Below are 45,764 nucleotides of genomic sequence, written 5' to 3'. Positions count from 1 at the left end.
CGGCCGTGCTGGGCGGGGCGGCGGCGCTGGCCCTGCCGGGGCCCGCCGCGGCCGGCGGCGCCGCGCTGGGCCTGGGCGGGATGCTGGCGGCCGGCTGGGCGGCGCTGCGCGCCCAGCGCCGCGCCCTGGCCGCGCTGCTGGCGCAGTTCGACCTCATCGCCGCGGGGGATTTCCAGGCGCCGATGCCCAGCCCCGCCGCGGCCGAGTTCCACGCCCTGTCCAGCCGCACCCGCGCCCTGCGCGCCCGCCTGGGCTACGCCCTGCAGGAGCGGCGGGAGAACGAGCGCCGCGCCGCCGAGGACCGCCGCGCCGCCATCGCCGAGATGGCCGGCCGGGTGGAAGCGGAAGCGCGCCGCGCCGTGGCCGCGGTGAGCGAGCGCACCGGCGCGATGAGCAGCCGCGCCGCCGCCATGGCCGAGTCCTCCGGCGCCTTGCGCGCCCGCGCCGCCCAGGCTGACGCCGCCGCCGACCAGGCGCGCGGCAACGTCCAGGCCGTCGCCGCCGCGACGGAGGAGCTGGCCGCCTCCATCCGCGAGATCACCAGCCAGACCGCCCGCGCCGGTCAGGTGGCCCGCGCCGCGGTGGAGGGCAGCGACGCCACCCAGGGCACCATCCGCGCCCTGGCCGGCACCGTCTCGCGCATCGGCGAGGTGGTGACCCTGATCCGCGAGATCGCCGCGCGCACCAACCTGCTGGCGCTGAACGCCACCATCGAGGCCGCCCGCGCCGGCGAGGCCGGCAAGGGCTTCGCCGTGGTCGCCAGCGAGGTGAAGGAGCTGGCCACCCAGACCGCCCGCGGCACGGAGGAGATCGGCCGCCAGATCGCCGGCATCGAGGGCGAGACCCGCGCCGCCGTCTCCGCGGTGGACGGCATCGGCCGCACCATCGCCGAGATCAACGAGGTCACCACCGCCATCGCCGCGGCGATGGAGCAGCAGGCCGCCGCCACCCAGGAGATCGCCCGCAACGTCGGCGAGAGCAGCCTCGCGGTGGACGAGGTGACCGCCGGCATGGCCGCGGTGAGCGCCGAGGCCGGGCGCGGCGGCGCGGAAGCCGGCGGGGTGCGCGCCGCCGCCCAGGCCGCCTTCGAGGACGTGGCCGCCATGCAGGGCACGCTGGTGCGGATGATCCGCACCTCCATGGCCGAGGCCGAGCGCCGCGCGGAGCCGCGGGCGGCGCTGCGCCTGCCCTGCCGCCTGCTGCTGCCGGCCGGCGAGACGCGGGGCGAGCTGCTGGACGCCTCGCCCTCCGGCGCGCGGGTGCGCGCCCCCGGGCTGGCGGAGGGCCAGGAGGGCCGGATGCTGCTGGACGGCGCGGGCGTGGACATCCCCTTCGCCGTGGCGCACGCCGAGGCCGGCGAGGCCGGGCTGCGCCTGGACCGCGCGGCCGGCGGCGCCGCCTGGGCGCGCACCCTGGCCGGCGCCCGCGCCGCCGCCGCGGCGTGAGGGCTCACACCCCCAGGGTCTGGGCCACTTCCTCGCGCACGCGACGGCCCATCACCTTCATCGCCAGGATGAAGGCCGACAGCGCCAGGCAGATGCCGTTGGCCAGGATCAGCGGCCAGGCGCCCAGCAGCACGCCGTAGGTCAGCCACAGGCTGAACCCCACCACGGTGAGGATGTACATGCGGGTGGAGATGCCCGAGGCGTCGCGCGTGCGGATCACCTTCCAGGCCTGCGGCACGAAGGACAGCACGGAGCACGCGCTGGCGACGAAGCCGATGATCTGCGTCAGGTCCATGCCCGCCCGAATGCGCGGGCGGCCTCAGGCGTTGCGCAGCTCCTCGATCAGCGGCGCCACCAGGGGGGAGCGCCCCTCGGCGTCGCCGAACAGGCACATCTCCGCCGTGCCCAGCGCGGGCAGGCCGGGGCATTCCACCAGCCCCTCCGGCAGCCCGGCGCGGCCCATCACCGTCAGCGCGAAGCCGGCCTGCGCCGCCGCCGCCACCCCGAGCAGCGAGGGCGAGGTGTAGACCACCTCGAAGCCCACCCCGGCGCGGGCCAGCGCGGCCAGGGCGCGGTCGCGGAACATGCAGCCCTGCGGCAGCATGGCCAGCGGCAGCGGCCGCCCCTCCGGCGGCGCCCAGCCGGGCGCGGCCACCCAGACCACGGCTTCCGTCCACAGCACGCGGCCTTCCGTCTCGCCGTCGCGGCGCTTGCCCAGCACCAGGTCCAGCTCCTCCCGCGCCAGCCGGGCGCGCAATTCGTGCGAGCGGCCGACCTCCACCTCCACCCGCAGCTCGGGCCAGGTGCGGGCGAAGCGCGCCAGGGCGGGGGTCAGGTGGCGGGGCACGAAGTGGTCGGCCACGCCCAGGCGCAGCCGCCCTTCCACCGGGGGCGCGACGAAGCGGCGCACCGCCTCCTCGTTCAGCGCCAGCATGCGGCGGGCATAGGCCAGCAGCGTCTCGCCCTCGCGCGTCAGGGCCACGCCGCGCGGCTGGCGCAGCAGCACCGGCTTGCCCAGCACCTCCTCCAGCCGCTTCACCTTCAGGGACACGGCGGATTGCGTCAGCCCCAGCGCCTGCCCGGCCGCGGTGAAGCCGCCGCGCTCCGCCACCGTGACGAAGCCGCGCAGGAGGTCGAGGTCGAGGTCGGGCAGGCGCATGGGCGGGCTATCGCGCCGCGCCGCGCCGCAGGCAAGCGCGCCGCCGGGCGGGCCGGCGGCGCGGGGGCGTCAGTAGTCCTCGTCGAAGCCGCCGCCGGCGTCGTCGTAGCCGCCGCCCGCGGCGTCGTCATAGCCGCCCTGGCCGCCATCATAGCCGGCCTGGCCGTTGTCGTAGCCGGCGCCGGTGGCGTCGCTGCCGCCCCAGCCGGCGTCCTGCGCCGCCGCCCCGGGGTCGGTCCAGGCGGAGGAGGTGGGCACCGCCTCCGTGCCGAAGGCGCCGCCGGCGGCGCTGGCCGCCTGCGCGGCGCCGCCGCCGAAGGCGCCCATCAGCATGTTGCCCAGCACCATGCCGCCGGCCACGCCGGCCGCCGTCATCATCGCGGTGCCCAGGAAGCCCGGGCCCTGGCGGCCGCCCATCATCGGCGTGGGGGGCTGCATCGGCTGCGGGCGCGGCGGCATCGGCGCCGGCCGGCTGCCGCCGAAGCCGAAGAAGCCGCGGTTCTGCGCCGCCTGCGCCTGCCGGGACTGGTTCTCCAGCTCCCACTCCAGCTGCTGGATGCGGTTCTGCGCCTGCACCAGCGCGTGCTCCTGCACGAAGGCGGTCTGCGTCAGGCGGTAGCGCGCCTCCGGGTGGCGGGCGAAGATCTCGCCGATCAGGCGGTCGGCCTCGGGGTCCACCGGCGGCAGGCTGGGCGCGGGCTGCGCCGCCCCGGCGCTGGGCATGCGCCCGGCATTCCACGGGCTGGGCGCGGCGGCCTGCTGCACGCCGGCCACGCGCGTGAGGTATTCGGTGATGATCCGGCGCTCTTCTTCGGTCATGGGGTCCTTCCCTCCTCCGCGCGGCGGTCGGCCCGGCGCGGGACGACGCCGAACGTGGTCCGGCCGCCGTCTGGTTTCAAGCAGCTTGGCAAAAGGTTACAGCGCGTCCACGCGGTCGGGCAAGCCGTGGCGGCGCCACGCGATGGCCGGGCAGTCATCCGCCACCACCGCCAGCCCGGCCTCCCGCGCCCGCGCCTCGGCCGCCGGGTCGCGCACGCCCAACTGCAGCCACACCGAACGCGCGCCCAGGCGCACCGCCTCGTCCACCACCGCGCCGGCCTCGGCGCTGCGGCGGAACACGTCCACCATGTCCAGCGGCCCGGCCTCGGCCAGGCTGGCCACCACCGGGCGGCCCAGCAGCACCTGCCCGGCCAGGCCGGGATTGACCGGGGTGACGTCATAGCCGCGCGCCAGCAGGAAGCGCATGACGCCGAAGGAGGGGCGGTCCGGCCTGGCGGAGGCGCCCACCAGCGCGATGCGCCGGGTGGACAGCAGCAGGGCGGCGGCGTCCGTCATGCCCGCGCGCGCCTCAGGCGCGCTCGACCGCCGGCAGGGGCTGCACGTTGGACGGCGCCTTGCGGAAGCGCCGCTGGAGCGACCAGTTGGACTGCATCCGCACCTCCGGGTTGGGCACGGTCCAGCATTGCCCGTTCTCGTCCAGGAAGCACACCCACATCAGGTGGGTCTCGGGTCCATAGTCGATCAGGAAGTGCGCCAGGGCCGGGCCCTTGGGGGTTTCCATCGGCAGGGGCGGGTTCAGCTGCGTGATCATGGAGGGGCCTTGCATTGCCCTGGTGGAACGCCGGCCCCCGGGGGGGCGGTTGCGGGATGTTCCGCCGGGCGCATCTTCCTTCGCATGTGGATTCCCTTTCTGCGCCCCCGCCCGCCCACGGTCGCCGTGGTGCGGCTGGAAGGCGCCATCTCGGCCCGCGCCACCCCCTGGGGCGGCGGGCTGAACCTCGCCGCCGCCGCGCCGCTGCTGCACCGCGCCTTCGCGCTGAAGGGGCTGGCGGCGGTGTTCCTGGCAATCAACTCGCCCGGCGGCTCGCCCGTGCAGTCGGCGCTGGTGGCCCGGCGCATCCGCTGGCACGCCGAAAAGGCCAAGGTGCCGGTGGTGGCGGTGTGCGAGGACGCCGCGGCCTCGGGCGGCTACTGGATCGCCTGCGCGGCGGACGAGATCGTGGCCGACCCGGCCTCCATCCTCGGCTCCATAGGCGTCGTCTCCTCCGGCTTCGGCGCGCCCGAGGCGCTGGCGCGCTGGGGCATCGAGCGCCGCCTGCGCACCGCCGGCCACGAGAAGGCGCTGGCCGACCCCTTCCTGCCCGAAACCGCGCAGGACCGCGCCCGCCTGGCCGAGCTGCTGGACACCCTGCACGCCGAGTTCAAGGACTGGGTGCGCCAGCGCCGCGGCCCCCGCCTGCGCGCGCCGGAGGAGGAGCTGTTCACCGGCCGCTTCTGGACCGGCCGGCAGGCGCTGGCGCTGGGCCTGTGCGACGGGCTGGGCGACCTGAAGGGCGAGGCGGAGCGCCGCTTCGGCCCGCGGGCGCGGCTGGTGCCGCTGGGGGCGCGGCGGCGCCGCTTCCCCTTCTCCCTGCTGCCCTCGGCCGCCGACGCGGTGGCGGCGCTGGAGGAGCGCGCGGCCTGGGCGCGGCTAGGGCTGTAGCGCGGCTTCGGCCAGGCGCATCCAGCCCGGCGCCTCCGGCCGCAGCACCGCCCCGCCGCAGGCCAGCGCCGCGGCGCCGATGGCGCCCAGCCGCAGCAGCGCCATGCCCCGCCCGGCATGGGAGGAGCGCATCTCCCCCACCTCGGCGCCGTCCAGCAGCACCGGGGTGCCGCGCGGCGGCGGCGCGCCCTCGATGCGCACCGGCACCAGCCGGCGCTTCACCAGCCCGCGGTAGCGCGTGCGCGCCGTCAGCTCCTGGCCCATCCAGCAGCCCTTGGTCCAGGACACGCCGTTCAGCTCGTCGAAGCCGGCCTCCAGCAGCACGGACTGCTCGGCGGCCATGTCCCGGCTGCCGCCGGGCAGGCCGAGCGCGAGGCGGTGCGCCTCGTAGTCGCCCTCCCCGCCGGCGGGGGCGGCGGTGAAGCGGCGCCAGCCGGCGGCGGGCAGGCGCGGGTCGGCCCAGGCGTCGGCGGGGGCGGGCGCGCCGCCCCAGCCGGCCTCCACCGCCACCCCGGGCAGCGGGCGCATCGCCACCCGCGCGCGCAGGCGGAAGCGCAGCAGCCGCGCCTGCAGCATTTCCGCCTGCGCCGCCTCCACGTCCAGCCGCAGCGCCTCGCCCTGCGGCACCACGAAGAAGTCGGCCAGCCACTTGCCCTGCGGCGTCAGCAGCGCCGCCCAGGCCGCGCCCGGCCCGGTGACGTCGTTGGAGACGAGGCCCTGCAGGAAGCCCACCCGGTCCTCGCCCGAGAGTTCCAGCACGGCGCGGTCATCGAGGGTGGCGGTCGGCATGGGGCGGGATGTGGGCAAAGCGCCCCGCCGTGGTAAGGGGGGCGGGTCGTGCGCATCCTCTTCGTCACCTCCACCCGCATCGGCGACGCGGTGCTGTCCACCGGTCTGCTGGACCACCTGGCGCGCGCCCATCCCGGCGCCCGCTTCACCGTGGCCTGCGGCCGGGTGGCGGAGGGGGTGTTCCTGCGCATGCCGGGCCTGGAGCGCCTGATCGCGCTGGAGAAGCGGCCCTGGTCGCTCCATTGGCTGGACCTGTGGCGCCAGGTGGCCGCCACGCGGTGGGACCTGGTGGTGGACCTGCGCGGCTCCGCCCTGGCCTGGACGCTGCTGGCGCGGCGGCGGGCGGTGATGCGCGGCGGCCGCCGCCCGGGCCACCGCCTGCTGCACCTGGCCGCCACCCTGGGGGTGGAGCCCGCCCCGCGCCCGGTGGCGTGGTGGAACGAGGCGGACGCCGCCCGCGCCGCCGCCCTGCTGCCCGGCGGGCCCTGGCTGCTGCTGGGCCCCACCGCCAACTGGCGCACCAAGATGTGGCCGGCCGAGCGCTTCATCGCCAGCGCCCAGGCGCTGACGGAAGGCGGCGGCGCCGTGGCCGGGGCGCGCATCGCCATCCTGGGCGGCCCCGGCGCGGGGGAGCGCGAGATGGCCCTGCCGGTGCTGGCCGCCCTGCCCGAGGCGGTGGACCTGGTGGGCCGGCTGTCGCTGCCCGAGGCCGCGGCCGCGCTGTCGCGCGCCGCGCTGTTCCTGGGCAATGACAGCGGGCTGATGCACCTGGCCGCCGCCGCCGGCACGCCGACGCTGGGCCTGTTCGGCCCCACCCCGGCCAGCGAATACGCCCCTGTCGGGCCCCGCGCCCAGGCGGTGCTGGCCAAGGGCCCGCCCGGCGCCACGCCGATGGTGCGGCTGGGGGTGGACCAGGTGCTGCGCGCCGCCCGCGCCCTGCTGTCGCGCGAGGTGGCGTGATGCGCGTCTCCGCCCTGGTGGTCGCCCGCGACGAGGAAGCGCGGCTGCCCGCCTGCCTCGCCTCGCTGGGCTGGGCGGACGAGGTGGTGGTGGTGCTGGACCGCTCCTCCGACGGCTCCGCCGCGCTGGCGCGCGCGGCGGGCGCGGTGGTGCTGGAAGGGGCGTGGCCGCTGGAAGGCGCGCGCCGCAACGCCGGCATCGCCGCCTGCGCCGGCCCCTGGGTGCTGGAGGTGGACGCCGACGAGCGCGTGCCGCCGGAACTGGCCGCGGACATCCGCCGCACCATCGCCACCAGCCCGCACGCCTTCCACCGCGTGCGGGTGGACAACCACGTGGGCGGCCGGCTGATCCTGCACGGCTGGGGCGGCTCCTTCGGCACCACGCTCAAGCCCATCCTGTTCCGCAAGGGCGCCAAGCACTGGCGCGCCCAGCGCGTGCATCCCGGCCTGGACTGGACCGGCACCGAGGGCGAGCGCCTGACCGCGCACGGCCTGCACCACGAGCTGGACCGCGACGTGTCGGACATGCTGCGCCGGCTGGACCGCTACAGCAGCGCCAAGGCGGCGGACCTGCTGGCGGCAGGCGACATCGGCACGCTGCCTTCCAACCTGCGGCGGCTGGTCAGCCGCTTCTTCAAGTGCCTGATCGGCCGCAAGGGCTGGAAGGAAGGCGGCTGGGGCGTGCTGATCGCCCTGTGCGCCGGCCTGTTCCCGCTGCTGTCCCACCTCAAGGCCCGGCTGGAGCCGGAACGGCACCGCGATTGAGGGTGGTCCTGGCCAACGAGGGGCCGCGCATCACCGCCGATGCCATCGGCGCGCGGCCGCTGGGCGGGGTGGAGACCGCCTTCGCCCTGCTGGCCCAGGCCTTCGCCGCGCGCGGCCACGAGCTGGCGCTGCACTTCGAGGGCGAGCGCACCGCCCTGCCGCCGCGCGCCGACCTGGTCATCGCCGCGCGGGTGCCGCGCCTGTTCGCCGCGCTGCCGCCGGGGCGGCGGGTGCTGTGGCTGCACAACCCCGCCGGCTACCTGCGCAAGCCGCGCCACCTGTGGCCGCTGCTGCGCGCCCGACCGGCGCTGGTGACGCTGGGCCCCTCCCACGCCGCCACCCTGCCGCGCTGGCTGCCGGGGCGGCGCGTCCGGCTGCCGCTGGCGGTGGCCCCGCCCTTCGACGCGCCGGCGCCGGAGCGCGCCCCGCCGCCGCCGGTGGCCGCCTTCACCTCCTCGCCGCTGCGCGGGCTGGCGGAGCTGGCGGCGCTGTGGCCGCAGGTCGGCCTGGGCGAGCTGCGGGCCTATTCCGGCGCCGCCACCTACGGCGACGACCCGCGGCTGGCCGCGCGTGCCCTGCCGGCGCTGGCGGCGGCGCGGGCGGCCGGCATCGCGCTGCACGCGCCGCTGCCGCGCCCGGCCCTGCGCGCCGCGCTGCTGGAGGCGCGGGTGATGCTGTATCCGGGCGACGCGGGGGAAACCTTCTGCCTGGCCCTGGCCGAGGCGCAGGCGCTGGGCCTGCCCTGCGTGGTGATGGACCGCGGCGCGGTGGCCGAGCGCGTGCAGGACGGCGTCACCGGCGTGGTGGCGCGCGACGCCCAGGGCTTCGTGCGCGCCGCCCGCCGCCTGCTGGAGGACGACGCCGCCTGGACGGCCATGCACCGCGCCGCCCTGGCCCGCGGCCCCGGCCCCGGCTGGGACGCGGTGGCCGCCGGCTTCGAGGCGCTGGCGTGAGGCTCGCCAACATCATGGCCGGCGCCGCCATCGGCGGGGCGGAGGCCTTCTTCGAGCGCCTGACCCTCGCGCTGCCCGGCGCGGGGTTCGAGGTGCTGCCGGTGATCCGCGCCGACCCGGCGCGCGCCGCGCGGCTGGCCGCGCTGCACCCGCTGCAGCTGCGCTTCGGCGGCCCGCTGGACCTGCTGACGCGCCCGCGGCTGCGCGCGGCGCTGCACCGCTTCCGCCCCGCCATCGCCCTGGCCTGGATGAACCGCGCCGCCCGCCACGCGCCGGCCGGGCCGTGGTCGCTGGTCGGCCGCCTGGGCGGCTACTACGACCTGAAGTACTACCGCCACTGCGACCACCTGGTGGCCAACACGCACGACCTGGTGCGCTGGATCGGGGCGCAGGGCTGGCCGGCCGCGCGCGTCCACCACCTGCCCAACTTCGCCGACGACCTGCTGGGCGCCCCGCCCGCCGCGCTGCCCGGCGCGGCGCCGCGCATCCTGGCGCTGGGCCGGCTGCACCGGAACAAGGGCTTCGACCTGCTGGTGCGCGCGATGCGCGACCTGCCGGCCGCCACCCTGGTCATCGCCGGCGAGGGGCCGGAGCGCGCGGCGCTGGAGGCGCTGGCGCGCGAATGCGGCGTGGCCGGGCGCGTCCACCTGCTGGGCTGGCGCGACGACCCCGGCGCGCTGCTGGCCGCCTGCGACGTGTTCTGCGCCTCCTCCCGCCACGAGCCGCTGGGCAACATGGTGCTGGAGGCCTGGAGCGCCGCCCGCCCCGTGGTCGCCGCCGCCGCCCAGGGCCCGCGCGAGCTGCTGTCGGACGGCGAGACCGGGCTGCTGGCCCCGCTGGAGTCCGCCCCCGGCCTGGCCGCGCGCCTCGCCGAGGTGCTGGCCAGCCCCGGGCGCGCCGCCGCCCTGGCCGCCGCCGGCCGGGCGGAATACCTGCGCGCCCACGCCCCCGCCCCGGTGCTTGCGCGCTGGCGCGATGTGCTGCACGCCATCGCCGCGAGCAAGGAGATGCCCTGAGATGTGCGGCCTGGCCGGGCTGGCGCTGCGCGCCGGCGCCACCCCCGACGCCGCGGTGCTGGAGCGCCTGGCCCGCGCGCTGGCGCATCGCGGCCCCGACGGCGCCGGGCACCACGTCGCCGGCGCGGGCGCGCTGGCGCACACCCGCCTGTCCATCATCGACCTCGCCACCGGGGACCAGCCGCTGTTCGCCGGCGGCGCCGCGCTGGTGGCGAACGGCGAGGTGTACAACTACCGCGAGCTGCGGGCCGAGCACGCCCTGGCCTGCGCCACCGGCAGCGACTGCGAGCCGCCGCTGCACCTGTACCGCCGCGACGGCCTGCCCTTCGTGGACGCCCTGCGCGGCATGTACGCCATCGCCATCCAGGACCGCGCGCAGCGCCGCACCGTGCTGGCGCGCGACCCCTTCGGCATCAAGCCGCTCTACCTGTGCGAGGTGGAGGGCGGCCTCGCCTTCGCGTCGGAGGCGCAGGCGCTGGTGGCCGCCGGGCTGGTGGCGCCGCGCATCCGCCCCGAGGCGCGGGACGAGCTGCTGCAGATGCAGTTCACCACCGGCGCCGAGACCATCTTCCAAGGCATCCGCCGCCTGCTGCCGGGCGAGAGCCTGGTCATCGCCGACGGCAAGGTGACGGAGCGCCGCCGCCGCCCCGCCCTGCCCGCGGGCGGGCCCGAGCCGGTGGGCGAGGAGGAGGCGATCCGCCGCCTGGACGCCGCGCTGGAGGAAAGCGTGGGCCTGCACCAGCGGGCCGACGTGCCCTACGGCCTGTTCCTCAGCGGCGGCACCGACAGCGCCGCCGTGCTGGCGATGATGGCGCGGCTGAACGAGGCGCCCGTCACCGCCTTCACCGCGCATTTCGACGTCAAGGCCGCGGCGGACGAGCGCGAGGCCGCCCGCCGCGTCGCCCGCGCCGCCGGCGCCCGCCACCTGGAGGTGGAGGTGACGGAGCGCATGGTGCTGGACCACCTGCCCGCCATCGTTTCCTGCATGGACGACCCGGCGGCGGACTACGCCATCATCCCCACCTGGTTCCTGGCCCGCCGCGCGCGCGAGGAGGTGAAGGTGGTGCTCTCGGGCGAGGGCGGGGACGAGCTGCTGGGCGGCTACGGCCGCTACCGCGCCGCCATGCGCCCCTGGTGGCTGTGGGGCCGCGCCATGCGCGCCCGCGGCGCCTTCGACCGCCTGGACGTGCTGCGCGAGGAGCCGCGCTCCTGGCGCGACGGCATCGCGGCGGCCGAGACGGAGGTGGCGCAGGGCGGCCGCACCCGCCTGCAGGCCGCCCAGGCGCTGGACGTGGCGGACTGGCTGCCCAACGACCTGCTGCTGAAGCTGGACCGCTGCCTGATGGCGCACGGCGTCGAGGGCCGCACCCCCTTCCTGGACCCCGGCATGGCCGCCGCCTGCTTCCGCCTGCCCGACGCGCTGAAGGTGCGGCGCGGCGCCGGCAAGTGGGTGCTGCGCGAATGGCTGCGCCGCACCCTGCCGGCCAGCGACCCGTTCCGCCCCAAGCAGGGCTTCACCGTGCCGGTCGGCGCCTGGATCGCCGCCCATGCCGAGCGCCTGGGGCCGCTGGTGGCGCGCCAGGAATCGGTCCGCGCCCTGTGCCGCCCCGGCAAGGTGGAGGCGCTGTTCAAGGCCGCCGCCGGCAAGCGCGAGGGCGCGGCCGCCTGGCACCTGCTGTTCTGGGCGCTGTGGCACCGCCGCCACGTGGAGGGCGCGCGGGCGGAGGGCGACGTGTTCAGCTACCTGGGATAGCGGCGCCTCAGCCCAGCAGCGGCAGCAGCGACAGCACCAGCAGCAGCGCCATGGCGCGGTTGAACCAGCGCAGCCCCGAAGGCCCCAGCAGCCGCGCCGAGGCCACGCCCAGCAGCGCCCAGCCCGCCAGCAGCGGCAGCGTCACCAGCGCGAACAGCAGCGCCAGCACCGCCGCCTGCGCCACCGCCGCGCCGGGCGTGGTGTAGGCGGCGAAGGCGGCCAGGGCGATCACCCAGGCCTTGGGGTTCACCCACTGGAAGGCCGCCGCCGCCAGGAAGGACATGGGCGCGCCCCGCGGCGCCGCCCCCGGCGCCTCCGGCGCGGCGGTGGCGATGCGCCAGGCCATCACCAGCAGCCAGGCCGCGCCCGCCCAGCGCAGCGCCGCGTGCAGCCCAGGGGCGGCGCGCAGCGCCTCGCCGGCGCCCAGCGCCACCGCCAGCAGCATGGCCGGGAAGCCCAGCGTCACGCCCAGCATGTGCGGCAGGCTGCGCCGCAGCCCGAAATTGGCGCCCGAGGCGGCGACCATGGCGTTGTTCGGCCCCGGCGTGCCCGACATCGCCACCGCGAAGCCCAGCGCCGCCAGCAGCCAGGACGCGCCGACCTCCATCGCCTCCCCCCCCATCAAGGACAGCGAAGCTGGCACCTCAAGGCGCCGCGCGCCAGGCGCCCTCCGGCCCGGGCGGGCGTCCCTGGGGGCGTTCCTCTGGGCGTTCCTGGCCGCGCAGCGCCGCCCGCACCTCGGCCGGGGCGGCCAGCCGCCGCGCGTGGCGGGCGGCGGCGCGCACCAGCGCGGCGTTGTCCAGCTCCGTGCCCAGCGGCGCGTCCTCCAGCCCCGCCCGCAGGCCGCCGCCGCGCGCCGCCGCCTGCGCCAGCAGGGGCGAGAGGTCCACGTCCAGCCCCGCCACCATCCAGGGCGCGCCGGGGTCGCATTCCGCCAGCAGCGCCAGGTGGGCGTCCAGGAAGGCCGGGCGCGGCGGGAAGCCCCAGCCCAGCCGGTCGGTGAACATGAAGCGGTAGATGGGCCGCGGCATCCCCGCCGCGCGCGCCAGCGCCGCCCCGGCGCGGGTGAAGCCGGGCTCGTAGATGGCGAAGCCGGGATGGAGGCGGCGGGCGGCGCAGAAGCCGGCCATGGCGCCCAGCTCCTCCGGCGGGTTGGCGTAGACGCTGCCCCGCGCCGGGCTGGACAGCGCGGCCATGTTGACGCTCCCGGGGTCCAGCACGGTCCATTCCAGCAGGCCGCGCGCCGCCAGCTCGCGGATGTGCGCGAAGCGGTCCGCCCCTTCCGTCGCCCGCCCCGGCACGGTGGGGTAGAGCACGGCGTCGGTGCGCGCGCGCAGCCCCTCGATGATGCGGGCGTAGATGCGCCAGTCGTCGCGCTGGCGGCCGGTGTCCTCGTCATAGGCGTGGAAGTGCAGGATGGCGGCGCCCTCGGCGGCGCAGGCGGCGCCGGCCTCCACCACCTCCGCCACCGTGACGGGGATGCGCGGCTGGCGCGCCCGCGTCCAGGCGCCGTTCAGCGCCGCTTCCAGCCAGGTGGGGGGCATCGCGTCCATGGGCGGCAGCATGGCGCGCCGCGCCCATCCGCGCCATGCTCGCGCGCATGACACGCCCCTTCCGCATCGGCGCCGGCGCCGGCTACGCCGGCGACCGCATCGAGCCCGCGGCCGAGCTGGCGGAGCACGGCCGCCTCGACGTGCTGGCCTTCGAATGCCTGGCCGAGCGCACCATCGCCCTGGCCCAGGCCGAGCGCCTGCGCGACCCCGCCCGCGGCTTCGACCCGCTGCTGGAGGCGCGGCTGGAGGCGGTGCTGCCGGCCTGCCGCCGCCAGGGCACGCGCATCGTCTCCAACATGGGCGCGGCCAACCCGCGCGGCGCGGCGCGCGCGGCCGCGGCGGTGGCGCGCAGCCTGGGCTTCGCCGGGCTGCGCGTGGCGGCGGTGGAGGGCGACGACGTGCTGCCGCAGCTGCGCGCCCATCCCGGCCTGCAGCTGCTGGAGCGCCCGGCCGACGTCGCCTCCCTGGGGGATTCGGTCGTCTCGGCCAATGCCTATGCCGGGGTGGCGGGCATCCTCGCGGCGCTGGGGAAGGGGGCGGACATCGTGCTCACCGGCCGCGTCGGCGACCCGGCGCTGTTCCTGGCGCCGCTGATGCACCATTTCGGCTGGGCGCCGGAGGACTGGGACCGGCTGGGCCAGGGCACCGCCATCGGCCACCTGCTGGAATGCGCCGGGCAGGTGACCGGCGGCTACTTCGCCGACCCCGGCGCCAAGTCGGTGGCGGAACTGGCCCGGCTGGGCTTCCCGCTGGCCGAGGTGCAGGCCGACGGCACCGCCCTGCTGACCAAGGTTCCCGGCTCCGGCGGCCGCGTCACCCCCGCCACCTGCAAGGAGCAGCTGCTCTACGAGCTGCTGGACCCCGCCGCCTACCTGCAGCCCGACGTGGTGGCCGACTTCACCGCCGTGCGGCTGGACGCGGCGGGGCCGGACGCCGTGCGCGTCTCCGGCGGGCGCGGGCGGCCGCGGCCGGACACGCTGAAGGTCTCCATCGGCCACCGCGACGGCTTCATCGGCGAGGGGCAGATGAGCTACGCCGGCCCCGGCTGCCTGGCGCGCGGCCGGCTGGCGCTGGAGGTGGTGCGCGAGCGCCTGCGCCTGACCGGCGTGCGGATGGCCGAGGCGCGCTTCGAGCTGATCGGCGTGGACAGCGTGCTGCCCGGCGCCGCGCCCGCCGCCGAGCCCAACGAGGTCCGCCTGCGCGTCGCCGCCCGCACCGATAGCCTCGCCGAGGCGGTGCGCGTCGGCAACGAGGTGGAGACGCTCTACACCAACGGCCCGGCCGGCGGCGGCGGCGCCTTCAAGGCGGCGCGGGAGGTGCTGGCGGTGGCCTCCACCCTGGTGCCGCGCGCCTGGGTGACGCCCAGCGTCCACCTGGAGGTGGCATGATGCCCCTGCTGCGCGACCTCGCCCACGCCCGCACCGGCGACAAGGGCGACACCTCCCAGGTCTCGGTCATCGCGCATGACCCGGCGGATTTCCCCTTCCTGGCCGCCCAGGTCACCGAGGCGCGGGTGCGCGCCCACCTGGCCGCGGTGCTGGCGCCCGGCGCGCGGGTGACGCGCTACGCCCTGCCGGCGCTGGGGGCGCTGAACTTCGTGCTGGAGGGCGCGTTGGGCGGCGGCGTCACCCGCTCGCTGGCGCTGGACGCGCATGGCAAGTGCCTGGGCGCCGTGCTGCTGGGCATGGCGCTGCCCGGCCAGGGGGAGGGCGAGGGCGAGGGGGGAGGGGGCTGAACCGCCGCCCCGCGATGCGCTAAGCCTGCGCCGCTTCACGACGGGGGTGCCGGAGCTTGTTCGACCTGATCCTGCGCGGCGGCAAGGCCGTGCTGCCCTGGGGCATCGAGGCCCTGGACATCGGCATCCGCCACGGCCGCATCGCCGCCATGGGCGACCTGCGCACCGCCGAGGCCCAGGCGGTGTGGGACTGCAAGGGCCTGCACCTGCTGCCCGGGTTGGTGGACGCCCATGTCCACCTGCGCGAGCCGGGCAACGACGCGGTGGAGACCATCGCCACCGGCACCCGCGGCGCCGTGCTGGGCGGGCTGACCGCCGTCTACGACATGCCCAACACCTCCCCCGCCATCACCGACGCGGCGCGCCTCGCCTGGAAGCGCGGCCGCGTGGCGGAGACGGCGTGGTGCGACATGGGCCTCTATGTCGGCGCCACCCGGACCAACACGCCCGACCTCGGCGCGCTGGAGGCGGAGGACGGCGTCTGCGCCATCAAGGTCTTCGCCGGCTCCTCCACCGGGGACCTGATGATCGAGGACGACGCCGGGCTGGAGGCGGTGATGCGCCACGGCCGCCGCCGCGTCGCCTACCACTCGGAGGACGAGTACCGCCTGCGCGAGCGCAAGCCGCTGTTCCACGCCGGCATGCCGCACCGCAACCACATGGAATGGCGCGACGTGGAGGCCGCCTTCCTGGGCACCCGCCGCCTGATGGCCCTGGCCCGCAGGACCGGCCGCCCGGCGCACATCCTGCACGTGAGCACGGCGGAGGAACTCGACTACCTGGCCGGCTACCGCGACGTCTGCACCGTCGAGGTGCTGCTGAACCACCTGACCCAGACCGACGAGGCCTATGACCGGCTGGGCGGCTACGCGGTGATGAACCCGCCCATCCGCGACAAGCGCCACCTGGAGGCCGCCTGGGCCGCGGTGCGCGACGGCCGGGTGGACGTGGTGGGCAGCGACCACGCCCCCCACCCCCGCGCGGCGAAGGAGCGCCCCTGGCCCGACTGCGCCGCGGGGCTGACCGGGGTGCAGACCCTGGTGCCGCTGATGCTGAACCACGTCAGCGAGGGCCGCCTGTCCCTGATGCGCCTGGCCGACCTGATGAGCGCCGGCCCGGCCCGCGTCTACGGCGCCGTCAACAAGGGAAGGCTGGCGGTGGGCTTCGACGCCGACGTGACGCTGGTGGACATGGCGGCGTCGCGCAGCATCGAGGAAAGCTGGATCGCCTCGCCCTGCGGCTGGACGCCCTTCGCCGGCACGCTGTGCCAGGGCTGGCCGGTGGGCACGGTGGTGCGCGGCCAGGTGGTGATGCGCGAGGACGAGGTGCTGGGCGCGCCGTCCGGGCGGCCCATCGCCTTCCGCTAGGGCCGCGCCGCGGCCACGGGGGCGGTTCACCGCGCCTGGAACGGCCCCGGCCAGCGCGCCGCCCGCGCTTCCTCCTGCGCCGGGGTGGGCGGCGGGCCGTCGGCCACGCCGCGCTGGGCCGGCACGGCGGGCGGGCGCGTCACCCAGCAATCGGCGCTGCCCAGGGAGCGCGTGCAGAAGGGCGGCGGCCCCGGCGGCTCCGGCGCCGCGGCGCAATAGGGCAGCCGCCGGTCCAGCCGCGCCACCGAGCAGTCCCGCCCGTTGACGGCGCTTGCCGCGATGTCGGGCACCGTGCGCCCCGTCACCGCCAGCGAGACGACGTTGACCCCCACGGTGGCCACCGCCGCCGGGCCGTCGCAGCCGGCGGTTCCCAGCAGGGCAAGGACGGGCAGCAGGGCAGGGCGCATCGCCGCATGGAACCCCCCGCGCCTTAACGCCGCCCCAAGACGCTGCTAGACCCCCGCCTTCGAACGGATTGGAACGGGACAGGCCCTTGCCCGACCTGGTGGATGAGGTTGACGAGGAACTGCGCGCCGAGCGCGCCCAGCGCCTGGCGAAGCGCTACGGCGGCGCGCTGACGGCGCTGGCGCTGGTGGTGCTGGCCGGCGTGGCCGGCTGGCAGGGCTGGAAGTGGCACGAGGCCCGCCAGGCCGCCGCCGCCGCCGAGACCTTCCTGGCCGCCGCCGAGGGCGCGGCGGCCGAGGGCGCCGACATGGCCGCCGCCGCCGCCCGCTTCGCCGCCGTGGCCAGCGACGCCCCGCCGGGCTACCGCACCCTGGCCCGGCTGCGCCAGGCCGCCCTGCAGGCCGAGGCCGGCGACACCCCCGCCGCCCTCGCCACCTGGGACGCGCTGGCGCGCGACGCCGCGCTGGACCCGCTGTACCGCGACCTCGCGACCCTGATGTGGGGCCTGCACGCGCTGGACTCGGCGGAGCCGGGGCAGGTGGAGGCCCGGCTGCTGCCCCTGGCCGCCGACGGCGCCCCCTGGCGCGCCTCGGCGCGCGAGGTGCTGGCCCTGCTGGCCATCCGCCGCGGCCAGGCCGAGCCGGCCCGCCGCGCCCTGGAAGCCATCCTGGCCGACGCCGCCACCCCCCAGGGCGTGCGCGACCGCGCCACCCGCCTGCTGTCCGGACTGGGAAGCTGATGACCAACCACACCCGACGCGCGGCCCTGCTGGGCGGCGCCGGCCTGCTGCTGGCGGGCTGCGAGACCTTCCAGGACGCCTTCGACAGCGTGGTCGGCTCCTCCAAGACGCCCCTGCCGGGCGAGCGCACGCCCATCCTGGCCGCCCAGCGCGGGCTGGAGGTGGACGCCGCCGCCGCCACCCGGCCGATGCAGCTGCCCGCCGCCACCCTGTCGGCCGAATGGCCGGTGGCCGGCGGCAACCTGGCGCACGCGCCCGGCCACCTGTCGCTGCCGGCGCCGCTGGGGCAGGTGTGGCGCTCCTCCATCGGCTCGGGCAATTCCTACCGGCGGCGGCTGACCAGCCCGCCGGTGGTGGCCGGCGACGCCGTGATCGCCGCCGACGCCTTCGGCTGGGTCACCGCGCTGGACGCCGCCCGCGGCGGCCGCCGCTGGCAGACCGACACCCGCCCGCGGCGCGACCGCGACGGCGCGCTGGGCGGCGCGGTGGCGGTGGCCGACGGCACCGTCTTCGTCGCCACCGGCCTGGCCGAGGTGATGGCGCTGGACGCCGCGACGGGCGAGATCCGCTGGCGCGCCCCGCTTTCCGCCCCCGCGCGCGGCGGCATCACCGTGGCCGGCGGGCGCATCCTGGTGCCCACGGTGGAGAACCACCTGGTCGCCCACGCCGCCGAGGACGGCCGCAACCTCTGGACCTTCCGCGGCGCGCCGGTGCGCGCCCTGCCGCTGGGCCTGCCTGCCCCGGCGGTGGAGGGCGAGCTGGCCATCGCCGGCCTCGCCTCCGGCGAGCTGGTGGCGCTGCGCCTGGACACCGGCCGCGTGCAATGGAGCGAGAGCCTGGGCACCGCCCGCGGCGGCGTCTCGCTGGCCGACATCGGCGCCATCACCGCGCTGCCGGTGGTGGACCGCGGGCGGGTGCTGGCGGTGGGGCTGGCCAACGCCATGGCCATGCTCGACCTGCGCTCCGGCCGCCGGGTGTGGGAGCGCGAGCTGGGCGGCGCCGCCACCCCCGCCGTGGCGGGCGACTGGGTGTTCGCCCTGTCCAGCGAGGGCGAGCTGGCGGCGCTGGGCCGCGACGACGGGCGCGCGCGCTGGATCTCCCCCCTGCCGCGCTTCCGCAACGAGGCGCGGCGCTCCGGCCCCATCACCTGGGGCCCGCCCACCCTGGCCGGCGGCCGCCTGCTGCTGCCCGGCAGCCATGGCGAGCTGCTGGAGGTGGACCCCGGCACCGGCGCCCTGGGCCAGCGGCTGCGCCTGCCCGACGGCGCCACGCTGCAGCCGGCGGTGGCCGGCAACAGCCTCTACCTGCTGACCGACGGCGGCGACGTGGTCGCGCTGCGGGGTGTGGGATGACAGGCCCCCGCCGGGCGGCGCCGGGGCGCGGGGCATGAGGCCGGTCGTCGCCATCCTGGGCCGGCCCAACGTGGGCAAGTCCTCCCTGTTCAACCGCCTCGCCGGGCGGCGCATCGCCATCGTGGACGACACCCCGGGCGTCACCCGCGACCGCAAGGAGGCGGATTGCGAGATCGCCGGGCGCGAGGTGACGCTGGTGGACACGGCGGGGCTGGAGGAGGCCGCGCCCGACACCCTGTACGGCCGCATGCGCGCCTCCAGCGAGGCGGCGCTGGAGCGCGCGGACGTGGCGCTGTTCGTGGTGGACGCCCGCGCCGGCCTCACCCCGGCCGACCGCGCCTTCGCCAACTGGCTGCGCAAGGCGCGCCGCCCGGTCATCCTGGTGGCCAACAAGGCCGAGGGGCGCGGCGGCGCCGCGGCGGCGCTGGAAGCCTTCGAGCTGGGCCTGGGCGAGCCCATCGCCGTCTCGGCCGAGCACGGCGAGGGCATCTGGGGCCTGATGGAGGCCATCGGCGAGCACCTGCCCGCCCTGCCGGAGGAGGAGCCCGAGGAGGAGGAGGAGGAGGACGGCGCCGGCAAGCCGCTGCGCCTGGCCATCCTGGGCCGGCCCAACGCCGGCAAGTCCACCCTGCTGAACCGCCTGCTGGGCGAGGAGCGCATGATCACCGGCCCCGAGCCCGGCCTGACGCGCGACGCCGTGGCGGCGATGTGGCGCGACGAGGTGGGGCCGGTGCGGCTGGTGGACACCGCCGGGCTGCGCAAGAAGGCGCGCATCACCGCCAGGCTGGAGGAGCTGTCCGCCGCCTCCTCCATCGCCGCGCTGCGCGAGGCGGAGGTGGTGGTGCTGGTGCTCGACGCCCTGCTGGGCCTGGAGGAGCAGGACATCCGCATCGCCCGCCTGGCCGAGCGCGAGGGCCGCTCCGTCGTGCTGGCGCTGAACAAGTGGGACGCGGTGGAGGACCGCGCGGCGGCCAAGGCGGCGCTGGACCGCGTGCTGGAGGAATCGCTGAACCAGCTGCGCGGCATCGAGGTGGTGCCGATGTCCGCCGCCAACGGCCGCGGCGTGGACAAGCTGATGCCCGCGGTGCGCCGCACCCATGAGCGCTGGAACCGCCGCATCGGCACCGGCGCGCTGAACCGCTGGTTCGAGCGCATGCTGGAGCGCCACCAGCCGCCGCTGGTGGACGGGCGCCGGCTGAAGCTGCGCTACGCAACCATGCCCAAGGCGCGCCCGCCCACCATGGTCATCTTCGGCACCCGCGCCGAGCAGCTGCCCACCGACTACCGCCGCTACCTCCTCAACGGCTTCCGCGAGGAGTTCGACATGCCCGGCGTGCCCATCCGCCTGCAGCTGCGCTCCTCGGAGAATCCCTTCGCGGAGGAGTAGGCTCGGGCGCATGACCGAGTCGTTCCACCGCTTCCGCGCCCTGCACGAGACCGGCTGCTTCGTGATGCCCAACGCGTGGGACGCCGCCTCCGCCGCCGTGCTGGCGGCGCAAGGCTTCCCCGCCCTGGCCTCCAGCTCCGCCGCCATCGCCTGGGGGCTGGGCCGGCGCGACGGCTTCGGCGCGGTCAGCCGCGACGAGGCCATCGGCAACGCCGCCCTGCTGGCCCGCGCCGCCGCCCTGCCGGTGAACGGCGACCTGGAGGACGGCTTCGGCCCAGCGCCGGAGGATTGCGCCGCCACCGTGCGGGCCGCCGCCGCGGCCGGCCTCGCCGGGCTGGGCATCGAGGACACCACGGGCGACCCGGCCCAGCCCATCCACCCCTTCGACGCCGCGGTGCGCCGCGTGGCGGCGGCGGCGGCGGCGGCGCGCGGGCGCATCCTGCTCACCGGGCGCACGGACAACTTCCTCCATGGCCGGCCGGACCTGGACGACACCATCCGCCGCCTGGTCGCTTTCGCCGAGGCCGGGGCGGACGTGCTCTACGCGCCCGGCCTGCCGGACATGGCGGCGGTGCGCGCCGTGGTGCGCGCGGTGGCGCCGCTGCCGGTCAACATCCTGCTCGGCCCGCGCGGCGGCGCCGTGCCGCTGGCCGAGCTCGCCGCGGCCGGGGTGCGCCGCGTCTCCACCGGCGGCGCCCTGTACCGCCTGGCCATGGGCGCGCTGCGCGACGCCGGGCGCCGGATGCGCGCCGGCGAGGTGCCTTCGCTGGCCGCCGCGCCCACGGGGGCGGAGATCGAGGGGCTGCTGCCGGGGGCTTGATGCGCCGCGCTCCCGGAACGACCATGCGCCCAGATGAATCCGGGGGAACGCCACGCGTGATCAACAAGATCGTCCAGTCCGTCGCCGAGGCGCTGGCGGGGGTGAGGGATGGCGCCACCGTGCTGATCGGCGGCTTCGGCTCCGTCGGCCAGCCCGACGCGCTGATCGAGGGGCTGATCGAGCAGGGGGCGAAGGACCTCACCTGCGTCGCCAACAACGCCGGGGCCGGCCACACCGGGCTGGCGCGGCTGATGGAGCTGGGGCGGGTGCGCAAGATCATCTGCTCCTTCCCGCGCTCCCAGGGCTCGGTGGTGTTCGAGGAGCTGTACAAGGCCGGCCGCATCGAGCTGGAGATCGTGCCCCAGGGCACCATGGCCGAGCGGATGCGCGCCGCCGGCGCCGGCATCCCGGCCTTCTTCACCGCCACCTCCGTCGGCACGCCCCTGGCGCGCGGCAAGGAGGAGCGCGAGTTCGGCGGCCGCACCTACGTGATGGAGCACGCGCTGAAGGGCGACGTCGCGCTGGTGGAGGGGTGGGAGGCCGACCGCTGGGGCAACCTGACCTACAACCAGTCGGGGCGGAACTTCAACCCGGTGATGGCCATGGCCGCCGACCTCACCATCGCCCAGGTCCAGCACCTGCGCGACCTCGGCGCGCTGGACCCGGAGAAGGTGGCCACGCCCGGCATCTTCGTGAACCGCGTGGTCCGTGTGGACCGCGGCGCGCCCTGGGCCTAAACCCATGCCGGAGGAGAAGGCATCCATGAGCACGAGCACCCGCGCCGCGATGGCCGCCAGGGCCGCCGCCGACATCCCCGAGGGCTGGGTGGTGAACCTGGGCATCGGCATCCCCACCCTGATCGCCGACCACGTGCCGCTGGAGCGCGAGGTGATCTTCCAGAGCGAGAACGGCGTGCTGGGCATGGGCCCCGCGCCGGCGAAGGGCCAGGAGGACCCCTGGCTGATCAACGCCGGCAAGCAGATGATCACCCTGCGCCCCGGCGGCTCCTTCTGCCACCACGCCGACAGCTTCGCGATGATCCGCGGCGGGCACATCGACCTCTGCGTGCTCGGCGGCTTCGAGGTGGCCGAGAACGGCGACCTGGCCAACTGGGCCACCAGCGAGAACGACACCGCCCCCGCCGTGGGCGGCGCGATGGACCTGGGCGCCGGGGCCAAGCGCATCTGGGTGACCATGGAGCACACCACCCGCGACGGCCGCCCCAAGCTGGTGGAGCGCTGCGCCTACCCGCTGACGACGCCGGGCGTCGTCTCGCGCGTGTACACCAACCTCGCGGTGCTGGACGTGGTGCCCGGGCTGGGCTTCGTGGTGCGCGACATCGTGGACGGCATGGGCCTGGAGGAGCTGCAGGCGCGCTCCGGCGCCCGGCTGCACGCCCGCGCATGAGCACCGGCCTCCCCCCCCTTCGCCGAGGACCGCGCCGAGGGCATCGCGATGATGCGCGACAGCGCGACCGGCCTGCTGGGCGCCGGCATGGCCCGCGTGCGCGCCCTGCGCTTCACCGAGCCCGGCTTCGACCCCGCCCTGCTGCGCGAGATGGCCGGCGCCGGCTGGGTCGGCCTCACCGTGGCCGAGGAGTTGGGCGGCACCGGCCTGGGCCACGCCGAGATGGTGGCGCTGGCCGAGGAGCTGGGCCGCGCCTGCGCGCCCGAGCCGCTGACCGCGGCGCAGATGGGCGCCGCCCTGCTGGAAGCCGCCCGCCACCCCCTGCTGGACGCCGTGCTGGCCGGCGAGGCCCTGGCCCTGCCCGCCTGGCAGGACCGCGCGCAGTCGCTGGAGGCCGCCTCCGGCCCCGGCCCGCGCCGCTTCGTGCCCATGGCGGCCGGCGCCACCCACCTGCTGTGGATGGATGGCGGCGCGCTGCACGTGCTGGAGCGCGCGGCGGTCGAGCTCTCGACCGAGCAGCGCCAGGATGGCGGGCACTTCGCCGCGGTGCGCGTGCCCGGCGCCCTGCCGCCGCCGGACGCCACCGGGCTGGAGGCCGCCTTCGCCGCCGCGCGCGACCGCGCCGCCCTGGCCACCGCGGCCGAGCTGCTGGGCGGCATGGAGGCCGCCTTCGCCATGACGCTGGACTACCTGCGCACCCGCAAGCAGTTCGGCACCGTCATCGGCTCCTTCCAGGCGCTGCAGCACAAGGCGGCCGAGGCGCGGGTGCAGATCTCGCTGTGCCGCGCCGCGGTGGAGGACGCCGCCTGGCGGCTGGACGAGGGCGCGCCGGACGGCCCGGCGGCGGCGTCGCGCGCCAAGGCCCGCGCCAGCGAGACGGCGATGACGGTGCAGCAGGCCTGCCTGCAGCTGCACGGCGGCATCGGCTACACCGACGACTACGATCTGGGCCTGCACCTGCGCCGCGCCATGGTGCTGGCCCCGCTGTTCGGCGGCGCCGCCCTGCACCGCCGGCGCTTCATGGAACTGGCCCCCGAGACGGAGGACGCCTGATGGACGGCATGGACACCGCGCCGCGCATGCGCATCGTCGCCGAGCGGGAGGGCAACATCCTCGTCCTCACGCTCGACTACCCCGCCCGCCGCAACGCCCTGGCGGTGCCCCTGCGCACCGAGCTGGAGGCGCTGCTGGAGAAGGCGCAGTCCGACGGCACGCGCTGCATCGTGCTGACGGGGGCGGAGGGCATCTTCTCCGCCGGCGGCGACATCTCGGGCATGAACGTGGAGACGGCGCTGGAGGGGCGGGAGCGCATGCGCCGCACCCACCGGCTGGTGCGGCTGATGGCGCGCGGCTCCGTGCCCATCATCGCCGCGGTGGAGGGCTGGGCGGCCGGCGCCGGCTGCTCGCTGGCGCTGCTGTGCGACCACGTGGTGGCGGCCGAGGACGCGCGCTTCGTGCTGGGCTTCCACAAGATCGGCCTGATGGCGGACCTCGCGCTGCCGATGACGCTGCCCGCCCGCGTCGGGCTGGGGCGCGCGCGGGACATGATGCTGTTCCACACCACCTACACCGGCGCCCAGGCCCTGGGCATCGGGCTGGTGGACGCGGTGGCGCCGCCGGGCCAGGCCCTGGCCGCCGCCATGGACAAGGCGCGGGCGCTGGCCGCCGAGGCGCCGCTGCCGGTGGCCTACATGAAGCAATGGTTCAGCGAGGAGATGGAGGCCGCCCTGGCGCGCGAGGCCGACTGGCAGGCCGCCCTGTTCGCCACCGCCGACCACCGCGAGGGGCGCGAGGCCTTCCTGGCCAAGCGCAAGCCGGCCTTCACCGGGCGCTGAGCCCCGAGGGACCCAGGGCCGCCCCGGCGGCCCGCACGAGGACCAGGGCCGCCCCGGCGGCCCGCACGAGGAAAGGTTGATGCCGCGATGAACGCCGTGACGGGCCACGAGCCCGAGGACCTGAACCTGCTGCCCGACGACGCCTTCCGCCAGCGCATCCGCGCCTTCATCGAGGCCGAGTACCCGGCGCGCATCCGCAACCCCGAGAAGCGGCTGCACTGGGACGAGAACAAGGAGTGGTACTTCAAGCTGGCCGCCAAGGGCTGGCTGTGCCCCGGCTGGCCGCGGGAGCATGGCGGGCTGGGCCTCAGCCCCGCCAAGCAGATCATCTGGACCGAGGAGCTGGAGCGCTGGGGCTGCGCGCGCACCAACGACCATGGCGTGGTGATGCTGGGCCCGCTGGTGATCCGCTACGGCACGGAGGAGCAGAAGCAGCGCTTCCTGCCCAGGATCCTGAGCGGCGAGCACGTCTGGTGCCAGGGCTACAGCGAGCCCGGCTCCGGCTCCGACCTCGCCTCCCTGCGCACGGAGGCGGTGGACGCGGGCGACCACTACGTGGTGAACGGCCAGAAGATCTGGACCACCCTGGCCGGCGACGCCAACTGGATCTTCCTGCTGGTGCGCACCGACAAGCAGGCGAAGAAGCAGGAGGGCATCTCCTTCCTGCTGGTGGACATGGCGACGCCCGGCATCACCGTGCGCCCCATCATCAACCTCGAGATGCACGACGAGTTCAGCGAGGTCTTCTTCGACGACGTGAAGGTGCCGAAGGAGAACCTGGTGGGCCAGCTCAACAAGGGCTGGGACATGGCCAAGGCCCTGCTCTCCTTCGAGCGCATCTTCCTGGGCTCGCCCCGCCAGTCGGCCTACGCGCTGTCGCGCCTGAAGCTGCTGGCCGAGCGCATGGGCGTGATGGAGGACCCGCTCTTCGCCGCCGAGTACGCCAGGCACCGGTGCGACCTGGAGGACCTGAAGGCGCTCTACGCCCGCTTCGTGGCGGTGCTGAAGGCCGGCCGCCCCCTGGGGGCCGAGGTGTCGCAGCTCAAGGTGGTGCAGAGCGAGCTGTTCCAGCGCATCACCGAGACGGCGCTGCGCGTGGCCGGCGAGAACGCCGGGCTGCTGGGCCCGATGGAGGGCAACCGCAACCTCAACCCCGGCGCGCTCTACATCCAGGCGCGGCCCACCACCATCTACGGCGGCACCAGCGAGATCCAGCGCAACATCCTGGCCAAGAACGTCCTCAACCTGTAGCGCTGGCCCGCTCCAGCGCCTCGCCCGGCCATTCCAGGGAAAGGCGCAGCCCCTCCGGGCGCCATTCCGCGGCGATGGCGCCCTGCAGCTGGTGCTCCACCGTCGCCTGCACCAGCTCCTCGCCGAAGCCGCGCCGCGCCGGGGCGCGGGCGGGCGGGCCGCCCGCCTCCTGCCACTCCAGGCGGATGCGCCCGTCCTGCGCCGCCAGCCGCAGCCGCACCCGCCCTTCCGCCCGCGACAGCGCGCCGTGCTTCACCGAGTTGGTCAGCCATTCGTGCAGCACCAGCGCCACCGGCTGCACCTCGCCGCCGGCCAGCGGCGGGTCCTCGCCCAGGATCTCCACCGCCTCGCCATAGGGCGCCGCCAGCCGGGCGGCCAGGGCGCGCATCCGGGGCGGCCCGTCGCCGCGGCGCACCAGGTCGTGCGCCGCCGCCAGGGCGCCCAGCCGCTCGCGCAGCGCGTCGGCGAACTCCGCCGCCTCCGGGTGGTCGGCGGCGGAGGCGGACACCAGCCCGGCCACCAGGGCGAAGGCGTTCTTCACCCGGTGGTCCATCTCCCGCGCCAGCAGCTCGGCGCGCTGCTTCGCCTCCGCCTCGGCCGAGACGTCCAGCACGAAGCCCAGGATGCGCGACACCCGCCCCCGGGCATCGCGCTGCACCAGCGCGCGGTGCCAGACGCGCAGCCAGCGCCCGTCGGCGTGGCGCAGGCGGTAGCGCGCGTCGAACAGCCGCGCCCGCCCCTCCAGCACCTCCGCCCGCGTCGCTTCCCAGCCGGCGCGGTCCTCCGGGTGGATGCGCGCGGTCCACCATGCGGGCGAGCCGTCATCCGCCGCCTCGCCCAGCATGGCCAGCAGCCCGGGCGAGCGCTGCACGCGCCCGTCCTCGGCCCGCCAGTCGTAGCTGCCGCCGCTGAACGCCTCCAGCGCCAGCCGCAGCCGCTCCTCGCTCAGCCGCAGGGCGGCGACGGCGGCGTCGCGCCCCTGCCGGTCGCGCAGCATCTTGCGGGCGGCCGCGTCCACCTCCGCCACGCCGGTGGAGGTGAGCGGGAGGCCGGGCCCGGCGGCCAGCCGCCCCAGCGCGCGCGTCAGCTGCCGGCCGGTCAGCAGCGCCACCCCCAGCCCCAGCAGTGCCAGCGCCCCGCCCAGCGCCAGGGCCGGGCCGGCGGCGTCCAGCGCCGCCCCCCAGCGCGGCGGGCTGGGCGCGGCGATGGACACGCCGTAGCCCGAGCGCGGCGCCGGCACCACGGCGGACACCGAGCGCACCCCGTCCAGCGTCGGCACGTCGCGCAGCAGCCCGCCGCCGGGGCGGCCCAGCAGCTCCCGCACCCCCGGCCGCGCCTCGCGCCCCTGGAAGGCGGCGCCGTCGCGGGTGCGCGCCACGATGCGGTGCGCGCTGTCCACCACCGCCGCGGTCCAGCCGGCCGGGATGGCCTGCGCGGCCAGCAGCTCGCCGAAGCGCTCGGTGGTGAGCACCAGGCCCAGCAGCTCCCGCCGGCCCTCGCGCTCCAGCGGCAGGGCCACCATGATGCGCGGCTGGCCGCTCTGCCCGCCGCTGAACTGCGCCGAGACGGAAGCGCCCTGGCGCCGCAGCGCCTCGGCGATGAAGGGCTGCGCGCCCGACCGCCGCTCGGGCGAGGAGGCGGAGCGGCCGGTGTTGGCCAGCAGCGCCCCGTCGGCGTCGTAGAGGGCCACGGCGGCGCCGGGCGGCAGGGTCGGGCGCACGGCGGCCACGAACTCGTCCAGCCGCCCGTGCCGCAGGTCGCCGGAGGCGGCGAGCGCGGACAGCCGCGCCCGCCCCTGCTCCAGCTCCCCCTCCACCGCATGGGCCAGCGCGCGGGAGGTGGCGAGGAGCTGCGCCTCGAAGCGCGCGTGCTCCGCCTCCGCCGCCCGCCAGGCGGCCAGCGCCGCCAGGCCGACCAGCGGCAGCGCCAGGCCGAGCGCGAGCACGAGCAGGCGGCGTCGGAAGGACGGAGCGGGCTTCGGCACGGCGACGCCTCCGGTCAGGGGCACCCGGACTGCACAGAGTTAACCATCCGCGTATAGCAAACCCTTCGCCGCTACTCCAGCGGGCAGGCCAGCAGCGCCTCCGCTTCCTCCATCCGCGCCACCACGGCCACCCGGCGCGGGTGGAACTGCACCCGGCAGGCCGCCGCCCAGTGGATCATGCCGATGTCGGGCGTCACCAGCACGGACAGCGCCCGCTCCTCCCGGCCCGCCGCCAGGGCGCGGGCGCGCGCGGCCACCACCGTCACGTCGTCATGCCCGACCGAGCCGGAATAGCTGCGCAGGTCGTACAGCCAGTCCATCGTCGCGGCTTCCGGATGGGCCTCCAGCGCGCGCAGCATCAGCGCGCGGTAGTCCGCCCCGGCGACCTCGCCGGAGAAGACCACCTCCAGCCGGTGCTTCTCCGGCAGCAGGGCGAAGCTCAGCCTGGGGCGGTGCAACGGCAGGATCTCCGCGAGGGCGAGGGACATGGGCGCTCCTTGACCCGCCGATGATGCGCGCCGAGCCTTGCGGAATCCATTCGGGGGATTCCGCAGGGCGATGACCGGCATGCATGGCTGGACCGCGCAGGACACGGCGCGGCGGGTGCGCGGGCGCGAGGTGCGCGCGGCGGAGGTGGCGGAGGCGGCGCTGGCGCGCATGGCCGCCGCCAACCCCGCCATCAACGCGGTGGTGCAGCCGCTGGAGGCGGAGGCGCGCGCCGCCGCCGCCGCGGTGGACGCGGCGCTGGACCGCGGCGAGGACCCCGGCCCGCTGGCCGGCGTGCCGGTGACGGTGAAGGTGAACGTGGACCAGGCGGGCTGCGCCACCACCAACGGGCTGAAGCTGCAGGCCGGCCACCGCGCGGCGGAGGACAACCCGGTGGTGGCCAGCCTGCGCCGCGCCGGCGCCGTCATCCTGGGGCGCACCAACACCCCGGCCTTCTCCGTGCGCTGGTTCTGCGCGAACGACCTGCACGGCGCCACCCGCAACCCGCGCGACCCGGCGCTGACGCCCGGCGGCTCCTCCGGCGGGGCGGCGGCGGCCACGGCGGCGGGCATCGGCGCCATCGGCCACGGCACGGACATCGGCGGCTCGGTGCGCTTCCCGGCCTATGCCTGCGGCATCCACGGGCTGCGCCCCTCCTTCGGGCGGGTGGCGGCCTGGAACCCCTCCCTGCCCGAGCGCGACATCGGCGGGCAGGTCATGGCCGTCTCCGGCCCGCTGGCGCGCAGCGTGGGCGACCTGCGGCTGGCCCTGGCGGCGATGGCCGCGCCGGACGACCGCGACCCCTGGTGGGTGCCCGCGCCGCTGGAAGGCCCGCCGCTGCCCCGCCGCGCCGCCCTGTGCGTGGCGCCCGAGGGCATGGCGGTGGAGCCCGTGGTGGAAGCCGCCCTGCGCGAGGCCGCCCGCCGCCTGCGCGACGCCGGCTGGCAGGTGGAGGAGCAGGACGCCCTGCCGCCCCTGCGCGAGCCCGCCCTGCTGCAGGCCCGGCTGTGGCTGGCCATGCTGCCGCGCGGCGGCATGGAGATGGTGGAGCGGGAAGGGGAGGCGGCCTCGCTGGCGGTGTACCGCCACATGGCGGCGCTGTGCCCGCCGCCCGACCTCGCGCAGTTCCAGGACGCCCTGACCCGCCGCGCCACGCTGATCCGCGAGTGGAACCTGTTCCTGCGCCGCTTCCCGCTGGTGCTGATGCCCACCAGCGGCCGCGCCCCCTTCCCCGACGGGCTGGACACCCAGGGCGCCGAGGCCTTCGCCGGCATCATCGAGGCGCAGCTGACCCAGGTGGGGCTGCCGCTGCTGGGCCTGCCCGGGCTGGCGGTGCAGGTGGGCGCGGCGCTGGGCGAGGGGGTGCAGCTGGTCGGCCCGCGCTTCCGCGAGGACCTGCTGCTGGCGGCCGGTGAGGCCATCGCGCCGGCGCCCATCTCGCCCGCCGACCCCCTGCTGGTGTAGGGGCGGGGGATGCGCGCCCTTCCCCTCCTCCTGCTCCTCGCCGCCTGCGCCGCCCCGGGCGCCGCGCCCCCGGCCCTGCGCTGCGACGGCAGCCTGACCGTGCGCAACCGCTCGGGCGCCGAGGTCGAGCAGCTCTTCGTCAATGGCGGGGCGGACCTGCTGGCCCCCGCCACCCTGCGGCCGGGCGCGCAGCGCGCGGTACCGGCGCAACGCGGCCCCGGCAACGCCGTCCGGGTGGTGTTCGCCGACGGCCGCGCGGCCGAGATCGCCGGGCTGGATTCCTGCGAGACGCCGGGGCTGGACGTGCTGCCGGGGGCGCTGCAGGCGGTGCCCCCGCGCTGAGGCGCCGGCTTTCCCGGCACCCTTGGGCGGCGGCCGCCGCGGCGCTGGCGATCACCCCGGCGGGCAGTTCGGCCGCGCTGCGCCCGGAACCGCCGCGGCGGCCTGGCTGCGGGTGCCGGCCGCTACGCCGCCGCCTGCAAGGCCGCCGCGGGCAGCACGGCCCGCAGCGCCACCACCAGGGCGTCCATCATCGCCTCGGTGTGGAAGGGCGTGGCGCACAGCCGCAGGCGCTCGCCGCCGCGCGGCACGGTGGGGTAGTTGATGGGGGTGGCGTAGATGGCGAACTCGTCCATCAGCCGCCGCGCCACCTCGCGCACCGCCCGCGCGTCGCCCACCATGACGGGGATGATGTGGCTCTCGCTGGGCATGCGGGGCAGCCCCGCCTCGTCCAGCTTGCGCTTCAGCAGGGCGCAGTTCGCCGCCATGCGCAGCCGCGGCGCGCCGTCGGCGCGCAGGATGCGCACGCTTTCCAGCGCCGCCGCCACCGTGGCCGGCGGCAGCGCCGTGGTGAAGATGAGCCCCGAGGCGTTGGAGCGCACGTGGTCCACCACCTCCGCCCGCCCGGCGACGTAGCCGCCCACCACGCCGAAGCCCTTGGCCAGCGTGCCCTCGATCACGTCCAGCCGGTGCGCCACGCCGTCGCGCTCGCTGATGCCGCCGCCGGTGGCGCCGTACAGGCCCACCGCGTGCACCTCGTCGCAATAGGTCATGGCGCCGTATTGCTCGGCCAGGTCGCAGATGGCGCCGATGGGGGCAATGTCGCCGTCCATGGAGTACACGGATTCGAACACCACGATGCGCGGCGCGCCCTCCGGCACCGCGCGCAGCTTCGCCGCCAAATCCGCCAGGTCGTTGTGGCGGAAGATGTGGCGCGTCACGCCGGGCAGGCCGCGCATGCCCGCGATCATGGAGGCGTGGTTCTTGGCGTCGCTCAGCACGTGGAAGCCGGGCAGCGCGGAAAGGATGGTGGACAGCGCCGACTGGTTGGCCACGTAGCCGGAAGCGAACAGCAGCGCCGCCTCCATGCCGTGCAGCGAGGCCAGCTCCGCCTCCAGCGCCGCATGCAGCGGCGAGGTGCCGGAGATGTTGCGCGTGCCGCCGGCGCCGGCGCCGTGCGCGGCCAGCGCCGCCTGCCCGGCGGCGATCACCGCCGGGTGGCGGCCCATCCCCAGGTAGTCGTTGGAGGACCACACCGTCACGTCCCGCCCCTGGCGGCGGTACACCGGGAAGCGCGCGGCGTCGCGTTCCAGCTCCGCGAACTCGCGGTAGCGCCCCTCGGCGCGCAGGGCGTCGAGGCCCTGGCGGCAACGGGACAGGAAGGCGGTGCGCGTGGCGTTCATGCGTGGGGTCCTGCGCCGGGGCGCGCGGTGGAAACCTGAGGGCGGAGGTGGGGTGTCACCCATCCTCCGCAAAGCCCGCCTTGCGCCGGATCAAGCCTTGCGCGTCAGGGTGGGGATTTCCTCGCGCAGGCGGAAGCGCAGCGCCGACCAGGTGGCGTCCAGCGCCACCTGCGTCACCGGCAGCAGCCCGGCCTGGGTCAGCGGTTCCCAGCCGTGGTCGCGGTCCAGGTCGGTGCGCACGGTGCCGGCCTTCTTCGGGTAGGCGAACCACAGCCGGCCACCGACCCCGTAGAGGTCCATGGCGCGCGCCGCCACGCGCGCCAGCGCGGCGCGGTCGGCGGCGAAGGCCAGGATCAGCTCCGGCTCGGCGGCGTTGGTGGCGGGCAGCCCGTGGCGGAACCCGGCCGGCGGCTCGAGGACGGAGCACACCATGCCGGGCTTGAACCCCAGCCTGCGCGGGACGGTGGCTTCGATGGCAGCGTCAATCAGCGGTCACTCCGGTGGCACGAGCCACCGGCCCCCAAATGGAATCCTGCGCGCGGATGGTGGCCGCGAGCTCGCCCCGCGTCCCCCCGACGGGTTCGGCGGCCATGGCCCGCAACCGGTTCACCACCGCGGCGTCGCGCGCGACGGCGGTGGCGGCCGCCTCGATCCGCGCCACGAGGGCTTCGGCCATGCCCCGCGGCCCCATCAGCGCGATCCAGGTCTCGGCCTCGAAGCCGGGAACCGTCTCGCCCACCGTGGGGGCCTCGGGCAGCAGGGCGGAACGCGCCCGCGACGTGACGGCGACCAGGCGCGCCCTCCCGTCCCGGACAAGTGGCAGACCGATGACAGCGCTTTCCACATAGACCTGCAACGACCCGTCGAGCAAATCCGGAATCGCCCCACCCGCCCCGCGGTAGTGGACGAAGTCGCACCGCGCCCCGGCGGTGCGCACCAGCATGTCCAGCACCAGGTGGGCGGCGGTGCCGGCCCCGGGCGTGCCGCAAGTGCCTGTCTTGGCACGAAGATTTTCCAGAAGCTCGCCGATGGTGCGGGCGCCTTCCCGCGGGCCGGACAGCACCAGGAAGGGCAGCGCGGCGAAGCGGCTGATGGGGGTCAGGTCCGCTTGTGGGTCATAGCCCATCTGGCGCGACAGGTGGCGGTTGAACACCAGCGTCCCGGCCGAGACCACCCCCAGCACCGTCCCGTCCGGGGCGGCGCGGGACACTTCCTCCGCGGCGACGTTGCCGCGCGCCCCGGTGCGGTTCTCCACCGCCACCGGGCGGGCCAGCTGGCGGGACAGCCCGTCGGCCAGCAGCCGGGCCATCTGGTCCACGCCCGAGCCGGGCGGCAGCCCGACCAGCAGGCGCACCGGCTCCCCCGCCCGCGCCGGCAGGGCGAGCAGCAGGCACAGGCACAGGGCGGCAAGGCGGCTCACGGCGTTTCCCCATCGCGCAAGGCGGTTCCCCGGCTTGCGCGCCGGGCTTTCCCCGCGCGGACCTTTCCGCGCCGCGCGGCCGCGGTCAACCGTGAATCGCCCAGGCGGCGGGCGGGGCGGGGCGGCCGATCCACCAGCCCTGCGCCTCCCGGCAGCCCAGGTCGCGCAGGCGCCGGGCCTGGTCCTCGGTCTCCACCCCCTCGGCCACGGTGCGGAAGCCCAGCCGCGCGCCGACGGCGCACACCGCCTCCACGATGGCGGCGGCGCGCTCCGCCGCCGGGCCGGGGGTGGCCAGCGGCGCCACCAGCCGGGCGGTGAGCTTGACGGAGGTGAAGGGTATCTCCGCCAGCATGCCCAGCGCCGCCTGGCCGTCGCCGAAATCGTCCAGCGCCAGGCCGATGCCGCGCGCCAGCAGCCGGCCCGCCACCTCGCGCAGCAGGGCGGGGTCCTGCACCAGCACGCGCTCCGTCAGCTCCAGGCACAGGCGGGCGGGGTCGAAGCCCGGCGCGCCGGCCACCGCGGCGTCCAGCCGCTCCATCGCCCCGGGCATCGCCAGGAAGGAGGGGGTGACGTTCACCGACAGCCGCAGGACGTGCGGCGGCAGGCGGGCCATCATGTCCGCCGCCGCGCGCAGCGCCCGGTGGTCCAGCGCCAGCGACAGGCCCATGCGCTCGGCCACCGGGATGAACTCGTCCGGCGGCACGTCGCCCAGGGCGGGGTGGCGCCAGCGGGCCAGCAGCTCGAACCCCGTGGGGCGGCCGGGGTCGTCCAGCGGGGCGATGGGCTGCAGCACGAAGCCCAGCTGCGCCGGGTCGTCCAGCGCCGCCCGCAGCGCCGCCGAGAGCGCGACCTTGCTGCCGATGCCGCCCGCCGCCGCCGCCCCGGCCAGCGCCACCCCGCCCCCGCCGGCCCGCCGGGCGCGGTACAGGGCGGCGTCGGCGGCAGGCATCAGCGGCCCCGCCCCGGCGGCCACGCCCACCGCGGCCTCCAGCCGCATCCAGGGGGTGTTGGGCAGGCGCACGCCGCGGATGGCGCGCCGCATCCGCGCGCCGAAGGCGGCCGCGTCCTCGCCCGGCGCCAGCGGGCCCAGCACGGCGAACTCGTCCGCGCCCAGCCGGGCGGCGATGGCCGGGCGCGGCGCCGCCGCGGCCAGGGCGGCGCCGGCCAGCCGCAGCACCTCGTCGCCCGCCGCGTGGCCCAGCGCCTCGTTGATCTGGCGGAAGCGGTCGAGGTCCAGCAGCGCCAGGGCGCGGCCCGGCGCCTCGCGGCCCAGCGCCTCCTCCAGCAGGCGGCGGCTGCCCAGGCCGGTCAGCGGGTCGCGCAGCGCCTCGTCCGTCACCTCGTGCAGGCGGAAGGCGGTGGCAACGCCGGCCGCCAGGTCGCGCAGCCCCTCCACCAGCCCCGGCGGCTCCGGGTGCGGGGCGCGGTCCAGCACGCACAGCGCGGCCAGCACCTCGCCGCCCGGGGCGCGCACCGGCACGCCGGCATAGAAGCGCAGGCCGAAGGGGCCGGTCACCAGGTCGCGCGTCGCCAGCCGGGGGTCCTGCCGCGCGTCGGGGATGACCACGGCCTCCTCCTCCAGCCCCAGCGCCGCCACCAGGCCGCAGGCGCCGGCGTCGCGCGGCACCTCCGCCATCCCCGGCGGCAGGCCGAAGGCGGACTTGAACCAGACCCGCCGCTCATCCACCAGGGAGAGCAGCGCGACGGGCATGCCGGTGATGCGCGCGGCCAGGCGGGTGAAGACGTCGAAGCGCTCCTCGGGGGCGCTGTCCAGCAGGCCCAGCCGCCGCACCAGCGCCACCCGGCGGCGCTCGGCCTCGTCGTCGGCGAAGGGCAGGCGGGCCATGGCGCGGGGCTTCCCCCTTGGTTGCCAAGCGAGGATATTCCGACCTGCCGTCCGGGGAAAGCCCGGCCGGCGCGGTTGACCATGCGGCAGGGCGGTCCTATCAGATGGCGCCGAGGCAAAGGCCCAGGCCGGAGTTCCCTGACGCATGACCACCCCGCATGACGCGCGCGAGGCCCTGATGACGGGCCGGCGCAGCGACGGCACGGCGGTTCGCCGCCCGCTCTCCCCGCACCTGCAGGTCTACGACATGCTGCAGATGTCCTCGCTCTCCTCCATCCTGACGCGCATCACCGGCGTCGCGTGGTCGGCGGGCACGCTGCTGCTGGTCTGGTGGCTGGTGGCCGCCGCGGCGGGCGAGGACGCCTTCGCCACCGTGCAGTGGTTCATGGGCTCCCTCCTCGGCCTGCTGGTGCTGTTCGGCATGACCGTGGCGGCCTGGTACCACACGCTGGCCGGGCTGCGGCACCTGCTGTGGGACTGGGGCTTCGGCTTCGAGCTGCCGACGATGTACAGCACCGGGCGCGCCGTGTTCATCGGCACCGCCGCGCTGAGCGTGCTGACCTGGATCCTCGCGTTCATCTTCTGGGGCTGAGGCGATGGCGAACGACATGAACTCCCCCGCCGCCATGCGCACCGCGCTGGGGCGCGTGCGCGGCCTGGGCTCGGCCCGGGGCGGCACCCACCACTGGTGGATGCAGCGCGTCACCTCCATCGCGCTGCTGCCGCTGACGCTGTGGTTCGTCGCCGCGGCCATCGGGCTGGCCGGCGCCTCGCGGGTCGAGACGCTGCTGTGGATCGCCTCGCCCCTCAACGCCGTGCTGCTGCTGGCGCTGGTGGGGCTGACCTTCCACCACATGGCCGCCGGGCTGCAGGTGGTGATCGAGGACTACGTCCGCCCCGAGAGCCGGCGCATGTTCGCCGTGCTGGCGATGAAGGGCGTGGTGGGGCTGATGGCGCTGGCGTGCTTCGTCGCCATCATCCGGATCGTTGCGGCAGCGTGACGCTGCTTGGCGCCCCGCGCGGGCGCGTCATGTGATTGTCCGTCTGGACGGTTGAGAAAGAAGCGGGACCTGCGATGAACGCGATCAGCAAGCCTTCGATGGGCGCCTACCGCGTCGTGGACCACACCTATGACGTGGTGGTGGTGGGCGCCGGCGGCGCCGGGCTGCGCGCCACCTTCGGCATGGGGGCGGCGGGGCTCAAGACCGCCTGCATCACCAAGGTGTTCCCCACCCGCAGCCACACGGTGGCGGCGCAGGGCGGGGTGGGCGCCGCGCTGGGCAACATGGGCGAGGACGACTGGCGCTGGCACATGTACGACACCGTGAAGGGGTCGGACTGGCTGGGCGACCAGGACGCCATCGAATACATGTGCCGCGAGGCCATCCCGGCCATCATCGAGCTGGAGCACTACGGCGTGCCGTTCTCCCGCACGGAGGACGGGCGCATCTACCAGCGCCCCTTCGGCGGCCACATGAAGGAGTACGGCAAGGAGCCGGCGATGCGCGCCTGCGCCGCCGCCGACCGCACCGGCCACGCCATCCTGCACACCCTGTACCAGCAGGCGCTGAAGGCCAATTGCGAGTTCTTCGTCGAGTACTTCGCCCTCGACCTCATCATGGACGACGAGGGCGTGTGCCGCGGCGTCATGGCCTGGAACCTGGAGGACGGCACCATCCACCGCTTCCGGGCCCAGCAGGTGGTGCTGGCCACCGGCGGCTACGGCCGCGCCTGGTTCTCCTGCACCTCGGCCCACACCTGCACCGGCGATGGCGGCGGCATGGTGCTGCGGGCGGGGCTTCCCATGCAGGACCAGGAATTCGTGCAGTTCCACCCCACCGGCATCTACGGCGCCGGCTGCCTGGTGACGGAGGGCGCCCGCGGCGAGGGCGGCTACCTCACCAACAGCGAGGGCGAGCGCTTCATGGAGCGTTACGCCCCCACCGCCAAGGACCTCGCCTCCCGCGACGTCGTGTCCCGCGCGATGTCCATGGAGATCCGCGAGGGGCGCGGCGTCGGCCCGCTCAAGGACCACATCTACCTGCACCTGGAGCACCTGGGCGCCGACATCCTGCATGAGCGCCTGCCCGGCATCTCCGAGACGGCGCGCATCTTCGCGGGCGTGGACGTGACCAAGGAGCCGATCCCGATGCTGCCGACCGTCCACTACAACATGGGCGGCATCCCCACGAACATCCACACCGAGGTGCTGCGCCCGACCCGCCGGGACGAGGACGCCATCGTTCCCGGCCTGATGGCGGTGGGCGAGGCCGCCTGCGTCTCCGTGCACGGCGCCAACCGGCTGGGCACCAACTCCCTGCTCGACCTCGTGGTGTTCGGCCGCGCCGCCGCGCACCGCGCCGCCGAGGTGGTGCGCCCCGGCGCCTCGCAGCCACCGCTGCCGCCCCGCGCCGGCGAAGCCTCGCTGGACCGCTTCGACCGCCTGCGCAACGCCAAGGGCACCACGCACACCAGCGAGATCCGGCTGGAGATGCAGCGCACCATGCAGGCCCACGCCGCGGTGTTCCGCACCTCCGAGCTGCTGGCCGAGGGCGTGGAGAAGATGCGCAAGGTCAATGCCGGCCTGGGTGACCTGGGCATCAAGGACCGCTCCCTGGTCTGGAACAGCGACCTGGTGGAGGCGCTGGAGCTGGACAACCTGGTCGGCAACGCGCTGACCACCATCGTCTCGGCCGAGGCGCGCAAGGAGTCCCGCGGCGCCCACGCGCAGGAGGACTACCCGGAGCGCGACGACCAGAACTGGATGAAGCACACCCTCGCCTGGTGCAACGAGAAGGGCGAGGTTTCCCTGGATTACCGCGGCGTGAAGATGCGGACCCTGACCAACGAGGTCCAGGTCTTCCCCCCCAAGGCACGGGTGTACTGAGGCAGATGGCGACCTTCGCGCTTCCCAAGAACTCCACGGTCGGCCAGGGCAAGGTCTTCAAGGCCGACCCCGCGGCCAAGAACGTCAAGGCGTTCAAGATCTACCGCTGGGACCCCGACACCGGCGAGAACCCGCGCATGGACACCTACGAGGTGGACATGGACAAGTGCGGCCCGATGGTGCTGGACGCGCTGATCAAGATCAAGAACGAGGTGGACAGCACGCTCACCTTCCGGCGCTCCTGCCGCGAGGGCATCTGCGGCTCCTGCTCAATGAACATCGACGGGCTGAACACGCTGGCCTGCCTCAAGCCGATCGACGAGGTGACGGGCGAGGTGAAGATCAACCCGCTGCCGCACATGCCGGTGGTGAAGGATTTGGTGCCCGACCTGTCGCAGGTCTACGCCCAGTACCGCTCCATCGAGCCCTGGCTCAAGAGCGAGACCCCCGCCCCCCCAGGCGAGGAGCGCCGCCAGAGCAAGGAGGAGCGCGCCAAGGTGGACGGCATGTGGGAGTGCATCCTGTGCTTCTGCTGCTCCACCGCCTGCCCGTCCTACTGGTGGAACGGCGACCGCTTCCTGGGTCCGGCCATCCTGCTGGCCGCCTACCGCTGGATCGCGGACAGCCGCGACGAGGCGACCGGCGAGCGCCTGGACAACCTGGAAGACCCGTTCCGGCTGTATCGCTGCCACACCATCATGAACTGCACCCGGACCTGCCCGAAGGGGCTGAACCCGGCGGCGGCCATCGGCAAGATCAAGCAGCTGATGGTGGAGCGGCAGGGCGCCTGACGCCCCGCCCCCGGCGGTGCGCCCTCAGCGCACCGTCACCCGCACGGCGTCGGGCCCCAGCCTGCCGTGCACCAGGCGGATGCGCCGCGCGCTCACGCCCCGGTCCAGCAACGCCTGCCGCACCGCCTGCGCGCGTTCCTGCGCCAGGGCCATGCCCTGACGCGTCGCGGGCGCCGTCACCACCGCGACGGCGCGCGGGTTGGCGCCCAGCCGCGCCACCGCCGCGTCCAGCACGCCGGCGGCGCCCTCGGGCAGGGTGGCAGCACCCGGGCTGAACTCCAGCATCGTCACCCGCCCGTCGCCCAGGGGCGCCTGCGCCGGCTGGGCCGCCGGCATGGGCGGGATGTGGATGGGCTGGCGCGGCGGCGGGGCGGCCGGCCCGGCGCAGGCGGCCAGCAGGGCCGCGCCGGCCAGGGCGGCCAGGCCGCGGCGGGGCAGCACGCGGCGCCCCGCCGGACGGCCGCCGGCCGTGCCGGTCAACGCCGGCGGGCCGGGGCGGCCTCGTCCACCCGCACCTCGACGCGGCGGCTTTCCAGGTCCTCCATGCCGGGCGTCGGCCCGCGGGAGGTGCGGCGCAGCTTGGCCGCCGGCACGCCCGCCGCCACCAGCGCGTCGTACACCTTGCGGGCGCGCAGCTGGCTCAGCAGCGCGTTCGCCTCGCCCGAGCCGCGCGGCGAGGCGTAGCCCACCACCAGCAGCCGGGCGTTCGGCGCCGCGCGCACCCGCTCCGCCGCCTCGTCCAGCGCCGCCTGGGCCTGCGGGCCGATGTCGGCCGACCAGGGCTCGAAGAAGATGGGCAGGGCGCGCGGGCGCTCGGCGGGGGCGGGGGCCGGCGCCTGGGCCTGCGGCGCGGGGGCCGGCGCCGGGGCGACCACCGGCGCGGCCTCCTGGGCGCAGGCGGCCAGCGCCAGCAGGGCGGCGGCGGCAAGCACGGGGCGGAACGTCATGGCGGGCGTCTCTCTCGCGGAAGGTCGGGTTCTTTTGCCAAGCCTTGCCGCCCCTGTCACGGCTTGACCGCGCGCCGCCGGGCGCGAGACTCGCGCGCCATGAGCCGCATCGAAGACCCCGTCACCTTCTTCCCGCGCGACTTCGCCGGCCACGGCCCCACCCCGCCGGACCCGAAATGGCCGAACGGCGCCCGCGTCGCCCTGTCCTTCGTGCTCAACTACGAGGAAGGGGGCGAGAACACGGTGCTGAACGGCGATGCCGGCAGCGAGCTCTACCTGCACGAGGTTCCCGGCGGTTCCCCCATCCTGGGCGAGCGCAACCGCACGGTGGAGAGCCAATTCGACTACGGCGCCCGTGCCGGGGTGTGGCGCGTGCTGCGCCTGTTCAGGCAGCGTGACCTGCGGCTGACCGTCTACGGCGTCGGCCGCGCGCTGGAGCTGAACCCCGCCGCCGCCCGCGCCTTCGCCGAGGCCGGGCACGAGGTCGCCTCCCACGCCTGGCGCTGGATCGACTACCACGCCGTGCCCGAGGACGTGGAGCGCGCCGAGATCGCCCGCTGCGTCGAAACCATCGCCCGGCTGTGCGGCAAGCCGCCGGTGGGCTGGTACACCGGCCGCATCTCCCCGCACACCCGCCGCCTGGTGGCCGAGCATGGCGGCTTCCTCTACCAGAGCGACGCCTATGACGACGACCTGCCGCACTACGTCCAGGTCAACGGCAAGCCCGAGTTGATCATCCCCTACACGCTGGACAACAACGACATGAAGTTCGCCGTGCCGCCCGGTTTCGGCGACCCCGACGGCTTCGAGCGCCACCTGCGCGACGCGCTGGAGCAGCTGCGCGAGGAAGGCGGGCGGATGATGAGCGTGGGCCTGCATTGCCGCATCGTCGGCCGCCCCGGCCGCGCCCGCGCCCTGGCGCGCTTCCTGGACCACGTGAAGGCCTGCCCCGACGTGTGGGTGGCGACCCGCGAGGAGATCGCCCGCCACTGGTGGGCCACCCACCCGCCGGCTCAGTAGCGCGCGAAGGCCTCGCGCGGGTCCATGGCGGTGGCCAGGGCCAGCATCAGCAGGATGCGCGCCTTGGCCGGGCGCAGCGTGCCGGCGTTGATCCAGCCCGCCGCCTCCGTGCGGGTGGTGCGGAAGGCCGGGCCGGCCGCCGCCCGCGTGGCGGCCACCACCGGCACCGGGGCGGCGCGCAGCGCCTCCGCCAGCGCCGGCGTGGCGCCGGAGGGCGCGAAGCCCGCCAGCACCAGCCCCCGCGCCCCGGCCGCCAGGAAGGCCGCCACCGCCGCGCCGTCCGCCCCGGCGTAGCAGGGCACGATGTCCACCCGCGGCAGCGCGGGCAGCCCCGCCACGTCGAAGCCGCCCACCGGGCGCACCGGGCGGCGGTGCCAGTGCACCCCGTCGGCCTCGGCATGGCCCAGCACGCCGTAGTCCGGGGTGCGGAAGGTGTGCAGCCGCGCCGTGTGCGTCTTGGTGACGTCGCGCGCCGCCTGCACCTCGCCGTTCATCACCACCAGCGCGCCCAGTCCGCGCGAACCGGGGTCGCCGGCCACGCGGCAGGCATCGGCCAGGTTCTGCCCGGCATCGGAGGACAGGGCGGAGGACGGGCGCTGCGCCCCCACCAGCACCAGCCCCGCCTCCACCGGGCAGGCCAGGGCCAGGAACCAGGCGGTCTCCTCCAGCGTGGCGGTGCCGTGCGCCACCACGATGCCCTCGAACCCCGCCGCCGCGGCCTCCCGCACCCTGGCCGCCAGTTCCAGCCACTCGGGCGGGCCCAGGGCGGTGGAGGGGATGGCGCGGAAGGGCAGGGGGGTGACCTCCGCCACCTCCGCCACGGCGGGCCAGTGCGCCAGCAGGGCGGCGGCGTCCATGATGCGCCCGTGCCGGCCGTAGTCCTGCACGTCGAACGGCCCGTCGCCGAGCGAGGCGATGGTGCCCCCCGTGCCGATCAGGGCGATGCGCGGCCGGTTCACGCCGCCGCTCCGCCGCGGCGACCGGGCGCGAAGCGCGGCCGCCTCACGCCGCCGCTCCGCCGCGGCGGCCGGGCGCGGGGCGCGGCCGCCTCACGTCCGCTTGCGCTCCACGATGGCGGTGGTCAGCCGCGCCACGCAGGACAGCTCCCCATCCTCCCGCCGCAGCTCGATGTTCCACACATGCACCGTGCGCCCGATGCGCACCGGGGTGCAGCGCGCCCGCACCACCTGGCCCTTGGGCACCGGGCGCAGGTGGTTGGCGTTCACCTCCAGCCCCACCGCGCCCCAGCCCGGCTCGCAGCACATCACGGAGGCGAGGCTGCCCAGCGTCTCGGCCAGCACCACGGACACGCCGCCATGGATGATGCCGAAGGGCTGCACGTGGCGCTCGTCCACCGGCATCTCGCCTTCCAGGAAGTCCTCGCCCACGGCGGTGACGCGCACCCCCAGCAGCCCGTTCACGTTGCCCTGGTTGAAGCGCCGGTTGATGTCCTCGGCGGTGGCGGGCTGGCGCCAGATGGGCATGCGGGGGGGTCTCCTCGGGGCGGTTGGCCCGGGCAGGGGGCCGCGCCCGGCCCGCGCTGTCAACCAGGCGCGGCCATTGCTTAACGCCGCGTGAATGACGTGTTTCGCCGCCGGGCCGGACCGGCTATGCTGCACCGCAAGGGCGGTGATCGGGCGAGGCATGGAACGAAGGGGCAGCCAGGGGGCCGGGGCGGGCCCGGTCGCGGTCGTCGGCGCATCCTGCCGGCTGCCCGGCGCGCCCGACCTCGCGGCCTTCGCCCGGCTGCTGGAGGCCGGCGGCGACGCCGTCACCCACCTTCCCGCCGACCGCTTCACCCTCGACCGCTTCCTCCATCCCCGCCCCGGCGAGCGCGGCCGCGCCGCGCATTTCCAGGCCGGCACGGTGGGCGACCTGCTCTCCTTCGACGCCGCCGCCTTCGGCCTTTCCCCGCGCGAGGCGGAGGAGATGGACCCGCAGCAGCGCCTGGTGCTGGAGCTGACGCGCCGCGCGCTGGAGGATGCCGGCTGGGCCGAGGACGCGGTGGCCGGCCACCCGCTGGGCGTCTTCGCCGCCGCCTCCGCGACGGACTGGAGCACGCTGCGCGCCTTCGACATGGCCGCGGCCGACCGCTACGTGATGACCGGCTCGGCGCTGTCCATCGTCGCCAACCGGCTGTCGCACGCCTTCGACTGGCGCGGCCCGGCGCTGACGGTGGACACCGCCTGCTCCTCCGGGCTGGTGGCGCTGCACCAGGCGGTGCAGGCGCTGCGCTCCGGCCAGGCGCCGGCGGCGGTGGTCGCGGCGGTGAACGTGCTGCTGTCCCCCTTCCCGTTCGGCGGCTTCTGGCGCGCCGGCATGCTGGGCCGGCGCGGCCGCTGCCAGGCCTTCGGCGCCGGGGCGGACGGCTACGTGCGGGCCGAGGGCGGGGTGGTGCTGGTGCTCAAGCCGCTGGCGGCGGCGCTGCGCGACGGCGACGCGGTGCGCGCCGTCATCCTGGCCACCGGGGTCAACGCCGCCGGGCGCACCAACGGCATCTCCCTGCCCGACGGCGCCGCCCAGGCCGCCCTCATCCGCCAGGTGCGCGAGGAAGCCGGGCTGGCCGGCGACGCCATCGGCTACTTCGAGGCGCACGGCACCGGCACCCCGGTGGGCGACCCCATCGAGGCCCAGGCCATCAGCCAGGGCGTCGGCCCGCGCCGCCAGCCGCTGCCCATCGGCTCGGCCAAGTCCAACATCGGCCACACGGAGGCCGCGGCGGGGCTGGTCGGGCTGCTCAAGGCCATGCTGGTGCTGCAATCCGGCCGCATCCCGCCCACCCTGCACTGCCAGCCGCCCAACCCGGCCATCCCCTTCGCCGCGCTGGGGCTGCGCCCGGCCGCCACCGCCCAGCCGCTGGCCGGCGCGGCGGCCATGGTCAACTCCTTCGGCTTCGGCGGCACCAATGGCTGCGCCGCCCTCGCCGCCGCCCCCGCCGCCCCGCGCGCCCGCCCGGCCGCCGGGGCGCCGCCGCTGCTGCTCTCGGCCCATTCGGCCCCGGCCCTGCGCGCCCTGGCGGAGTCCTGGCGCGGCCGCCGCGCCACCCCCGCCCTGGCCCGCGCCCAGGCCCGCCACCGCGCCCTGCGCCCGCACCGGCTGGTGCTGCGCGGCCCCGGCGCGCTGGAGGCGTGGCTGGCCGGCGAGGACGCCCCGGGCGCCACCGCCGGCCTCGCCCCCGCCGGGCAGGGGGTGGCCTTCGCTTTCCCGGGCAACGGCGCGCAATGGGCCGGCATGGGCCGCGACGCCATGCGCGCCTGGCCGGCCTTCCGGACGGCGGTGCGCGCCGCCGACGCCCATCTGCGCCCGCACCTGGGCTGGTCGGTCGCCCGCGCCCTGTCCCGCGGCGCCACGGCGGAGGAGGTGGCCGACACCACCCGCGCCCAGCCCCTGCTCTACGCCTTCCAGCTCGGCCTCGTCGCCGCGCTGGCCGAACACGGCATCCGCCCCGCCCTGGTGCTGGGCCATTCGGTGGGCGAGGTCGCGGCCGCCGAGGTGGCGGGGCTGCTCCCGCCCGCCGCCGCGGCGCGGCTGGTGGCCGCGCGCTCGCGCCACCAGGGGCGCACGCGCGGGCAGGGGCGCATGGCCGCGCTGGGCGCCGCCGCCACGGAGGCCGCGCCGGTGCTGGAGGCGCTGGGGCTGGAGCTGGCGGCGGTGAACGGCCCCGCCGCGCTCACCGTGGCCGGCGCCCCCGCCGCGCTGGAGCGCCTGGAGGCCGAGGCCCGCGCGCGCCGCTGGAGCTTCGTGGCGCTCGACCTCGACTACGCCTTCCATTCCTCCGTGATGGAGCCGGTGCGCGCCGGGCTGCTCGAGGATCTGCGCGGGCTGCGCGGCGGGCGGCCCCGCCTGCCCATGCTGTCCTCCGTCACCGGCGAGGCGCTGGAGCGCGCGCCGGCCGCCTACTGGTGGCGCAACCTGCGCGAGCCGGTGCGCTTCGACCTCGCCGCCGCCGCCGCCCTGGCGCGCCGCCCGGCCCTGGTGCTGGAAATCGGCCCGCACGCCGTGCTGCAAGGCTACCTGCGCGCCAATGCCCGCGCCGCCGGCTGGGACGGCGCCATCCTGCCGGCGCTGCGCAAGGACGGCCCGGCCGACCTCGCCGCGCTGGCCGACCGCTGCACCGCCCTGGGCGCCGACCCGCGCGGCGCCCCCTGCTTCGCCGGCCCGGCCGACTGGCGCGCCCTGCCGCCCTCGCCCCTGCTGCGCGAGCGCCTGGCCCCCACCGCCTCGCCCGAGCGGCGCGGCGTGGTGGCCCCCGCGCGCGACGGCATCCTGCTGGGCTTCCGCCAGGACGAGGAAGCGGGCGAGGAATGGCGCCGCACCCTGGACACGCTGGAGGAGCCCTGGCTGGCCGACCACGCGCTGGAGCACGGCGCCCTGCTGCCCGCCGCCGCCATCGCCGAGATGGCGCTGGAGGCCGCCGCCCGCCGCCACCCCGCCGCCCCCCTGCTGGAGCTGCGCGGCCTGGCCATCCACCAGCCGCTGCCCCTGGGGGCGGAGGCGGCGCGGGAGGTGCGCTGCCGCCTGGACGACGCCGGCCTGTGGACGCTGGACAGCCGCCGCCGCCTGTCGGCCGAGGCCTGGGTGCGCCACGCCGAGGCCCGCATCGGCCCCGGCCCCGCCCTGCCGGACGCCCCGGCCGGGACCCCCGACGCCCCCTGGCGCGACGGCGCGGCGCTGACCGCCGCCGCCGCCCGGCGCGGCCTGCGCTACGGCCCCGCCTTCCGCCCGGTGCGCCGCTGGCGCGCCGCCGGGGCCGCGGTGGAGGCCGAGCTGGAGCGCCCCGCCGCCGCCCCGCCGGACGACGCCTTCCTGCTGCACCCCGCCCGGCTGGACGGCGCGCTGCAGGCCCTGCTGGGCCTGGCCGGCGAGGAGGAGGCCGGCTTCCTGCCGGTGCGCATCGAGCGCCTGGTGCTGCGCCGCGGCGCCGCCGCCCCGGTGCGCGCCACCCTGCGCCTGCGCCCCGGCGGCACCCGCGACCTCGCCGCCGACGGCGCGCTGCGCGACGCGCTGGGCGCGGCGGTGGCGACGCTGGAAGGGGTGACGCTGCGCCGCACCCCCCGCCGCGATGCGCTGGACGGCCGGCTGTTCCACGCCACCCTGCGCCCCGCCCCGCTGCCGCCCGCCTGGCCCGAGCCCGCCCCCGCCCTGACGCCGACGCTGGCGCCCGCCGCCGAGGCCGCCGCCCCGCCTTCCGACGCCGCGCTGCTGGTGGCCGCCCACCAGGCCGCCGCCCTGCGCGAGGCCGGGCTGTCCGCCGCCGCCGGCCCGCTGGCCGCCCGCCTGCGCGCCCTGGCCCCGGCGGAGGACCTGCCGCCGGCCCGCGACATCTGGCAGCAGGTGGCCGCCGAAGCCCCCGCCCTGGCCCCGGAACTGGCCCTGCTGGCCGAGGCGGCGGCGCTGCTGCCCGAAGCGCTGGCCGGCCGCCCCGCCGCCCCGCGCCTGTCGCCCGCCGCGCCCACGCTGCACCGGCTGGCGGAAGCGCTGGCCGCCGAGGCCGCCGCGCTGCTGCGCCCCTGGCCGCCCGCCCGCCCCTGCCGCGTCGTGGTGGCGGGGGCGGAGGACGGGCCGCTGCTGCCCGCGCTGCGCCGCGCCCTGGCCTTCCTGGGCCCGGCGCTGGAACTGGCGCCGGCGGTGCTGCCCGGCGCCCGCCCGCCCGCCATGGCGGAGGACGCCGCCCCCCTGTACTGGCCGGCCGGCGAGGACCTGCCGGGCGACGCCGCCCTGGTGGTGGGGCTGAACCTGTCGGCGCGGCTGGGGGCGGGGGCGGCGCTGGCGGCGCGGCTGCGCCCCGGCGTGGCCCCCGGCGGCGCCCTGCTGCTGGCCGAGCCGCTGCCCGACCTGTTCTGGGAGGCGACGGAAGGCTTGGCCTGGGAGGACAGCCGCCTGCTGGACGCCGGGGGCTGGCAGGCGGCGCTGCGCGAGGCCGGCTTCGCCCAGCCCGCCGCCCGCCCGGCCGAGACCGGGCTGTGGCCCGCCATCCTCCTGCGCGCCGCGGTGCCGCCCGGCGCCGCCGTGCTGGCCGCCGCGCCGGGCCGCCGCTTCGCCCTGTGGGGGCCGGGCGGGCCGGG

The 45,764-nt window shown here is 76.8% G+C and carries 46 protein-coding genes; 27 read left to right on the top strand and 19 right to left on the bottom strand.

Translation table 11 applies throughout. The features are described 5' to 3' along the window. On the top strand, window positions 1–1,445 hold a 1,445-nt coding region (locus tag ACI6QG_RS17255), incomplete at its 5' end, for a methyl-accepting chemotaxis protein (RefSeq protein ID WP_407025829.1). A gap of 4 nt (window positions 1,446–1,449) precedes the next feature. Here ACI6QG_RS17255 and ACI6QG_RS17250 read toward each other — a convergent pair. The 5 genes from ACI6QG_RS17250 to ACI6QG_RS17230 form a co-directional block, all read right to left on the bottom strand. Next, the gene (locus ACI6QG_RS17250) at window positions 1,450–1,740 is read right to left on the bottom strand and encodes a SemiSWEET family sugar transporter (RefSeq protein WP_407025828.1); all 291 of its coding nucleotides are present in this window, start codon (window positions 1,738–1,740) and stop codon (window positions 1,450–1,452) included. Between the two features lie 24 nt (window positions 1,741–1,764). Further along, a complete protein-coding gene (locus ACI6QG_RS17245; RefSeq protein ID WP_407025827.1) occupies window positions 1,765–2,604 on the bottom strand; it encodes a LysR family transcriptional regulator in 840 nt (279 codons plus the stop codon). Window positions 2,605–2,673: 69 nt separating this feature from the next. Further along, on the bottom strand, window positions 2,674–3,423 hold the full coding sequence (locus ACI6QG_RS17240; protein ID WP_407025826.1) for a DUF2076 domain-containing protein: 750 nt from the start codon (window positions 3,421–3,423) through the stop codon (window positions 2,674–2,676). Between the two features lie 96 nt (window positions 3,424–3,519). Further along, window positions 3,520–3,939, bottom strand: a complete 420-nt coding sequence (locus ACI6QG_RS17235; RefSeq protein WP_407025825.1) for a CoA-binding protein — start codon at window positions 3,937–3,939, stop codon at window positions 3,520–3,522. 13 nt (window positions 3,940–3,952) lie between these two features. Further along, on the bottom strand, window positions 3,953–4,195 hold the full coding sequence (locus tag ACI6QG_RS17230; protein WP_407025824.1) for a hypothetical protein: 243 nt from the start codon (window positions 4,193–4,195) through the stop codon (window positions 3,953–3,955). Window positions 4,196–4,279: 84 nt separating this feature from the next. On the opposite strand from ACI6QG_RS17230, the gene ACI6QG_RS17225 reads away from it, so the two are divergent. Further along, window positions 4,280–5,086 carry a S49 family peptidase gene (locus ACI6QG_RS17225; RefSeq protein WP_407025823.1) on the top strand — a complete coding sequence of 269 codons (807 nt, stop codon included), beginning with the start codon at window positions 4,280–4,282 and terminating at the stop codon, window positions 5,084–5,086. Here the strand turns inward: ACI6QG_RS17225 and ygfZ are convergent. Then, a complete protein-coding gene (gene ygfZ, locus ACI6QG_RS17220) occupies window positions 5,075–5,875 on the bottom strand; it encodes a CAF17-like 4Fe-4S cluster assembly/insertion protein YgfZ (RefSeq protein ID WP_407025822.1) in 801 nt (266 codons plus the stop codon). The genes ACI6QG_RS17225 and ygfZ overlap by 12 nt on opposite strands. Before the next feature lie 48 nt (window positions 5,876–5,923). Between ygfZ and ACI6QG_RS17215 the strand changes: the two genes are divergently transcribed. The 5 genes from ACI6QG_RS17215 to asnB are packed head-to-tail and all read left to right on the top strand — an operon-like array spanning window position 5,924 to window position 11,321. Continuing rightward, window positions 5,924–6,835: a glycosyltransferase family 9 protein gene (locus ACI6QG_RS17215; protein WP_407025821.1), complete on the top strand. Its 912-nt coding sequence runs from the start codon at window positions 5,924–5,926 to the stop codon at window positions 6,833–6,835. Then, window positions 6,835–7,599: a glycosyltransferase family 2 protein gene (locus ACI6QG_RS17210; RefSeq protein WP_407025820.1), complete on the top strand. Its 765-nt coding sequence runs from the start codon at window positions 6,835–6,837 to the stop codon at window positions 7,597–7,599. The genes ACI6QG_RS17215 and ACI6QG_RS17210 overlap by 1 nt, the downstream gene beginning before the upstream one ends. A gap of 2 nt (window positions 7,600–7,601) precedes the next feature. Continuing rightward, window positions 7,602–8,552: a glycosyltransferase gene (locus ACI6QG_RS17205; RefSeq protein WP_407025831.1), complete on the top strand. Its 951-nt coding sequence runs from the start codon at window positions 7,602–7,604 to the stop codon at window positions 8,550–8,552. Window positions 8,553–8,566: 14 nt separating this feature from the next. After that, complete coding sequence (locus ACI6QG_RS17200; RefSeq protein WP_407025830.1) at window positions 8,567–9,568, top strand: glycosyltransferase; 1,002 nt, start codon at window positions 8,567–8,569, stop codon at window positions 9,566–9,568. A 1-nt stretch (window position 9,569) separates the two neighbouring features. Further along, a complete protein-coding gene (gene asnB / locus ACI6QG_RS17195) occupies window positions 9,570–11,321 on the top strand; it encodes an asparagine synthase (glutamine-hydrolyzing) (RefSeq protein ID WP_407025819.1) in 1,752 nt (583 codons plus the stop codon). A gap of 7 nt (window positions 11,322–11,328) precedes the next feature. Here asnB and ACI6QG_RS17190 read toward each other — a convergent pair whose 3' ends face one another. Further along, window positions 11,329–11,928 (bottom strand): LysE family translocator, encoded by a 600-nt coding sequence (locus ACI6QG_RS17190; protein WP_407025818.1) that lies wholly within the window; start codon window positions 11,926–11,928, stop codon window positions 11,329–11,331. Window positions 11,929–11,965: 37 nt separating this feature from the next. Then, a complete protein-coding gene (locus ACI6QG_RS17185) occupies window positions 11,966–12,874 on the bottom strand; it encodes a 3-keto-5-aminohexanoate cleavage protein (RefSeq protein WP_407025817.1) in 909 nt (302 codons plus the stop codon). Between the two features lie 47 nt (window positions 12,875–12,921). Between ACI6QG_RS17185 and ACI6QG_RS17180 the strand changes: the two genes are divergently transcribed. Genes ACI6QG_RS17180 through ACI6QG_RS17170 form a run of 3 tightly spaced genes read left to right on the top strand, consistent with a single transcriptional unit; the run spans window position 12,922 to window position 15,976 of the window. After that, entirely contained in the window at window positions 12,922–14,262 is a 1,341-nt protein-coding gene (locus ACI6QG_RS17180; RefSeq protein WP_407025816.1) for an acyclic terpene utilization AtuA family protein, read from the top strand. Further along, the gene (locus ACI6QG_RS17175; RefSeq protein ID WP_407025815.1) at window positions 14,259–14,609 is read left to right on the top strand and encodes an AtuA-related protein; all 351 of its coding nucleotides are present in this window, start codon (window positions 14,259–14,261) and stop codon (window positions 14,607–14,609) included. Before ACI6QG_RS17180 ends, ACI6QG_RS17175 begins: the two co-directional genes overlap by 4 nt. A 56-nt stretch (window positions 14,610–14,665) precedes the next feature. Further along, window positions 14,666–15,976, top strand: a complete 1,311-nt coding sequence (locus tag ACI6QG_RS17170; protein ID WP_407025814.1) for a dihydroorotase — start codon at window positions 14,666–14,668, stop codon at window positions 15,974–15,976. Between the two features lie 26 nt (window positions 15,977–16,002). Here ACI6QG_RS17170 and ACI6QG_RS17165 read toward each other — a convergent pair whose 3' ends face one another. Beyond that, window positions 16,003–16,383, bottom strand: a complete 381-nt coding sequence (locus ACI6QG_RS17165) for a hypothetical protein (protein WP_407025813.1) — start codon at window positions 16,381–16,383, stop codon at window positions 16,003–16,005. Between the two features lie 98 nt (window positions 16,384–16,481). On the opposite strand from ACI6QG_RS17165, the gene ACI6QG_RS17160 reads away from it, so the two are divergent. From ACI6QG_RS17160 to ACI6QG_RS17120, 9 genes are all read left to right on the top strand, one after another. Further along, a complete protein-coding gene (locus tag ACI6QG_RS17160) occupies window positions 16,482–17,120 on the top strand; it encodes a tetratricopeptide repeat protein (protein WP_407025812.1) in 639 nt (212 codons plus the stop codon). Then, a complete protein-coding gene (locus ACI6QG_RS17155) occupies window positions 17,120–18,472 on the top strand; it encodes an outer membrane protein assembly factor BamB family protein (protein ID WP_407025811.1) in 1,353 nt (450 codons plus the stop codon). The genes ACI6QG_RS17160 and ACI6QG_RS17155 overlap by 1 nt, the downstream gene beginning before the upstream one ends. 34 nt (window positions 18,473–18,506) lie before the next feature. Next, a complete protein-coding gene (gene der, locus ACI6QG_RS17150; RefSeq protein ID WP_407025810.1) occupies window positions 18,507–19,859 on the top strand; it encodes a ribosome biogenesis GTPase Der in 1,353 nt (450 codons plus the stop codon). A gap of 10 nt (window positions 19,860–19,869) precedes the next feature. Then, the gene (locus tag ACI6QG_RS17145) at window positions 19,870–20,679 is read left to right on the top strand and encodes an isocitrate lyase/phosphoenolpyruvate mutase family protein (protein ID WP_407025809.1); all 810 of its coding nucleotides are present in this window, start codon (window positions 19,870–19,872) and stop codon (window positions 20,677–20,679) included. Between the two features lie 56 nt (window positions 20,680–20,735). Beyond that, window positions 20,736–21,416 (top strand): 3-oxoacid CoA-transferase subunit A, encoded by a 681-nt coding sequence (locus ACI6QG_RS17140; RefSeq protein WP_407025808.1) that lies wholly within the window; start codon window positions 20,736–20,738, stop codon window positions 21,414–21,416. Between the two features lie 25 nt (window positions 21,417–21,441). After that, window positions 21,442–22,086: a 3-oxoacid CoA-transferase subunit B gene (locus ACI6QG_RS17135; protein ID WP_407025807.1), complete on the top strand. Its 645-nt coding sequence runs from the start codon at window positions 21,442–21,444 to the stop codon at window positions 22,084–22,086. Between the two features lie 48 nt (window positions 22,087–22,134). Next, the gene (locus tag ACI6QG_RS17130) at window positions 22,135–23,139 is read left to right on the top strand and encodes an acyl-CoA dehydrogenase family protein (protein ID WP_407025806.1); all 1,005 of its coding nucleotides are present in this window, start codon (window positions 22,135–22,137) and stop codon (window positions 23,137–23,139) included. Continuing rightward, window positions 23,139–23,921, top strand: coding sequence for an enoyl-CoA hydratase/isomerase family protein (locus tag ACI6QG_RS17125; protein ID WP_407025805.1), 783 nt, complete (start codon window positions 23,139–23,141; stop codon window positions 23,919–23,921). The genes ACI6QG_RS17130 and ACI6QG_RS17125 overlap by 1 nt, the downstream gene beginning before the upstream one ends. An 87-nt stretch (window positions 23,922–24,008) precedes the next feature. Beyond that, window positions 24,009–25,172 (top strand): acyl-CoA dehydrogenase family protein, encoded by a 1,164-nt coding sequence (locus tag ACI6QG_RS17120; RefSeq protein WP_407025804.1) that lies wholly within the window; start codon window positions 24,009–24,011, stop codon window positions 25,170–25,172. Here the strand turns inward: ACI6QG_RS17120 and ACI6QG_RS17115 are convergent. Together ACI6QG_RS17115 and ACI6QG_RS17110 are read right to left on the bottom strand one after the other, a co-directional pair. After that, on the bottom strand, window positions 25,162–27,156 hold the full coding sequence (locus ACI6QG_RS17115) for a sensor histidine kinase (RefSeq protein WP_407025803.1): 1,995 nt from the start codon (window positions 27,154–27,156) through the stop codon (window positions 25,162–25,164). The genes ACI6QG_RS17120 and ACI6QG_RS17115 overlap by 11 nt on opposite strands. A 71-nt stretch (window positions 27,157–27,227) precedes the next feature. Next, entirely contained in the window at window positions 27,228–27,644 is a 417-nt protein-coding gene (locus ACI6QG_RS17110; RefSeq protein ID WP_407025802.1) for a hypothetical protein, read from the bottom strand. Window positions 27,645–27,714: 70 nt separating this feature from the next. Here ACI6QG_RS17110 and ACI6QG_RS17105 point away from each other — a divergent pair, with 70 nt between their 5' ends. Together ACI6QG_RS17105 and ACI6QG_RS17100 are read left to right on the top strand one after the other, a co-directional pair. After that, window positions 27,715–29,106, top strand: a complete 1,392-nt coding sequence (locus ACI6QG_RS17105; RefSeq protein WP_407025801.1) for an amidase — start codon at window positions 27,715–27,717, stop codon at window positions 29,104–29,106. Window positions 29,107–29,115: 9 nt separating this feature from the next. After that, a complete protein-coding gene (locus ACI6QG_RS17100) occupies window positions 29,116–29,448 on the top strand; it encodes a hypothetical protein (protein ID WP_407025800.1) in 333 nt (110 codons plus the stop codon). Window positions 29,449–29,570: 122 nt separating this feature from the next. On the opposite strand, the gene hemA is transcribed toward ACI6QG_RS17100, so the two are convergent. The 4 genes from hemA to ACI6QG_RS17080 all read right to left on the bottom strand — a co-directional run bounded on the left by hemA (window position 29,571) and on the right by ACI6QG_RS17080 (window position 34,054). Next, on the bottom strand, window positions 29,571–30,788 hold the full coding sequence (gene hemA / locus ACI6QG_RS17095; RefSeq protein ID WP_407025799.1) for a 5-aminolevulinate synthase: 1,218 nt from the start codon (window positions 30,786–30,788) through the stop codon (window positions 29,571–29,573). Between the two features lie 90 nt (window positions 30,789–30,878). After that, the gene (locus tag ACI6QG_RS17090; protein WP_407025798.1) at window positions 30,879–31,220 is read right to left on the bottom strand and encodes a hypothetical protein; all 342 of its coding nucleotides are present in this window, start codon (window positions 31,218–31,220) and stop codon (window positions 30,879–30,881) included. Between the two features lie 49 nt (window positions 31,221–31,269). Continuing rightward, a complete protein-coding gene (locus ACI6QG_RS17085) occupies window positions 31,270–32,208 on the bottom strand; it encodes a Bug family tripartite tricarboxylate transporter substrate binding protein (RefSeq protein WP_407025797.1) in 939 nt (312 codons plus the stop codon). Window positions 32,209–32,293: 85 nt separating this feature from the next. Continuing rightward, window positions 32,294–34,054 (bottom strand): EAL domain-containing protein, encoded by a 1,761-nt coding sequence (locus ACI6QG_RS17080; RefSeq protein ID WP_407025796.1) that lies wholly within the window; start codon window positions 34,052–34,054, stop codon window positions 32,294–32,296. 145 nt (window positions 34,055–34,199) lie between these two features. Here ACI6QG_RS17080 and sdhC point away from each other — a divergent pair, with 145 nt between their 5' ends. From sdhC to ACI6QG_RS17060, 4 genes are all read left to right on the top strand, one after another. After that, window positions 34,200–34,646, top strand: a complete 447-nt coding sequence (gene sdhC, locus ACI6QG_RS17075) for a succinate dehydrogenase, cytochrome b556 subunit (protein WP_407025795.1) — start codon at window positions 34,200–34,202, stop codon at window positions 34,644–34,646. A 4-nt stretch (window positions 34,647–34,650) separates the two neighbouring features. After that, entirely contained in the window at window positions 34,651–35,055 is a 405-nt protein-coding gene (gene sdhD / locus ACI6QG_RS17070; RefSeq protein ID WP_407025794.1) for a succinate dehydrogenase, hydrophobic membrane anchor protein, read from the top strand. 74 nt (window positions 35,056–35,129) lie between these two features. Beyond that, the gene (gene sdhA, locus ACI6QG_RS17065; RefSeq protein WP_407025793.1) at window positions 35,130–36,941 is read left to right on the top strand and encodes a succinate dehydrogenase flavoprotein subunit; all 1,812 of its coding nucleotides are present in this window, start codon (window positions 35,130–35,132) and stop codon (window positions 36,939–36,941) included. Between the two features lie 5 nt (window positions 36,942–36,946). Beyond that, window positions 36,947–37,732: a succinate dehydrogenase iron-sulfur subunit gene (locus tag ACI6QG_RS17060; protein WP_407025792.1), complete on the top strand. Its 786-nt coding sequence runs from the start codon at window positions 36,947–36,949 to the stop codon at window positions 37,730–37,732. Window positions 37,733–37,756: 24 nt separating this feature from the next. On the opposite strand, the gene ACI6QG_RS17055 is transcribed toward ACI6QG_RS17060, so the two are convergent. Then, window positions 37,757–38,173 carry an OmpA family protein gene (locus tag ACI6QG_RS17055; protein ID WP_407025791.1) on the bottom strand — a complete coding sequence of 139 codons (417 nt, stop codon included), beginning with the start codon at window positions 38,171–38,173 and terminating at the stop codon, window positions 37,757–37,759. Between the two features lie 35 nt (window positions 38,174–38,208). Beyond that, window positions 38,209–38,679 carry an OmpA family protein gene (locus tag ACI6QG_RS17050; protein ID WP_407025790.1) on the bottom strand — a complete coding sequence of 157 codons (471 nt, stop codon included), beginning with the start codon at window positions 38,677–38,679 and terminating at the stop codon, window positions 38,209–38,211. 99 nt (window positions 38,680–38,778) lie between these two features. Between ACI6QG_RS17050 and ACI6QG_RS17045 the strand changes: the two genes are divergently transcribed. Next, window positions 38,779–39,699: a polysaccharide deacetylase family protein gene (locus tag ACI6QG_RS17045; protein ID WP_407025789.1), complete on the top strand. Its 921-nt coding sequence runs from the start codon at window positions 38,779–38,781 to the stop codon at window positions 39,697–39,699. Here the strand turns inward: ACI6QG_RS17045 and ACI6QG_RS17040 are convergent. Both ACI6QG_RS17040 and ACI6QG_RS17035 read right to left on the bottom strand, forming a co-directional pair. Next, window positions 39,693–40,658 (bottom strand): asparaginase, encoded by a 966-nt coding sequence (locus ACI6QG_RS17040; protein WP_407025788.1) that lies wholly within the window; start codon window positions 40,656–40,658, stop codon window positions 39,693–39,695. The two genes, ACI6QG_RS17045 and ACI6QG_RS17040, sit on opposite strands and share 7 nt — an antisense overlap. Before the next feature lie 90 nt (window positions 40,659–40,748). After that, window positions 40,749–41,183, bottom strand: coding sequence for a PaaI family thioesterase (locus tag ACI6QG_RS17035; protein WP_407025787.1), 435 nt, complete (start codon window positions 41,181–41,183; stop codon window positions 40,749–40,751). Between the two features lie 160 nt (window positions 41,184–41,343). Here ACI6QG_RS17035 and ACI6QG_RS17030 point away from each other — a divergent pair. Next, a partial coding sequence (locus ACI6QG_RS17030; protein ID WP_407025786.1) for a type I polyketide synthase occupies window positions 41,344–45,764 on the top strand: 4,421 nt, incomplete at its 3' end.

The sequence above is a fragment of the Sabulicella flocculans genome (assembly GCF_045449635.1).
Lineage (GTDB): Bacteria > Pseudomonadota > Alphaproteobacteria > Acetobacterales > Acetobacteraceae > Roseococcus.
This window is presented reverse-complemented; position numbering and strand designations above follow the sequence as displayed.

Excerpts from the sequence above, each read along its gene's own strand:
- hemA (WP_407025799.1), bottom strand. The coding sequence starts at position 30,788 with ATGAACGCCACGCGCACCGCCTTCCTGTCCCGTTGCCGCCAGGGCCTC.
- ACI6QG_RS17145 (WP_407025809.1), top strand. The coding sequence starts at position 19,870 with ATGACCGAGTCGTTCCACCGCTTCCGCGCCCTGCACGAGACCGGCTGC.
- ACI6QG_RS17130 (WP_407025806.1), top strand. The coding sequence starts at position 22,135 with ATGATGCGCGACAGCGCGACCGGCCTGCTGGGCGCCGGCATGGCCCGC.
- der (WP_407025810.1), top strand. The coding sequence starts at position 18,507 with ATGAGGCCGGTCGTCGCCATCCTGGGCCGGCCCAACGTGGGCAAGTCC.
- ACI6QG_RS17060 (WP_407025792.1), top strand. The coding sequence starts at position 36,947 with ATGGCGACCTTCGCGCTTCCCAAGAACTCCACGGTCGGCCAGGGCAAG.
- ACI6QG_RS17135 (WP_407025807.1), top strand. The coding sequence starts at position 21,442 with ATGAGCACGAGCACCCGCGCCGCGATGGCCGCCAGGGCCGCCGCCGAC.
- ACI6QG_RS17050 (WP_407025790.1), bottom strand. The coding sequence starts at position 38,679 with ATGACGTTCCGCCCCGTGCTTGCCGCCGCCGCCCTGCTGGCGCTGGCC.
- asnB (WP_407025819.1), top strand. The coding sequence starts at position 9,570 with ATGTGCGGCCTGGCCGGGCTGGCGCTGCGCGCCGGCGCCACCCCCGAC.
- ACI6QG_RS17110 (WP_407025802.1), bottom strand. The coding sequence starts at position 27,644 with ATGTCCCTCGCCCTCGCGGAGATCCTGCCGTTGCACCGCCCCAGGCTG.
- ACI6QG_RS17080 (WP_407025796.1), bottom strand. The coding sequence starts at position 34,054 with ATGGCCCGCCTGCCCTTCGCCGACGACGAGGCCGAGCGCCGCCGGGTG.
- sdhA (WP_407025793.1), top strand. The coding sequence starts at position 35,130 with ATGAACGCGATCAGCAAGCCTTCGATGGGCGCCTACCGCGTCGTGGAC.
- ACI6QG_RS17155 (WP_407025811.1), top strand. The coding sequence starts at position 17,120 with ATGACCAACCACACCCGACGCGCGGCCCTGCTGGGCGGCGCCGGCCTG.
- ACI6QG_RS17125 (WP_407025805.1), top strand. The coding sequence starts at position 23,139 with ATGGACGGCATGGACACCGCGCCGCGCATGCGCATCGTCGCCGAGCGG.
- ACI6QG_RS17165 (WP_407025813.1), bottom strand. The coding sequence starts at position 16,383 with ATGCGCCCTGCCCTGCTGCCCGTCCTTGCCCTGCTGGGAACCGCCGGC.
- ACI6QG_RS17245 (WP_407025827.1), bottom strand. The coding sequence starts at position 2,604 with ATGCGCCTGCCCGACCTCGACCTCGACCTCCTGCGCGGCTTCGTCACG.
- ACI6QG_RS17225 (WP_407025823.1), top strand. The coding sequence starts at position 4,280 with ATGTGGATTCCCTTTCTGCGCCCCCGCCCGCCCACGGTCGCCGTGGTG.
- ACI6QG_RS17230 (WP_407025824.1), bottom strand. The coding sequence starts at position 4,195 with ATGATCACGCAGCTGAACCCGCCCCTGCCGATGGAAACCCCCAAGGGC.
- ACI6QG_RS17185 (WP_407025817.1), bottom strand. The coding sequence starts at position 12,874 with ATGGACGCGATGCCCCCCACCTGGCTGGAAGCGGCGCTGAACGGCGCC.
- ACI6QG_RS17120 (WP_407025804.1), top strand. The coding sequence starts at position 24,009 with ATGAACGCCGTGACGGGCCACGAGCCCGAGGACCTGAACCTGCTGCCC.
- ACI6QG_RS17250 (WP_407025828.1), bottom strand. The coding sequence starts at position 1,740 with ATGGACCTGACGCAGATCATCGGCTTCGTCGCCAGCGCGTGCTCCGTG.
- ACI6QG_RS17180 (WP_407025816.1), top strand. The coding sequence starts at position 12,922 with ATGACACGCCCCTTCCGCATCGGCGCCGGCGCCGGCTACGCCGGCGAC.
- ACI6QG_RS17090 (WP_407025798.1), bottom strand. The coding sequence starts at position 31,220 with ATGGTGTGCTCCGTCCTCGAGCCGCCGGCCGGGTTCCGCCACGGGCTG.
- sdhC (WP_407025795.1), top strand. The coding sequence starts at position 34,200 with ATGACCACCCCGCATGACGCGCGCGAGGCCCTGATGACGGGCCGGCGC.
- ACI6QG_RS17200 (WP_407025830.1), top strand. The coding sequence starts at position 8,567 with ATGGCCGGCGCCGCCATCGGCGGGGCGGAGGCCTTCTTCGAGCGCCTG.
- sdhD (WP_407025794.1), top strand. The coding sequence starts at position 34,651 with ATGGCGAACGACATGAACTCCCCCGCCGCCATGCGCACCGCGCTGGGG.
- ACI6QG_RS17105 (WP_407025801.1), top strand. The coding sequence starts at position 27,715 with ATGACCGGCATGCATGGCTGGACCGCGCAGGACACGGCGCGGCGGGTG.
- ACI6QG_RS17100 (WP_407025800.1), top strand. The coding sequence starts at position 29,116 with ATGCGCGCCCTTCCCCTCCTCCTGCTCCTCGCCGCCTGCGCCGCCCCG.
- ygfZ (WP_407025822.1), bottom strand. The coding sequence starts at position 5,875 with ATGCCGACCGCCACCCTCGATGACCGCGCCGTGCTGGAACTCTCGGGC.
- ACI6QG_RS17240 (WP_407025826.1), bottom strand. The coding sequence starts at position 3,423 with ATGACCGAAGAAGAGCGCCGGATCATCACCGAATACCTCACGCGCGTG.
- ACI6QG_RS17210 (WP_407025820.1), top strand. The coding sequence starts at position 6,835 with ATGCGCGTCTCCGCCCTGGTGGTCGCCCGCGACGAGGAAGCGCGGCTG.
- ACI6QG_RS17190 (WP_407025818.1), bottom strand. The coding sequence starts at position 11,928 with ATGGAGGTCGGCGCGTCCTGGCTGCTGGCGGCGCTGGGCTTCGCGGTG.
- ACI6QG_RS17175 (WP_407025815.1), top strand. The coding sequence starts at position 14,259 with ATGATGCCCCTGCTGCGCGACCTCGCCCACGCCCGCACCGGCGACAAG.
- ACI6QG_RS17235 (WP_407025825.1), bottom strand. The coding sequence starts at position 3,939 with ATGACGGACGCCGCCGCCCTGCTGCTGTCCACCCGGCGCATCGCGCTG.
- ACI6QG_RS17045 (WP_407025789.1), top strand. The coding sequence starts at position 38,779 with ATGAGCCGCATCGAAGACCCCGTCACCTTCTTCCCGCGCGACTTCGCC.
- ACI6QG_RS17035 (WP_407025787.1), bottom strand. The coding sequence starts at position 41,183 with ATGCCCATCTGGCGCCAGCCCGCCACCGCCGAGGACATCAACCGGCGC.